The following is a 54,319-nucleotide window of genomic DNA, read 5'->3' on the forward strand; positions in this document are numbered from 1 at the left end:
TATGGAAGACAGCCTATTACATATGAAGTGTCTTTTCATGAAGACTACCGGAACATCATTTCAAAACTATTTGATGAACAGCCTGCAGTTGACGGGATTTTTGCCAGTGATGATATCATAGCTGCAGGGGTCATTACGGAAGCCAAAAAACGTGGAAAAAACATTCCAGGTCAATTAAAAGTGATTGGTTATGACGGCACAGAAACCATTCAGGCTATTCTGCCAGAATTGACTACGATCCAACAGCCGATCGAATTAATTTCCGAAACAGCCATTGAGATTTTAGAAAAACAAATTGAAGGCGAATTTGATGATTTGCCGCTTGAAACGTATTTGCCCGTACAGCTTTTTGAAGGTGGGACGACTTAAAAATTGCTGGAGTACGTACTCTATTTAATGGAGTAATATTATTTCTCACATAATCAGGGAAGGGAAATCTGGTTCGATCTCATTGGGAAACGTACACGATATGAAACGGCAGGAATATAATTCCTGCCGTTTTATTTGCATGGTGCAGGGCAGAGGAGACAATAGTGAAAAATGTATTACTAATGTAAAACAAGATTCGCTTATCTTCTTGGAGATGAGAAAAAGCCGTTATATTAACGGTTAATTTAGAAGTAAAATCAATCGAGGAATTCATGATTAGGTGCTAGAGTAACATTCCGGGATGTTTCGTTTATAGTTCGAGTCATAACTTTAGATCAATGAACTGCCTCGTCAAGGTGAAAAGCAGCATTAACTTCGCTATTTGAAGCATTGGTTATATTTATACTTTTAAATGATCTCAAATTTTTCGTTTCCGAGGGACTTAACACACCAAGATCCTCGAGACATCTTATGACAATCGGAGCTATTGCTCTAGTGTAATTCCCATCTTCAATTTTTATTGCAATACCAATGTCAAATCCTTTAATTGCTACACAATATACCCCGTCAGATCCAAGCTTTCCAATAAGTTTTCCATTAGTATTCTTGATAAGTTCAGTGCAGAATCCGCCTGTACCAGCTACCATCTCAGGTGCATTATTCATTGCTGAGAAAACTCTCTCACATGAATCTTTTAACTCAGGTTTCAGTCCATCTGGGCATGCAAGCTTTGCGTAACCTAATGCTGCATTATAAAGGGGAATACCATGTACAGGAACGCCGCAACCATCTATAAAAATAGTGAAATCAGACAATTCTACCCACTTGATAGAAGATGACGGAATTTATATGACTTGTCCATTTATTCCTTTTGATAATGAAACTAAATTTGAGGTTTATAAAATGGAAATAAAATCAGGTGGCGTACATAAGTCCAATCCTCATTATAAGGGCGTTAAAGAATATGTTTTCATTTCCACTGGAAATATAGAAATTGAAATAGAAGATAAAGTCTACAGAGCTTCTTCTGGAGAAGCTGTGGTTTTCCCAGGAGATGTGTATCATACTTATAAAAATATAGGGGAAACCACAGTATCTACGTTTATTTTGTTTTTTTATCCCAACCGATAAGGATGTCTAGGGGTATTCTGTTTGAATGAAAATAAATCAAAGTCTCCAGCACTTTAACAACATTTGCACTGCATCTTCTAATTCATCTTCATGAATACCGGCAAATCCAAGAATGATTTTTGGAGGACTTTCAGACTTTTTCTCGAGTGAGTAAGTGGATATCGGGTAAATTTTCATGTGTGCCTCAGATGCCTTTTTGACCAGTTCATCCTCACTCATACCATTATTAACAACAAGAACTATGTGAAGTCCAGAGTGTTCTCCAATGATTGAGAGCTTATCTTCATACGGTTTTAGCAATTCTATAACTTTTTCGAGCTTACGGCGATAAAGCTTTCGCATCCTATTTAGATGCCTTTCGAAATCTCCTTCCTTCAAGAATTGAGCCAGAATGTGTTGGTCAATTCTTGAGACAGAGGGGGAGTGATAGAATGACAACTTTTCTTTATATTGCTTCAAGAGGTGTCTTGGCAGCACCATATAACTAATTCTGATCGATGGCATCAATGATTTTGAAAATGCTCCTAAATAAATCACTTTTTCAGCAAGACCCATGCTTTGCAAGGAAGGAATTGATTTTCCGCTATAGCGAAATTCACTATCGTAGTCATCTTCTATAATATAGCGGTTTTTTTTCGCTGCAGCCCATTTTAACAACTTAGTCCTGCGATTTACCGATAGTACAGTTCCGTATGGAAAGTGATGGGATGGTGCTATATAAACGACATTTATATTTTTATGATGAATCGTATCTACTTTTACTCCTTCCCCATCTACTTCAAGAGCGTACACTTCATTTGGATAGCTCTTCAGAATTCGTAAAATCAAATGGTAACCAGGATCTTCTACACCATATACCGTTTTTTTATCTAATAAGAGCAATAGCTGTTGCAATAAAATTTCTATGCCTGCGCCAACAATAATTTGATCTGGTGAACAATGTACTCCTCTTGCATGATAAAGATAATGAGCGATTTCTTGCCGCAACACCATCTCTCCTTGTGAGTCTCCGAGCAGTAACAAGGAATGATTCTTTTTGTCGATTGTATTTCGGGCATATTTGCGCCACACGGAAAATGGAAAATTCTTTGTGTCAATAGCGCTTGGGTGGAAATCATATTTTATATATTCCTGAGCTTCTTCTGTATTTTCTTGTAAGTATTGATTTGTTTGTACATATTCTAAATCTTCATACGTCATAACAAAATAGCCCCTGCGGGGAGAAGCCTCAATATATCCTTCTGCTGCCAATTGCTCATATGCTGTCTCAACTGGGTTTTGACTGATTTTTAAAAAATCAGCTAATTTTCGTTTAGAGGGCAGTTTTGTCCCGTATGGTATGCGACCTGCTATAATTTCTTTTTTTATATATAAATATAATTGTTCATATAAAGGTATATCACTTGATCTATCTAAATGACATGATAGCATTTCCATTTTCATTGCATCTCCTTAAAACTGACATTCTGTTTTTTAAGAAACTGGCACTTTCAATGTGGTCAATTCCTTTTTATACTAATCAATATATTCTTTAATTACAATAGTTGATGGAATGGAGTGTAACAAATGAAAAAAACATTAGGTACTGAAACTGTAAAAAGAGGCATGGCTCAAATGCAAAAAGGCGGCGTCATTATGGACGTTGTCAATGCAGAACAAGCAAGAGTAGCAGAAGCAGCAGGTGCTGTTGCTGTAATGGCATTAGAAAGAGTTCCTTCTGACATCCGGGCTGCGGGTGGGGTTGCAAGAATGGCAGATCCCCGTATTGTTGAAGAAGTAATGAATGCAGTATCCATCCCAGTAATGGCTAAAGCTCGTATTGGTCATATTGTAGAAGCAAAAGTACTTGAGGCAATGGGGGTTGATTACATTGACGAAAGTGAAGTGTTAACACCTGCTGATGAAGAGTTCCATTTATTGAAGAGCGATTTCACTGTACCTTTTGTATGCGGCTGCCGTGATCTTGGAGAAGCTGCACGCCGTATTGGTGAAGGTGCTGCAATGCTACGTACTAAAGGTGAGCCTGGTACAGGTAACATTGTGGAAGCCGTTCGCCATATGCGTAAAGTAACTGCTCAGGTCCGCAAAATTTCTGTGATGAACGAAGATGAATTAATGACTGAAGCGAAAGTACTTGGAGCACCTTTTGAGGTTTTAAAACAAATTCAAAAAACGGGTAAGCTTCCGGTTGTAAACTTTGCTGCTGGAGGGATTGCTACTCCTGCTGATGCTGCGTTAATGATGGAGCTTGGCGCTGATGGAGTGTTTGTTGGTTCAGGTATTTTTAAATCTGAAAATCCTGAAAAATTTGCAAATGCTATTGTTCAAGCTACAACTTATTACACTGATTATGATCTAATCAGCAAGCTTTCTAAAGAGCTTGGAACTGCGATGAAAGGAATCGACATTTCAAAATTATCTCTTGAAGAAAGAATGCAAGAGCGAGGTTGGTGAGATGGAAATAATTGGAGTTTTAGGACTGCAGGGTGCCGTTTCAGAGCATGTGAAACAAATTAAAGCATTGGGATTAGAGGCTGTTGTCATCAAGAAACCTGAGCAACTTGAACAAATTGATGGGTTAATTCTTCCTGGTGGTGAAAGTACAACGATGAGAAAGCTCATCGACCGTTACGATTTCTTTGATCCATTAAAAGAATTTTACAAGGCCGGAAAATCTATCCTTGGAACTTGTGCTGGCATGGTGTTAGTCGCTAAGGAGCTTGCTGGTTCAGAAGAATCTCACTTGGGAATTATAGATATTTCAGTAAAGCGAAATGCGTTTGGCCGGCAAATTGCCAGCTTTGAAGTGGATCTTGATATAACTGGACTTGAGGATCCTTTTAAAGCTGTTTTTATCCGGGCTCCTTATATTGAAAGTGCGGGGCAAAATGTAGAAGTGTTAGCAAAATATGATGGGAAAATTGTTGCAGCAAGAGAAGGAAATGTTCTTACTTGTGCTTTTCATCCAGAGTTGACTGCTGATACTCGTTTTCTTCAGTTATTTGTGGAAATGGTTGAGGAACAGAAGCAAAAGGAAGGGAAAGTTAGTTAAATTATGTAAGCAGCCACCAGTGTGGTTGCTTTTTTAAGCTAATATATTGTTTGGTTATTTATTGTTAATACAAGGAAAACTATTTCCTACCTTTTAAAAAAGGTAATGGAATAAGCTTAAAGAATACAGCTAACGAAACGCTTAAAAAACATTATATGCAAGGGATTATCACTAATATCGCAATGCCTAAAAACATTCTGTTCTATTTATCATTTTTACCTCAGTTTGCATCAGCATCAGGACAATCTGTATCAATGTCCTTTCTGCTATTAGGGGCTACCTTCGCTACAATAGTGTTGCTGTGGTACATGTTTGCAACATACTTTTCAACATTAGCCACAAAAACTCTTAAAGATAATAAGAAATTCAATTCTAAATAAAGTTTCAATATAGTGTTTATTGGACTTGGATGCAAATTAATGGTTGGCAATAAATAATTAAAAATATAGTTAACAAAAGAAGCTGAGTATTGTCAGATCGACATTAATCAGCTTCTTTTTTAACTCTGTCTTTAATATTAAATGAATTTTTTCTTCTTTAAAAAACATGCTTTGTGGAGTAAACGGATTCTTTCAATATAGCCAGATTAGTCTCATGTAAAGCAAGAAAGTACTAAGGATAGTAAAAAAGTATATATACCCTTTTGTCTCTATGCTTCGATTTTCAACAGTAATTGTTGTATGATACCGGAAATACTCGATGGTGTTTGTACCATCCCGTTCTTAATCCATTCCTCTATAACTCCTGCTACACCTGAAACGATAAATGTTGTTTCAAATTTCTCAGTTTCCGTAATTGATTTTGCTGATTGTCGTAACATGCTCAATTCCTCAATCATTTTCGTTTTAAAAAATTCTTTAAGTTTGTTGATTGAAAGAACATTCATTTTTGGTTTTGATAACAATGTAAAAATTTCGACGTTTTGATATATGTATTCTGTAGTTTTTTCTATAAAGGTCAGTATGTTCAGTGGATCCTCACTTGGAAAAGATGCATCATAAATGCTTCCTAGCTGTTCAAATATTTCGTCTTCGATCTGCTCATACAAGTCAAAAACATCTTTGTAGTGAAGATAAAAGGTGCCTCGGCCTATATCTGCTTTTTTAGATAAATCGGAAACAGTTATTTTGTTGATTTCTTTTTCCTGAAGCAACGTTAAAAAGGCATGTTTTATAGCACTTTTTGTCTTGATTGATCGTCTGTCCCCCATAGCGTCCTCCGTTAATATACAATTTATCATGTATTGTCCATTAATGAACATGTACAGCTAAATTGCAGATTGATACTCAAATTTTCTTACCATTATAATGAACATGTGTTCATGAGTCAAAAAATGTTTATTGGAAAAGGGGGTGTATCAATGTTTCTTTTTCGACAAGCAAGAGCTGATGAATTAAACAAAGTGGCAAAGCTATTCCATGAATCTTTCAAGCAATATCCTTTTATGGATTTACTCGTAAAACGCGGAAAAAAAGATCGTTCATTTATTTTTGAAATGCATAAAGTACTAACAAAAGCATATTTTAAAAAGCATTTCTGTTTTGTTGGTATTCAGAATGGTGAAATTGTTGTTGCTGCTCTATTAAAACATCGTGATAAACCCGATATTAGCTTGAGCGATTATATAGCAGCAGGAGGGATAAAATTAATCAAAATGGGGGGATTTTCAGTATTGAACATGTTGACAGTGGCTAATGAGGCTAAAAAATCTTACAGATCCTTAAAAGAGCCGGCATGGTATTTAGAAGTATTAGGAGTTTCGCTATCTTATCAGGGAAAGAGTTTGGGCAGCAAAATGATCAATGACTATCTAATACCTTTTATTTCAAAAAGCGGGGGCGGCGTCTTGGCCCTTATCACCAATACTGATCTCAACAGATCATTTTACCAAAAGAACGGCTTTGAAGAATTTAGTGAATCCCGTATCAGGCGATTTGATCATGAAATTTATAATTGGGGTTTTAAAAGAAAAGTCCTTCAAACACATAATTAGATTTCTTTTTTGTGATAGATAATGACTCGAAAATTTATATTTTTCAATTGAGACCAATAGAAATAGTTTTACAAATCGTTCTGATTTTATATGTAAAGATTATCATAACCCTTATGAAGATGGAGGTTGAATGCATGTCTTCAAAACAAAAAAAGAGTTTAACCATTTTGACTGAAAGCCAATTGTGTTCGAGTGCATTTAAAGATGAAGCATATGATTTTTACAAAGAATCACGAAAATCACACCCGCTCTACCCATTATCTTTAGGAAAATTGGGAGAAGGCTGGCTCATATCGAGATATGATGATGCAATACATTTATTAAAGAATGAAAAATTAAAGAAAAACTATGAAAATGTAATTACCGCAAAAGAAGAAAAACGTCCTGTTCTATTGAAGAATGAAGAGCCTTTAACAAAGCATATGCTTAATTCAGATCCCCCTGATCACAATCGCCTGCGAACTCTTGTTCAGAAAGCATTTACTCATCGGATGATTTTGCAATTGGAAGACAAAATTCAACATATAGCAGATTCTTTATTGGATAAAGTACAGCCCAACAAATTCATGAACCTAGTAGACGATTATGCGTTTCCTTTGCCGATTATCGTGATAAGTGAAATGCTTGGCATTCCCCTAGAAGATCGTCAAAGATTCAGAGTTTGGTCGCAAGCAATTATTGATTTTTCAGATGCCCCTGAAAGACTTCAGGAGAATGACCATTTGTTAGGAGAATTTGTTGAATATCTGGAATACTTAGTTCGTATAAAAAGGAGCGAACCTGCAGGAGATTTAATCAGTGTATTAATTCAAGTGAAAAGTGAAGGCACACAATTGAGTACAGAAGAATTGTACTCGATGATTATGCTGCTTATCGTTGCAGGTCATGAAACAACCGTAAACTTAATCACCAATATGACATATGCTCTGATGTGTCACCATGATCAATTAGAAAAGCTCCGCCAACAGCCGGGCTTGATTAATTCAGCCATAGAAGAAGCATTGCGGTTTCACAGCCCGGTTGAGTTAACGACTATTCGCTGGACCGCTGAACCGTTTATACTGCATGGGCAGGAGATTAAACGGAAAGATGTGATCATCATTTCCTTAGCATCAGCAAACCGTGATGAAAAGATATTTTCGAATTCTGACATATTTGATATTGAAAGAAAGAACAACCGCCATATTGCTTTTGGCCATGGCAGCCATTTTTGCCTTGGTGCACAGCTTGCCCGCTTAGAATCAAAGATTGCTATTTCCACCTTATTACGCCGCTGTCCAAATATACAGATAAAAGGCGAAAAGGAACAAATTAAATGGAAAGGGAATTTTCTGATGAGAGCACTCGAAGAACTGCCGCTCAGTTTTTAATTTTTTGAGGGACGAGTGATTTTCAAACATATTTCGTTTTCACTCCCCAATAAGATTAATTATTATAAACGCTGCAATCAACATAAAAAAATATTAGATGATAGAGCTTTTCAGAAACAAAGTTTAGGATTTATTTAAGCTTACTGGGAGTGAAAATGTCTTGTAAACACCAATGGTTTCATACTATCGGTGTTTTTTTGTTTTCAACCTCATTTAAACTCTCCTCATTTGGACAAACAGCTGTTACATAGCCTTACCCAAGGGTGATGCATTTCATGAAGGTAAAAATCATCGAGGGAGTGCAAGCTGACAAATGCATTAGCGATGGCAATCATTATTTAATAAAACTTTATAGGAAGGAGATCCAGGGTGATAGCAATATATGTAAGGTATCAACAGAGGAACAAGTGATCACGAATTATGTAAAAGTTGTCCTCTTTCAAGCGACTCAAAGGGCTTTTTAGTGCTGGTTTGAAAATCCTTCATCCGCATACCTCAAGACATCCTTTTCTATACAGGGGGACGGGATAAGAAATAAGTACGATGCAAAGGCGATATTATGGGCTGTTTCTTATACGCCTGCAGGGACGACATTATATAGAGCTGGCCTTACTGGTGGGCATAAGTCATAACAAAAAGCGACTAAAAATACAATCGCTGTTTGTATCATTTAGTTAAGAAACTAATTCATATAAATTTAAAAAGTATAGAATTGTTTCTTTAATTTGCTCTTCAGTTTCACTATAGGGAATGCCAACAACTTCTCATTACAATCATAAGAGCCTGGCTATATCGGGGTAGCAGGCTCTTAGACATTATTTTTTTGTATAACGCACCCAGTCGTAATGAGCGTATAGAGGTGTTACACCATTGTAGGAACCGAGCCATTCATCTACACCCGTACCATTCCACAAGTTCATCATGATCTTTCCTGGTGTTGTCGGAATTTGGCTTGTCGCAGTATGTTTTAATTGCCCATCGACATACCATTTAATAGAGTTTGGCTGCCAATCGAACGCATACGTATGATAGGCATTGGCTGCATCAAATCCGAGATCCACAATCTTTTCATGGTTTCCTACACCATTTGTATAATAGTTAAATTGAACCTTTGTTGTGTCTTTTCCTAAAAATTCGATATCAATCTCATCCCAAGGAGTTCCATCCGTTGGACCTGTGTAGGTGAAGAACGATGAAACGATCCCTACGTTTTTAGCTGGTTTCATTCTGACTTCATAAAGTCCATAGCCATATGTTTGAACAGAGCGGTTTTCCCCGCAGTCAAACTTGTTATAAGATGGACTTGTTAGCGCCAAACGCATTTCACCTAATGACGTCATTGATACGTTATTTGCACGCCAAGTGCAGTTGAACATATTTCCATTCGAATAACCATTTGCTTTTTGCCATAATCCGGAGTTATAGCTATTAAAAGGGTCAAAAAACGATCCACCTGTTTGAGCCGAGGCAGTAGAAGTGACTGCAGACAAACTCATAAACAATCCAGTAACAAGAAGCAACAACACTCGTTTCATACGATAAGACATGTTGGCATCCCCTTTCTTTGAAAACGTTTTCTTTAACGATCATACATGATTCTTTTTAAAGGGAACATCAGTCAAAATAATGATAATAACGAATCTTCTTACTAGAATCATGTAAGTACGAAGTATCTCAGTTCACTCTGTCTAATATTGAAGATGACTCTAATCAGCAAATAAGCCTATTTGAAAGAAGAAAGCTCGGGTTTGTAATGGATGGGATAGAAACAAATACGGATCGAAAGCGATTCTAAGAACAGTTTCTTATACACCTGCAGGAACTGCGCTTCACAGAGCTGGGCTTACTGGTGGACATAAATCATAAAAATAACCCCCTTCAAAATTTTCAGGGGGGATAATACATATTTAAGAAGTATGGCCTCTACTAGCCATATTTCATATGAATGACCATCAGTAAAGTATCCAATACTGGCTGTATGTCCTCTACGAGCATCTTGGATTTCTTTTTGAGTGTTAGTTAAATAAATGCTGACGAGTTCAATTAAAACAATGGCTAAAATAAAGACAGATGCACGCTTAAGTTTCATAAAGACAATCCTCTCTCTGAATTTGTTTACGGGCATAAAGCACTTTCTCATAATAAGCAACAGCCACTTTATGGTCTTCTAATTAATACTTCGCTGCAGCTAAATCCTCTACGTCTGAAAGCATTGACTTTAATTCTATATAATTTAGAATCGAATTTAATTTTTCTTTCCCGCTATCTACATATAAGACATGAATGAATTCAAACATTTTGGCCATAATCTCATCGTTTAAGTTTTTGGACAAAGACACCCGTGTGCACACCAAGAGATTCCTTCTGATTGTGCCTCATTTTGAATGTGGTTTTTGTCAAAATTGATGTCTAATAACCGATTTGAGTGCTCATACCCATTATCCTGGTATACTCTAATCCCCTCCTTAAAGTACTCAGCTGTCTTTTCATAAGCTTCCTCGGCAAATGAACATAAGCCAAGGTTGTACAGAGATGATCCGATTAATCGTGACATATCGATTTCTCGTGCTTTGTCTAGAGCATCCTTAAAATGAGGGATCGCTTTTTCAGGGTAGTCCATATCCAAATAGTTCAGACCGATGATTTAGTTCAAGTGAGTTCAGAACTGTCTTATGCTCAGTGAGGGGCCTAGCTGCAATTGACTGACCGTCTTTGTAGATAACATCAAAGACGCAGTAAACAATCTTATGAGCAGATTTTCTGGACATGAAACGTTCCATACAGCTTCAAAGTAAGGTGCACTGCCTGAAGCAGCTAAAAAGACTTCACAATCTCTAATGTATATCTCCTTTGTACGAAATGGTTCGAATGGGGATTAATTACAGATATTACTCCATCAGATTTAGAAACAAGAATTGTGATTCTATGAAAAAAGGATAAGGCTATGGTGAAACAAGACCACTTATAATGTGATTTTTTAGGTATTTGTAATTAAATTACAGTTATTCTTAATATTCACTCATGAATTCATGGTATTATATTGAAGGGGACGATCTAAAGCTTTGGCGTCGGTAATTAATAATGTTTTAAATATATACGAGTGCTACCTCATGTCAAAGTCAGAAAAAATATTAAGGAGGTAACATATGTTTAAGTTTAAAAAGAATTTCTTAGTTGGATTAACGGCAGCTTTAATGGGTATTAGCTTGTTTTCGGCAACCGCCTCTGCAGCTAGCACAGACTACTGGCAAAATTGGACTGATGGGGGCGGAATAGTAAACGCTGTCAATGGGTCTGGCGGGAATTACAGTGTTAATTGGTCTAATACCGGAAATTTCGTTGTTGGTAAAGGTTGGACTACAGGTTCGCCATTTAGGACAATAAACTATAATGCCGGAGTTTGGGCGCCGAATGGCAATGGATATTTGACTTTATATGGTTGGACGAGATCACCTCTCATAGAATATTATGTAGTGGATTCATGGGGTACTTATAGACCAACAGGAACGTATAAAGGTACTGTAAACAGTGATGGGGGTACATATGACATATATACAACTACACGTTATAACGCACCTTCCATTGATGGCCCAAGCACTACTTTTACGCAGTACTGGAGTGTTCGTCAGTCGAAGAGACCAACTGGAAGCAACGCTACAATCACTTTCAGCAATCATGTTAACGCATGGAAGAGTCATGGAATGAATCTGGGTAGCAATTGGTCTTACCAAGTCTTAGCGACAGAGGGATATCAAAGTAGTGGAAGTTCTAACGTAACAGTGTGGTAACAGATCATCTTTAATCAGGGATAGCTAACGGGCTGCTGATCGTTCCTTGAGAAATTTTTGTTATTGTGAGTTACTAAGAGGCGACGGTGATGGGAGTTACTTTAATGCATATAACAACAAAAAGGTTATTGATACGTGAATTTGAATTCAAAGATTGGCAAGCTGTATATGAGTATACATCAGATGCTAATGTTATGAAGTATATACCAGAAGGGGTTTTTACTGTAGAAGATGCAAAAGAATTTGTAAATAAAAACAGAGGTGATAACGCTGAAAAATTTCCTGTAGTACTAATAGATGAAGGTTCTCTTATAGGCCATATTGTTTTTTATAAGTATTTTGGTGAACATACATTTGAGATTGGGTGGGTGTTTAATCCGAATTATCAAAATAGAGGGTATGCTTCTGAAGCAGCAGAAGCTATTTTGGAATATGGATTTAAAGAAATGAACTTACATAGGATTATAGCTACGTGTCAACCTGAGAATATTCCATCATACCGAGTTATGGAGAAAATCGGTATGAGAAGAGAAGGCTTCTTTAAAAAATGTATTCCCAAAGGCAATGAATGGTGGGATGAATATTATTACGCTATTTTAGAGGAAGAGTGGAAATGAACTAATAGAAATTTTTAAATCTTACCTCTTCAACAAAAGGTCTTTATTGGATGTAGCAACATTGGCGATACAAACAAAATATCACCTCCTACTTAGAACATAGAATCTTTAGCAGCATTTATAAACACATCAAAAAAGAGGGTGGAAAATTATCTAATAAACTGACCATCAGGAGACTTACTTAATTGATATTAAAAATACGCTAAGGGTGATTCAATTAGTTAAGGTCAACTTTTATGTGCGTTGAATCGTTAGTAGATACATTTGACTTTACCATTACTTAATTCCTTATGACGGAGAAAAGTTATATACAGGGGAGATCCATTCTTTGTGGATCTCTCGAGGAATAAATTAGCCCTCCATATGCAAACCCGAGGAACAATGTTATAGGATTTTCTTAGCTTATGTTGTAACTATATTGGAGGCATACCGTCTACGTTTTTTAAAGTTTGAGAGTAGCAGCTTTTAGGGAAAGATTCAGCAACTAGAAGATAGAGTTATTAAGTCCAAATAATCTGGAATGATGGTATATGTCCATACCCATATTTCGAGAGATGAAGCGCATCTGCAGCAGAAAGCAGAGCGCTTTTTTGATGAAGAATCCCAATAAAACAACAATTTTAATCAGAAAAGCGACGTGGAAAATATGGATTAAATAAGGTGAGGTCAAATAAAGTGTAAACAATGTGAAAAGCCGTTCTCAACGAAAATGGAAGAAGTCGGATATAGTCACCTTATCAGTGTTTTTTTGTAATCCTGATCACTCAGGCAATATTATTTAGTCTAGGTTTGGAATAAAACTTAATTAAATTTATGTTTATAACAATATTGATAAATGAACAAAAGGAAAGAACATGTTTTGAAATAAGATTGTTCAAAACATGCTTTTATATATTGTAATGGGTTAACTTCTTTATAAAAAAAGTTTGATTACATTTGCGGGGGTTCCAAACCAAATTTTGTCCATTCCTCTTTTGCTGGCCCATAAATACCTGGAACAGGTAATCCTGCTTGTCTCATAAGAACCGTCATTTGTCCTCGATGGTGATTTTGGTGTTGAATCAAAAACATCAAAAGTGAACCATTTGGCAATTGTTGGCCAATAAAGTTGATATGTTCTTGAAGTGTATGGTCAGTCCATTGGGTTTTTAATGCCTGTACAAATGCATTACTGGCTTGATTATAGCTGTCTGCTATAAACTGAGCCGAATCAGGAACAGGATAATCTTCAGCTGGAGCGTGAAATGTTAAGTCTGTGTTTGAGGTAATGATGCGAATGGCAGCGACAGTATGCCAAGCAATACGGCCTAAAGTCCAATTTTGTGAAGTTATTTCCTGTTTAAGTGATTCATCAGTTAGACGATTTAGTATTTTCTGTGTTGCATCGGCTTCGAACTCCCAAGATTTTAAAAAATGGTCTAAGGTTTGAAACACAAAAATCCTCCTTTTAATTGTTTTCTTTCTATGAACCTATAGCTCAATTATAGTGCCCCGTTTAGTTAAAAAGAACAAAACTTTAGGCATTATCTAAGGAAAAATGCATCGCCGACATTCTTTTAAACGTCAGGGGATTTATTTCTAACATCGGTGACTTTATGTCAAAGCTACATTTAGAATACGTGCGATCAAGACCAAATAAAATGACAATAAAGAAGAATTAGATTTTCTTGATGTTGAATTGCAAAATGGATTCTTTTTTACAAGGATTCTGAAAAAAACAAGTGTTTTAAAGAGAAAGAGGAAAATGCCTTGTTTCTAATTAAGACGATTCAGGGGAAGTACATAACAAGTAAAGAACCCAGCTGCAGTTTTTGATTCAAGTTGCAGTGTTTTATTAAAAATGGGTGTAGAGGAATCAATACCACACATATCGAGCGGCAGGGTTAAATAATACTGCAGATGATATGAGTTTTATAGAGTTTCCAAAAGATCAGGTAGAGATTGATAAAGTGTTCGGTATCTGTGACAAAAATGGAAAGCTGTATGCAAGGAGGTTTTGTCAAAAAGCTGAAGAACAAAGGAACTGGAGAGCATGAAATTCTTTAAATTTTACGCCTTCAATGATAAAGAAGGAGATTACCTCACACGTAATGAATTATTATAGTAGGAAAGAGAAAAATTTCACAATAAAGGGAGGAATGATTTAGTAATGAAGGGTTTTATCAAGGGGGCTGTTCTAACTGCTATTCTAGGTGTTGGTGCTACTTTATTTGCAGGTGATGTATCTGCACACGGGTATATAAAAGAACCTGCTAGTAGAGCGTACATGGGTTCATTAGAAAAACAAATAATTGGTTGGACGGCAGCTAATCAAAAGTATGGTTCCGTAATTGATAATCCTCAATCGGTAGAGGGACCAAAAGGGTTTCCGTCCGCGGGTCCGCCAGATGGGAAAATTGCATCAGCAAATGGAGGCTCGGGTCAAATTGACTTTGGGTTAGACAGGCAGACTGCAGATCATTGGGTAAAACAAAACATCCGTGGGGGTCTAAACACCTTTACTTGGCACTATACTGCTCCTCATGCAACATCAAAGTGGCACTATTATATAACCAAGAAAGATTGGAATCCAAACAAACCTTTAACAAGAGATGAGTTTGAATTAATTGGAACTGTAGATCATGATGGCTCAAAGGCTGATACTAATCTATCTCATAAGATTTATGTACCAACTGATCGCAGTGGTTATCATGTCATTCTAGGGGTGTGGGATGTTGCGGATACCTCTAATGCCTTTTATAACGTAATTGATGTAAACCTAATGCGATGATGTCGAACCTCCAATAATGGACAAGAATATGAGGTATACAGAGCTAATCAGAAAATTCGCACCGCATCTGGTACAGTGTATAACGATACGTTTTTAATAGCTTAGTTATGACGACGGTAAAAGCGATTAGTGTTTCAGGTAAGGCATCACCAGCTAGTGAAATGTTGACTGTAACAACGAAGGAAAATGTAACGGAACTGGGAGAACACAGAGTGTTTGAGTATGGAAGTTCCAGAATCAAATGGTGTTGGAAGCTTCTAAGAGGAGCTATTCTATTGCAGATCGGTTAGATATTCGTGCATCTGCCGATCTTTTTTTAACCTTAATAGAAGTGTACTCCAAAAGTCTATTGGTATATGCTTCATTGATGGAATCAAACAAGATGGATACTAATGGAAAAACCATTCACTTCAAAGATCCAGCAAGTCCTAAAGAAATTAGCAATTTAGAAAAGAAGTTAGGTGTTACTTTTCCTAATGATTTTAAAGAGTTTTTGTTACAACATAATGGGATGGAAATGTTTGAAGGGGTTGAAATACTCAGTATAGAAGGAATCATTGAATATAATGAAGTTCAAGATTTCCCCGAGGGGGTACGTTTTAATTGGGTATTATTATGGTGGAAGATACGTACACACAAATCAAGAAATGGATTAGAATATATGTTATACCTCGATTCAATTGATGATTTTGAAGATGCGGTTAACTTAGATTCTAATTTTGAGATATATTTGATATGTTAGTGTCTTCTAACGATACGAAATATTGGGAAGTGAGTCCGAATAAACCAAGAGTATTATAAACCGGTTTCAGAATAAGAAGACTCCAAAAAGGAGTCTTCATCTACTATTTCAGATCGTTAAGGACGACTTTTGCAGCCTCAGCGATAAGAGCATTATTATAATTAGCATCTTTCGTAAACCGTTTTGATAGGATTGCCAAAACAATAGGAGCTCTATTAGGCGGCCAAACGATAGCAATGTCGTTTCGTGTTCCGTAACTTCCGGCTCCAGATTTATCGCCGACTTCCCATCCTATAGGAGCGCCTGCCCGAATCAGTTCGTCACCAGTAGCGTTCCCCCGCATCCAATCAGTTAAGATCGTGCGCTTATCAGTCGTGAGAGTGTTATCCTCAGTGAAAGCTTTAAGGTCGGTTGCTAATGCTTTTGCGGTGCTTGTGTCACGAATATCTCCAGGAATGGCAGAGTTTAGATCCGTCTCGAATCGATTTGCCTTGGTTACATGATCCCCAATCTGTTTCAGTGACTTTTCGAAACCTTTAGGGCCGCCAAGTTGTTGCAACAATATGTTCCCAGCAGTATTATCGCTGTAACGGATAGCAGCCTCTGAGATTTCCTTCAGGCTCATACCTGTATCTACGTGTTTTTCTGTGATTGGAGAATATGTAACAAGATCGTCTTTGCTGTAGTAGATGACTTCATTAAGTTTTTCAATTGAGTTTTTCTCCAGGACAGCAGCTGCGGCTAGAACTTTATAGGTTGATGCGTAAGCAAACCGTTCATTCGGACGGTAAGCGATCGTCTTGTTTGTACCTGTGTCAATTGCATAAACGCCAAGCCTGGCATCAAATTTTTTCTCAAGTTGAACAAATTTTTTATTCGTTATGCAGCTTGTCATTTTTGTGTCTCCTATACCTTTTGCTTCAGCATGCGTTGATCCGTAAAAGGGTTTGAAACCAGTAAGGCTTAAACATAAAAGTCCAATACATATTCCAAGTTTTAATGTCGCTTTATTTTTCAAATGAATCGGGCCTCCTCATTCAATTTATTTTGTATTCACCTTCTATTAATACCACAAAAATAGGAGTGAAATCGATATATTTCCAATGAGATGTTTAAATAAAAACCTATTCGTTCATCTTTTTTTGATTTTTAGTAAGTTAAGAGAACAAGGGGAAAGAGTGGAACAAGAAAATAGAAAAACACCAATTTAAAGGTAAACATTATGCGAAATGTTACATCAATGATAATAGGGCAGGTGTAGCATGAGATGTTTATAATTGTTCCTATTGCCACCCATATGGCATTAAAGGATGGGCACGAAGTCATTCTAATGGGCTTTATCAATTGTGATTGGAGTGTTATGGATGCAAACAAAAAAAGTTTATCTTTATGTATTTCATACAATGTCAGACTGGGAATATGGATATTTAATTGCAGAACTTCATTCAGGGAGATATTTTAAAAAAGAGGTTGCACCTTTAAAAGTAGTTACAGTAGGAGCTAATAAAGAAATGATTACGACGATGGGAGGGCTAAGCATAAAACCAGACATTTCGCTTGATGAGTGTACTCTTGAGAGTAATGATCTTATCATTTTACCCGGAGGGAATACTTGGGGAGAAGATATTCATCAACCGATCTTGAAAAAAGTTGGCGAAGCTTTAAAGATTGGCACGGTTGTTGCTGCCATTTGTGGTGCAACCCTAGGCCTCGCGAATCATGGATACTTAGATTCTAGAAAGCATACAAGCAATGATTTAGAGTATATGAAAATGGTCTGTCCTGCTTATAAAGGAGAAACATTTTACGAGATGGGACCTGCAGTATCTGATGAAAATTTGGTAACTGCATCAGGAATAGCTCCCCTGGAATTTGCGATGGAAGTACTGAAAAAACTAGATGTATTTGCACCAGATACATTGCATTCGTGGTATAAGCTTAATAAGACCCATAAACCTGAATACTTCTTCGAGTTAATGAATACAATAAATTGATAGAATCGTTACCAAATGCCCTTGAACTGGAAGGGCATTTTTTTGTTAAAGTCTAAATAACCTTGAATGCTGGATTATGTCTATTTATTAAAAAAAATCGACGCAACTGAAGTAGGGTAAGGAAGAAATTTGAAACAATAACAGCATCTAGAACGTATCGTAATAATAAAGTTTAAATAAGTTGCGCAATTTATTTTCTTGTTTAGTGCTTATATGAATGATGTGAAAGGGGCATCCAAATGAATACTTATCATAACCAAAGCGGAAAACAAAACAATCATCCAAAATGGTTGGCAACGATCTTGCTCAGCTGGGGAACGTTTGTTTTTGCTTTGTTTTTTGCTACTTTAGTCGGTTCAATGGCTAGCCAAGCGGGAGCTTCCAAGCTTTTGAAGCAAGGTATCCAAGCAGGTTTAGTGACATTAATTACTGTCCCGTTGCTCTACATTCTTCTTAAGCGGTTTTCTAGTAGACCATTCTACTCTATCGGACTGTCTGGGTGGCGGCAAGCCATTCCGAAAGCCATTATGGGCGCAATGTATGTGATTGTTCTATCAGCATCTGGATTCGCTATCGCCCATTTATTGGGCTGGATCAAAGTTACACAATTTCACTTCTCTGCCCATTTAGTTACTGTATTGCTCTTAAACATGATGATCGCTTTTTTTTATGAAGCTTTTCCAGAGGAATTAACTTTTCGTGGGACGGTGTACAATGCTCTGAACAGGCGATTTAATTGTTTCATAGCCTTACTCCTACAGCCGATTCTATTTGTGCTTGCACCATTAACTGTAAGTGGTTTGCAATATATAGCAGGAATTGAATCACCTGCTATCACATTAGATTATATTGTTTTATTGTTGTTTTTTGGATTCATCCTTCAACTCCTGCGTATTGTAACAAAAAGCTTATGGACGTCTATAGCCTTTCATCTAGCCTTTCTCGAAAATTCTCGGTTCTTCGTCCTGCAGGGGGATGAACGCTTTATTACCTATGAAGAAATTGTTCCGGGAACAGGAGCACTGTTTGTAATCTTGTTTATGTTGCTTATTGTCGGTACTCTACTGCTAATACCTGCAGTAGTAGCTCGTTGGTGGCGTAGAAATAAGGGAAACGGCCAAGATGATTAATATCTGAATGAAACGGCAGTTTTATACACAAAAGTATAGAATTGTTTACTGTGAAAATGTTAACCTTTATTAATGATAATACATCATGTAAAAAAGTTTTTTCATTTTAATACCTGTTTACAGAACTTTTCAATGTGTAATCCAATTGTCATAGCGACCATAATGGATATTAGGATCATTTGGTATTGGACTGAACGGAAAGAGAGTGGTGGATTGCTGAAGTGTTTGTAGCGTGGGATTCTATACTTAAAAATCTATATCAAAAACGGTTTAAGTAGTTGAATGAAAGGCTTTGAAAGGGGTGTCAAGTCATTAAAAAACTAGTTGTGCTTTCCAGCTTTATAGGAATTCTGTTATCAATCGTTGGACAATTATTTGGGATCTTATCTGATTTCTTTATTTCGGGAAATGCTCGGTTTATAGGTGTTTTAGCAGGAATTCTTGTGTTACTTAGTTTGAAGGCAAGAAGTGTAGCAATGCAATCATTTATCGTTGGTTCAAGTACGGCGATAGGAATTATGGGTGCAGGAATTTTATATTTTCCAGCTGCGATTATCAATGTCTTAATTGGTTTCGAACTAAACAAAAAGATGAGAGAAGAAAACACTAAAGAGTATATCTGAATAGATTGCTTTTTGTTTAAGAATGTAGTGAAGAATTGTGGCATAAAAGTAAATGAATAATCGTTTTATTCAGAGTGAGGTTTATCATTACATTCACTGAAGAAAGATATCTTGAAGACTTTACAGCTGATACCTTTTCTATTATAGATGGTCTGTTAAACATGAAACCAGATTGTCACTTCTTTGTTAAAGAACAGGTATATAAATCAAATTCTGAGTTGCTGGACTTTGATTTTCCTTTTGATATGACACCTATTGTGGATTTCATTAAACCGTATGCACGAGAAATAAACAAAGACATCAATCTTAACAATATTGGCAACAGTGATTTTAATTGCCTTTCACAAAAATAATGGAAAAAAATGAAGGTGAAAGGTGATGGTTGATTTTTACTAATTCAGAATTGCTTGGCTTTACTTTGAAAGGAGTCGAGTAAGATGGATAAGAAAAAAGATGAAATACAAAGAAAATATAGGGAACAAATGAGGGAGAAGACTGAGCAAGAAAAAGAAGATGGCAGTTCACATACTTTTGAGATTGTGATTGTACTAGCCATCATTCTTTTGATGTTTTTCTTTCATTCAGTATTTAAGAATCCTTTTTATACATAAGCAATTATTATTTAATTCTGCCGAATTAGACACTTTTTTAAATCAAATAAATGATTTTAAGCACAGTGCAATTATATGATAAAAAGCAACCTGGTTTTGCAAATAAAGCTGCCTGCAAGTGACTTGCTCACCAACCTAAACGCCAGCCATTAAAGCTAATGTCTCACATTCAGACATTAGCTTTTTTCATTGTTTAATAGACTGCCGTCAGGACTTAGAAGACGCTCTCATACTAGCCGTCTCCTATCATACGAGGCCAACATCGACAGGGAAAAAGTATTTCTTTAAAAATTCACACTTTCTGTCGTGAAAATGTAAATGTATTCATAAAAATGCCGCAGCATATCATCAGAGCTCCGATGATAATGTTCATGGTGATCTGTTCGTGCAATTGCAGCCATCCAAAGAATAGAGCCAGTACGGGAACGAACATTAATGCCATGGATGCTTTTGATGCTTCGATTTGATTGAGCACCCAAAACCATACGACAAATGTAAAACCTGTAGAAAGCAAACCATTAAACAGCAATGACCAAACCGCCTGATATGTCCATTCGGCTGAATGAACTGGTTCCAATATAAAGGAAAACACCAACAACATGACGGCTCCCATCAGAAGATGCCAGGCATTCATATGAATGATATCGATATGCTTGAATTGAAGCTTGCTAAACACATTCGCAATTCCCCAGCTAAGCGCTGCCGCAAGGACGCACAGTTCTCCAAATAAAGCGCTTTGATCGACATTCAGCATTTCTTTTCCAAATATAAATAAAAGTCCGAAGAAGCCGCTTATCAGCCCGATCGTTTTATACACATTCATTTTCTCGTTTAATGTAAAATGGCTGATCACCGTAACAAATATAGGCATCGTATACACCAAAACAGAGGTTTTTCCTGAATCGACAAACTGCATTCCATACGTTAAGATCCCCATATAGCCCAAACCCATAAGCAGGCTCATGAAGATATAGCTTTTGATATGTTCTTTTCCCATTGAAAGTTTTTTTCTTTTAATGAAGAGAATGAGAAATAAAGGAACCGCTCCGATGAACAGGCGCAAAGCCGAGAATAAAAGCGGGGGGATGTCATGAATTCCTACTTTCATCGCAACCCAAGTATAGCCCCAGATAAGTGTGACAGAAATGATTCCCAGCATGACTTTTACCATTATTAAGCCGCCTTTCTTGTTTAAATATCGTGCTGGTTTCTATCATATGTTACATTTATATATAACTGAAATACATTTTTATTATCGGGGGTATAACCATATGGTTATGAATATGAACCATCTTCACATATTTGTAAAAGTCGGGGAGAAATTGAACATTACAGAAGCGGCAAAAGAATTGTTCATCTCTCAGCCGGCGGTAAGCAAAGCGATTAAAAACCTGGAAAGCTCGCTGCAGCTCAAATTACTGATCAGGGATAAACATCATGGTTTAATGCTGACTGACGTCGGAAAGGACATTTTACTGCTGGCGAGGCAAATGAAGGGGATTGAAAGCAAAATATATCAAGTAGCCAACAGGGAAAACAAGCTGTTAAGCGGGAAGGTGAAAATCGGTTCATTTCCTGCTGTTTCAACAAATATCATGCCGCAGGCGATTGCGGCATTCAGAGCAAAATACCCGCTGATCCGCATAGAATTGGCCGAGGGGACCTCTGATCAAATCAAAGGTTGGGTCGAGGATCGGGCGGTTGATATTGGGATCGCAGCATCTCCATTTGAACCGTTTGACAATCAACTATTGTGCAACGACTATATGGTGGCAGTCATCCCTCCGCAAGATGACGAATTAAAACAGGAAAAGCATGTCGACCTCAGCACATATCAAGATGACCTTATTTTTTGCAAAGGCGGTCATGAAATTGCAATGTCAAATACGTTGCAGCAGCATCACATTGAATTAAAGGAAAACTTGACTGTGCAAAATGCCGAAACCTTGATCAATATGGTCAAAAACAACTTGGGCGTAGGCATTATTTCAAACTTTACACTTTCATCCGTCCCGCATCAATTGATTAAAAAGGACATCTTTCCCCGGATCACCCGTGATATTGGCGTCATCGCGCATTCATTTGATGAAGTAACGCCGGCGGCGCATGAATTTATAAAGGTGTTGAAAGCAGTCGTCACCTGAATCCGTAATCGTTCAAGTCTTATGAACGTTCTATAAAAAGTGTCGGGGAGCTTTATCGATGTTATTAAAGGAAGAATGCAGTAAAAAGATCTAGTGGCAAATGACATTTCTAACTATTATTCTGCGGGTTAACCTTAGAGGAAGATGAATATTCACCGGCAGAGTTAAAAGAAAAAAGCAACAATTGAACGTTGCTTTTTCATTTTATTCGGTCTTTGTACGCTGGGGTAACTTCAACCCAAAAAAGGTTCACCGGTCTCTGCCTTTATGGGACTCTGTCCCTTAACTTGTTTTAACGTCGCTACTATAAGAAAGCTAACAATTACCAATAAAAGCCATGAACTCACCTTTCCTAAATGAACGAGACTCCATGCCTCGGTTTGATTTGGGTATGTCCAAGCCCCAAAAAATGTTGCGATATTTTCTGCTATCCATATAAAAAATCCGATGAGCACAAAAGAAAGTGCGAGAGGCATACGGTAACGAGTTCCATTCACCTCGTATATGACCCAAGTTTGCCAAAAGACAATGATGACAAGTCCAGATAACCACCAGCGAATGTCAATCGAATAATGGTGGGTGAAAAAATTCAAATAAATCGCAGCGGCAAGCAGAACAACTGCATAAAACGGCGGCCACTTAACCAATTCAACCTTAAGTCTCCTCCACGCCTGGCATAGATAACTGGCTACACTTGCATACATGAATCCACTATACAAAGGCACCCCGAAAACTTTCGAATATCCTTCCTCTGGATAAGACCAGGAGCCCATGTGTACTTTGAAAAGTTCAAGAGCGAGTCCAATAAGGTGGAACAATGTGATCACTTTTAATTCATCCCGTGTTTCAAGACCGGAACGCACCATCCACCACTGCATGAGAACACAGATGATGAGCAGCCAGTCATACCGTAGCAAGAAGGGAAGAGGGATGATTTGTGTAATAGCCAAAGAGGCAAAAATAACGACAGGAAACAAACATGAAAGGGCCTGTTCCCAACCAAAACGAGCGAGTTGTTTTAAGGCTCTCATGATGTATGCCTCCAAAGGTATACTCTGAATATTTGTAAGGCACGCTTCGTATAGCAGCTAAATGGACATAGGATTGCGTCCATAGGATCACCACCAAATCACTTTATTTTTCTTTTGTCTTCTTTATGAATCCTGTGTGTCTTCATCACTTCGGTATTCCAAAATATCTCCGGGCTGGCATTCTAAAGCCTTACAAATCGCCTCTAAAGTTGATAATCGAATGGCCTTTGCTTTTCCGTTTTTCAATATCGAAAGATTAGCCATCGTGATGCCAACTCTCTCCGAAAGCTCTGTTACGCTCATTTTCCTTTTAGCAAGCATCACATCAATATTGATAATAATTGCCATGTTCATCACCTCAGACCGTTAAGTCATTTTCTGATTTTATATCAATCGCTTCTTTTAAGAGTTTTTGAAGAACAGCCGCAAAGACTGCAATCACCATTGAAGCAAAAATAATGACCAATCCGATGACTATGATACCCGGGGCGTCGTCTATCTCGGCCATCAGATAAAAGAATGGCATGCCTGCCGCAAACAAGATACTGATAGTGACCGCACAGTATTTTATATTCTTCAAAGCTTTTACAGACATTTTAGAGAAAGCTTTATTCTTGTCAATATAGCTTAAAAGTTTAAACGCTTGATAAAGAGCAAAGTAAAAAGGTATCGCCGCTACATACAAAAAGACGAAAACGAGATATTGTATATAAGCCATATTTGGTAATAATTCTGCTGCATAATTGGCGATCTTAGGCACCACAAAAATGCACAAAGCAAGAATCGGAATTCCAATAAGAATAACGGCAATCTTTAAAAAGAGTGTTGAGACTCGATTCATAAAAAACACCTCACTGATTTGTTGTCATTCTGAATTTAACATGGAATTTATCGTTTTACAATAAAAAAGTATTGAAATAGATTATTTTATTGTTGTTATAAGGGATCTTTTTCATTTTAGATAAGCAAAAAAAGCATTCCTCATTCCAGGGAGATGCTCTATAACTTTAGTCGATTTTAAACTTGTGCAACGAATTGAGCTGTGTGCTTCAGTCAGCTCAGGGAATTGGTAAGAATAATTAGAGAGCTCACTTATGAGGGCTTTTCTATTTTCTCTAAAAAAAGTGAATCAACATCTAAATATTCAAACAAACGATGGGAAGAAATACATCAAAGGATAAGCTGCTGTTCATACTAATGGTCGGGAGGTAAACCGACTTATGATACAAATTTGGATCACTGGTCTTTTATTATTTGCTCAACCGAACGGGCCGCCTGACAGCTTAACGGTCACACAGCAAGGACGGACGATTGCTACTGTTAATCGTGAAAACTTTACAATGCCCCTTCCCGGTACTCCGATGATTGACCATGAAAAGTACCGTAAATTCATCGAACAGCTGGATCAGCAAGTTTACCGGGAGCCGATAAATGCTGTGCTTAACGAACAGGGAAGCATCGTCCCGGGCAGGGTTGGTTACAAACTCTATCAACAGGCATTTATGGAAAAGTTTTATGCATATTTCTATGGCCAAGGCCCCTCCAAGGTAGAAGTACCGGAATTGAACATTTATCCGAAAGTTGACAGCGAAATGCTTGCTCACATTAGTACGCAGCGGCTTGGTCAGTACGTAACATATTTTAATTCGAATAATAAAAGTCGATCACATAATATTTATCTTTCTGCAAAAGCGATTGACAATCATGTTGTTTTCCCTAATGAGACATTTTCATTTAACCAAGTTGTCGGAATGAGAACTCGGGACAAAGGATATAAGAGTGCGCCCATTATTGTTAAAGGTGAGTTGTCGGAAGGTGTGGGCGGAGGAATTTGTCAGGTATCATCTACACTATTTAATGCAGTCGATCGCGCAGGGCTGCGAATCGTTCAGCGCTATTCTCATACAAGAAGCGTGCCATATGTTCCGCCCGGACGTGATGCTACAGTAAGCTGGGGAGGTCCTGACTTTCTCTTTCAAAACCAATATAACCAGCCAATACTCATTCGGGCAAAACGACATGGGGGAAGTATGATTGTTACGCTTTACTCTTCTGATGTGATCAACAACAAGCTGAGAAAAGTTCCTAAAGCCCCATCTCAAATACCGAAAGAGATAAATGCTGAGCGGCAATAGGATACTATTATAGGACAAGCTATTGAAAAAGAAAGGAGGGATAAATGAAGTGAAGAAGGTATTATTTTTCTTATATGTTATATTATTTGCGTTTGCTTTTGTTCAATTAAAAGCGCACGCCCTTACTTTTACGGTGTTGCCCATTACACAAAAAACAGAACAGTGGTCTGTAGAAGTAAGTGAAGCAAAAAATGCAAAGGATTTTGCTTCACCTAAGAAAGGGAAATATAATGTTTATTCCTTGGAAGTCAAAAACATTGGGAAAGAAGCAGCCACAGTTGATGTGCAATTGTATAGAAATGATCCTGATTCAATCACAAGGTTTTCACTTTTTGGATGCCCCGATGAAAATTGTGTAAATCAAATAGAGGATGCTAAAACGTTAGCTGAAAGTTTAAACGATGGCTCGCCGTTGAGGTTCAAGCATTTTATGCTGGCAGATAAAGCCTCTGAATTAGAAGTTGTGATTATCTGGACGCAAAAGGGGCAAGAAGGACGCCGTTTAAAACAGACCTTTAAGTTCACTGAAGATGGTGTTCATTAAATGTTAAAAGCAGCTTATTTTAAAATTTGTCAGTCATTGAAATAGAATATTCATATTTCTTATATAGATAAGCAAGCATACTGCGGAGAAAGGAAGGGGAGAGGGAGAGTAAAACTAATAAGATAGGATGGTTTTATGATTAGATCCATTACTTTGCCAGAGGAAAAAACGAAAATAACAGTTGGAAAACCAATCAAAGATGAGTCAAACGTTAAAGTTACTGCAATTTTTGACTATAGAGAAGAACCAGAGGAAGCTTTTTGGATACACTTATCTGATGGAAGTGAAATGTTTGTTGATGATCACAAAGTCTTTATTGAATACGAATAGAGAAGTATTAAAATGAACAAGCAGTTGAATCACTTCTTGTCAGCGCAGTAGCAACCATTTCTAAAGCAATCCTACTCACCTAACTCCTCTTTCTAAGATATTACCATAATCATAGGGATTTTTGTTAAATAATGTAATAATTTTGGAGGTTATTGACTAAGCAAAAAATGCATGTAAGAGCATGTTTATAATTTTGTCTCTAACCCTTTAATTTAAGTTCAAAAAGTGTAGAGTAGCCATCTGTTGAATCACTGGCTCCTTTTTTATTTTCTTTTCAGTAACATTTTGATCACATTTTTCTACTAAAGAGTGAAGAAAGAGGGGAAAAACATGAGAAAAAAGAACAACATGAAAAAATGGCTGTTGATGATTGCTGCATTCTTGATAATCTGCATCGTAGCAATCAATGTAATGATCTCAGGAAACAAAGTGAAATATGAGGGTAGCGGAAGAAGCGGACTGTGGGTTTCTAACCTTGAAAAATCAGATAAGACGTCAATTGGACCTAATTACTTTTTAAATTTGTATTGGCAGGGGAGTAAGAAAGACGAGAAAAGGACTGTTGTTGAAAGAATTACTCTGTATGTAGATGGAAAAAAGTATCAAGATGATAACATAGATGAGTACGACTTATCAGAATACACTGGTGAAGAAATGCCAGGGGGAGGACATATGGAGGACCACATCGCTACCTTTAATTATATGCCTGAAGATGAAGTGATAGGACATGATGTATTGGTGAAAGTGGAGTGGAAAACAGGCGAGAAAAAACAGACAGAAGAAATCAAATTACATAAGAAGCCATGGTATAAAAGATAGCTTATTTGATGAATAGATGACCATATTGGCGGTCACTTTTTTATTTGCGGAATTCTAGGCACAGCAATATGAAACCCTGCATAGGCTGGAATAAAAACTTGTTAATTTCTAAAACGAGGTGCTTGCTGTTGGAAAAACAACCAATCAATCATGATGACAGAAACGTGCCGCAGCCTATTCGAAGTGATGGAGCCGGAGCTATTGATGCGGGTCCGCGAAATATGATGCGGGATATTCAAAATCCGAATATACTTGTTCCGCCTCTTACAGACGAAGGTATGATTCCTAACTTGAGATTTTCATTCTCAGATGCTCCCATGAAATTAGATCACGGCGGCTGGTCACGTGAAATCACCGTCAGGCAGCTTCCGATTTCGACCGCAATTGCAGGAGTAAATATGAGCTTAACTGCGGGAGGAGTACGCGAACTTCATTGGCATAAACAAGCGGAATGGGCTTATATGCTTTTGGGACGGGCCCGTATTACCGCTGTTGACCAAGAAGGACGAAATTTCATTGCTGATGTTGGCCCTGGCGATCTTTGGTACTTTCCCGCAGGAATTCCGCATTCCATTCAAGGATTGGAACATTGCGAATTTCTCCTCGTTTTCGACGATGGAAACTTTTCTGAGTTTTCAACGTTAACCATTTCAGATTGGCTTGCGCACACGCCAAAAGATGTTCTGTCTGCAAATTTTGGTGTGCCGGAGAATGCTTTTCACTCTCTTCCTTCAGAACAAGTCTATATCTATCAAGGGAATGTGCCGGGATCAATCGCCAGTGAAGACATTCAGTCACCTTACGGAAAAGTCCCCTTGCCCTTCAAATATGAGTTGTTGAATCAAACCCCCATTCAAACGCCTGGGGGGAGTGTACGAATTGTTGACTCTTCAAACTTTCCGATTTCTAAAAACATCGCGGCAGCACTTGTTCAGATTGAGCCTGGCGCGATGAGAGAGCTTCATTGGCATCCCAATAGCGATGAGTGGCAGTATTATCTGACAGGGCAGGGACGCATGACAGTATTTATCGGGAATGGGACTGCCCGCACATTTGATTATAGAGCAGGCGACGTTGGATACGTGCCTTCTAATGCTGGACATTATGTACAAAACACTGGTACAGAAACGTTATGGTTTTTAGAAATGTTCAAAAGTGACCGCTATGCAGATATATCACTCAATCAGTGGATGGCATTGACGCCTAAAGAATTAGTGCAAAGCAACTTGAATGCTGGATCAGTCATGCTCGATTCTCTGCGTAAGAAGAAAGTGCCTGTTGTGAAATATCCCGACACGTAAAGAAGTTAACCGATCATACAATGGCTTTCACTATTGTTTAGTTAAAAGCTACAGTAAGGCTGAATGTGGTCATGCGTATTTCATTAAAATAAATAAACAGTTATTAAATCCCTATGTATACGTTATGTAGGGTTTTTCTTTTTCTGCTTGCATTGTATTGTGATGGGCTTTAAAATGTTCATGTGGAAATGATAACCATTACGGATTGACCATTTATAGCGGTTTTCAAAATATTTAATCAGTTGATTACGTAAAATGACAATGGCTTTAATACGGAGGGCGAGAATGAAAGCACTCACTTTCTTATCCAGTTTTACTGCTATTGGAATCTCAATATTGGGGCAATGGCTAGGAATGTTGGATGATTCTTATGCTTTTGGTAATGCTTGGTTTGTAGGTGTTTTAGCTGGATTGATTACACTTCTAATTTTGATTGACAGTCAAGCCTTGACAAAAAGTTACATAGTAAGTTTAAGTACCATTTCAGGCATTCTGGGAGTAGGAATTTTATATCTTCCAGCTGCAATCATCAACATTTTTATTAGTATTAAATTGGACACGAAAAAGAAAGAAGTAGATCTTAATTGAAGATAAAAGCTTCCTTAATTTATTTCTTAGGTGGGGAAGTGTATGGATTTATCCACATGGGCTTATATCATATTTACAATCATGGGTGCTGCAGGTTTCGTAAGTTTAATGTGGTTCAGTTATTTTTCTGACAAAGCTGAAAAGTAAAGAGATTTTCATTCTAGATGCTACAATACCCTTTGCTGTTCTGCAAAGGGTTAGATGAATAAGCAATGTAAACCCCATTGTCTGAAGGAGTTTACATTGCTTATTTATTTCTGTTTACATAATAATATTATTTTAAATCAATCGTATAAAATAACTAATTGATCTATGTACTAAATATTCATTATATCTAGGATGGATTGGCATTAAGAAACAAAGCTTTGTTCTATCACTACATACGATTCTGTGCATCAAGAAGCTCAAGTGAATTATTTTTAGGTGAGTTCACTAATGGTGATACCTCATATGCTTCCATGTCATCTGCATCATAAGGCAGGAGTAGGCTTTGCAGATCATCCGGATCTGTATTCAGAGGATTCAGCCATTCTTTTTCATGATCATGAGTCAATATAACCGGCATTCGGTCGTGTATATCTTTCATGAGTTCATTAGGCGTAGTTGTGATGATTGTACAGGTGTAAAGAGGGTCCCCTTGATGTGTTTTCCACTTTTCGTATAACCCGGCAAACGCAAAAAGAGCAGATGATTTCAGTTTGATCCGCATCGGAATTTTGGTTTTGGGATCAAGCCGTTTCCATTCATAAAAACTGTCGGCTGGAATGATGCAGCGTTTACTGACAAGCGGTTTTCGAAAGGCCGGTTTCTCGGTTATTGTTTCAGCCCGAGCATTGATCATTTTATAGCCGATCTTTTCATCTTTTGCCCAGGGAGGAATAAGACCCCATCTAAGCTTGCCTAGGCGATTATGTGATCCGTCATTGATGATTGCCAGGATGTTTTGTGATGGTGCGACATTATAGCTTGGATGGTATTCGTCTTTAGGCAAAAATTGATCGATGTCAAACTGGTCAATAATATCATCAAATGTAGAGAATAAAGTAAACCTGCCGCACATGTCCATCATCCTTTTTCGGGTTTTAGAATATTGTACAGGCTGGAAACATGAAAATCAAAAAGGCGAAACGGTTGCTGGCTAACAGTTGAATGTAAAGAAGCAATGTATTCATTCAATAGAGTGGCAGAACAATTGTAGAGATTATGTTTATTGGTTTTAAGATTCTGTAAACTTGATTGAATGGGGGTTCCATTATTTGTATAATGACTTTGCAGCTTAGGCTTTACATAACGAATGCGATAAGGAGGAAAATGAAATGAAGAAGATTGTGTTTGCTGTTTTGATGTCATTTTTCGCTTTTATCAGCTTAGTTCCAACAGTTGATGCTGCTGTCATCGATCATGACAAAGTAGTAGGGTTCAATGAAGTGGCTCCAACCTCTGTTACTCAAAAAGCCGCAAAACGGTTCCAGCCGTATTTGAAGGTTTATAGCGGCTGTGTGCCCTTTCCGGCAGTAGATGCACAAGGCAATACGAGTGGCGGGTTACAGCCAACTGGAGCGCCTGAAGGGGGTTGCAGCAAACATACTGGACAAGTTTATTCACGTTCTACCTGGTACAATGATGTGTGGGCAATTATGTATGCTTGGTATTTTCCAAAGGATGAGGCTTCCCCAGGTTTGGGTCATAGACATGACTGGGAAGGAATCGTAGTTTGGATCGACAATCCGGCTAATCAAAATCCGAAAGTTTTATCAATTGCATACTCCGGACACGGAAAATTTACGAATGTTCAACCAAATGAAAGCAATATGAAGGATACACATCCATTAATTGCCTATGACAGCACATGGCCTTTAAATCATGAACTGCATATTAGTGATCATGCAGGGGGCACTCAGCCATTAATCGGGTGGGAAGACTTAACACCGGCAGCGAGAAATGCTTTAAATATAACGGATTTCGGTAAAGCGAATGTCCCTTTTAATGATCCTAATTTCACAAATCATTTAGAAAAGGCATGGTTTAGATAATTCATAAAGTATGATGCTGGATTAGTCATTAGATTCATTCAGCATTTTCATGACAAGCTGAAGAAACTGACGCTAAAGACTTATTTAGTAAAGTTTATATTGATCAAAGTTTCCAATTCCAATATATTGAAATAAAAAGGTTGGAGGAAACGAAATGAAAAAGCTTTTAATGTTAATCTTAGCTTTGTTTTTGATGACAATCCATGCAGGGAATGCTTCAGCAGCTATTGTGAAAAATGAGGAAAAAGTTAGTTTTACGATGACAGAAAATCAAAAATCGTTCATGATGTACGATGAGTCAAATCCAAATAGGTTTCCGTCTCAGTTCGGATACCGATTCACAATTTATGATGCAGAAGGATGCACAATTCATGCTAGAATGTTCCGCCTGTCTTTATCAGGATATGAAATCACGCTAAGTGAGAAAAATTTCACAGGCAACCATTTTGATTTAAGTGCAACTGATCAAGCCGAAGCAATGCCGTTCAAAAATCATTATTTAGAGCTAACGAAAGATCAAGACTGTGGAGAAGTGAAAGTTAAAGGTTTATACGGTTATCAGTTTGATAATGTATACGAATATTGATAAAAGTTTGAATGTGAAGGCCGATCTAAAACGCGTGGCCTTTTTTTACTGTCTAAAGATAAGAATGAAAAGGGCATTGATTCAATTGTTTTTTTATGCGCAGAAAGCTCTGATATGGGCATCTAGGGCGGGAAGCATTAGAGCCAAGCTTTCTTTTGTCTCTGCAGTTTAAATGAAGTAGAGAAAAAATGATTTGTTAAAATAAATATATAGTCACGATAACTCATTGCGAAAGGGGAATGTTTATGTCCAAGACAGCGATAGTTACGGGTTCTGCAGGAGGATTAGGAAGAGGCATCGCAGAGAGACTATGTCAAGATGGTTTTCGTGTAGTGTTGCATGATATCAATGATGCACTGCTACATGAAACTGTTTCAGATTTCAAGGAGAAACAGTTTCATGTGATTGGAGTGAAAGGTGATGTATCGAAACGTGATGACCAATTCAATCTGGTTAAAGAAGCAGTAGATCAGTTTGGCCGTTTAGATGTTTTTGTAAACAATGCGGGTATTGAAGCTGTTTCACCATTTTTGGAGATCACAGAAGAACAGCTGAATAGATTATTTCAGGTTAACGTGAATGGAGTTGTCTTTGGCACTCAAGCAGCCGCTGATCAGTTTATGAAACAAAAAACAAAGGGAAAAATCATTAACGCATGCAGTATAGCGGGCCACGAATCATTTGACATGCTGGGCACTTATTCAGCGACGAAGCACGCGGTAAAGTCTTTTACACATTCAGCTGCTAAAGAACTGGCGAAGTATAAAATAACAGTGAATGCATATTGTCCCGGAGTCGCAAAAACGAAAATGTGGGACAGAATTGATGAAGAAATGGTGAAACACAGTGATGATTTGCAGCCGGGGGAAGCTTTTGAAAAATTTTCTTCGGAAATAGCCCTTAAAAGATATCAAACACCTGAGGATGTTGCTAATCTGGTATCATTCTTAGCTTCAGATGATTCAGATTACATTACAGGCCAGGCGATATTAACTGATGGCGGTCTAATTTATAGATGATAAAAAACAAATGTCATTCAAAAAGAAGAATCTATTTTGAAACTTTGTCATATGGATTCTTTTTACTTGCGATAACCTGATATAATAAGAAAGCCGGTTGAGAAGTTATTGTGAAAAAGAAAATACGCTTTTTGGTAAGATTGGTTTGACCGGCCCTTGACTTGAAGGAGTGTAACAAGATCGCTTAAAAATAGCCTATAAGTACAAAAAGAGGCTCGACGTTTTTTTACGCAGGCCTCTTTTGTGTCAGTAGCCAAATACCAGAGTTGAACTTTGTGATCCGGCATATTTCGTGACAAATTCTTTTGTATACTCCGGCGTTTGGACACGGTAGCTGTAATTAGATCCGGGATTCCAGGAAGTCAGCGGAGAGGTTTGCTTGTTGAGAGAAGGGTAGCTGCCTGTATCCTTAAAATAACCAGTGCCCTTGTCATCGAGGATTCCGCCTTTTTCACTGCCTTTCCCAAAGTAATTATATTCGGAATATATTTTTGCTTTTGTGGCAATCGTAATCGCCTGATTAAAGTTGTTGCTGTAATTGTTTTTAACATGAAAATATCCGTATCTCATGAGACCCGGTCCTCTTACATACAAGTTCTCAAAATAATTGTTGGCGATTGTCATGTGAGGATAGCCGTCATATTGATGCTGCGAATCATCTGGGTATCCTAAAATCAAACCGTATTTATGATTCGCGAATTTTGAGTTGCTGATGGTGATATAATCTGCTGATTTTCCGATATACAAGAGTTTGTCCAAATCACTACCGCTTGCACTATAGCTGTGGCCTGAGAATGTAACGTGGTCAATCCAATAGTTGATGCCGGAATCTAAATAAAGCTGGATATCATTATTACCATTTATCTGCGGACTGTGTTCGAATGTCAGATTTTGAAAAATGACGTTTCCAGAGGCAGATGAAGTTGTTAAATAAATATTTTTTAGCGTTTTTTTCGCGTAAGAGCCTACGAGTGTTTTATTAGAGCCAATGGTAACTGTTGTTTTCGAAGATGCGGAAAGATCATTTTGAAGCACTAAAATTTTCGGAGTGGATCCTCCTAGATGGGTTTTTAAATCATTTACGCTTTGAATGTAAACAATCTGACCGTTTTTTCCACCCGTTGTACTCGCTTTAGAAATGCCTTTTTCATTTTTAGCATTTCCGGCAAATCCTAAAAGGCCATTCGTTGAGGTATTTGGAAAATCGACGGCTCCAAACGCTTTTCCAGGCAAGAGAACCAATAACAAGCTGAACATGGCAAACCATAAACAAAATCGTTTCATCACAATATGCTTCCTTTCGAATGTAATAATTTCCTCGCAAGGATTATTATTACAGTAAATAAAAAGGAATGATAGGTTCTATCTTCCTAATTAATGCCGGGTTATTTAAAATACAGATTGCGCTAAAAGACACACTAACAATTGAAACAGAAGAAAGGATTGATGCACCGTTGACTGCAGCAGCTTATCGAAACACCTTGCTTTCACTTTTATGTTTAACAGCTGGAATCGTGGATGTAATCGGGTATTTAAGCCTGGGACATGTGTTCACAGCGAATATGACTGGAAATATTGTATTATTTGGGTTAGCGATCGGCAAATCCCTTCAGGTTACAGTTTTTAATTCTTTGACTGCGCTAATCGGATTTATATGCGGCGTGATTATTTCAACACTGATGGTCGGAAAGGCAGAGAATACCCTTTGGCCTTCTGCTGTGACAAAAGCGTTGGCACTTGAAGCATTCATTTTGTTTGTCTTTGCTTGTCTTTCTTTTTATTCGGCTTTTGTTCCTGTATATATTCTTATTACACTCTTGAGCATTTCCATGGGGATTCAAACAATAGCAGCGAAAAAGCTGGGGATCGCAGGTATTTCTTCAACTGTGTTGACCGGAACATTGGCTTCTTTTTTAGAGGATTTATCCGGCCGTTTGTTTTTTAAGAAGCAGAAGAAGACATTCTTAAGAGATGCTGTGTTAAGAGCGCTGGCTATTATCTTATATTGTGTGGGGGCTATTATTGTAGCTTTAGCTGAGCCTGATTTTTATGACATCATCATTTGGGTTCCGATTGTGCTGATATTTGGCATCATGATGACAGCTAAGTTGAAACTGAGCGGGGAAAAATAATAGCTGATATCAGGCCAACAGCTCGTTTCATTTCGTTTATGGCTATGAGAATACAGCTCAGCAAATAAAAATAAGGAATTTGGCTGATGGGTATACTCATTCATTCGTATTGACTTTTTCATAAAAACCCTTCCTTTGATATATGAATGATAGTGAATCTGTCTTAAAATCATCTATGAATCTATTTCCTCTTTCAAACCAGATGGATTGAGTCTTATAATGATAATGATTCTCATTTGAAGTCTGGATTGAGGAGGAGATTTATGAAAAAGAATATCAGTGCAATTGTTGGTATGGTTTTGTTGATGATCCTTTGTTTTTCCCCGCAAGCTTCGGCAGCATATGACGACCTGCATGAAGGCTATGCAACGTATACAGGGTCAGGTTATTCAGGAGGAGCTTTCCTACTGGATCCCATTCCTTCCGATATGAAGATTACAGCAATAAATCCTGCAGATCTCAATTACGGGGGAGTGAAAGCGGCACTTGCAGGCTCTTATTTGGAAGTTGAAGGGCCAAAAGGAAAAACAATTGTCTACGTTACCGATCTGTATCCTGAAGGCGCTCGGGGAGCTCTTGATCTGTCACCTAATGCCTTCCGAAAAATCGGCGATATGAAAGACGGAAAAATCAATATTAAATGGCGTGTTGTCAAAGCCCCAATCAGCGGCAACTTCACGTACCGGATCAAAGAAGGCAGCAGCAGATGGTGGGCTGCAATTCAAGTCAGAAATCACAAGTATCCTGTGATGAAAATGGAATATGAAAAGGATGGTAAGTGGATTAACATGGAGAAAATGGACTATAACCATTTTGTCAGCACTAATGTAGGGACAGGCTCTCTCAAAGTCAGAATGACTGACATCCGCGGAAAAATTGTGAAAGATACCATTCCGAAGCTGCCTGAAAGCGGAACGTCTAATGCATATACAGTGCCGGGCCATGTACAGTTTCCTGAATAAAAAATACGAAACAGCGGACCTTTCCCGCTGTTTTTTTCATTTCGTTACATGAAGAGATTAGATATCAATCATCAACATCTGCATATAAAAACGCTTTAATCATGTTTACTTGCTGCTGCTTTGGATAACTGGTGTACAGTCTGCTTGAAATCCGAATAGGATCTCCGAAAAAGTATCTTTCGTAGTGTGTTTGCCTTGTTCCGAATGAACTCATGGTTAAATCCCACGCCAAGCGGAACATTTTCACACGCTCTTCAGCGTTTGTATTAGTTGCTTGTAGGTATTGGTCAAGATCTTCCCGTATCTCTGAGTCAAACGCATTTTCTGTCGGCAGCGTCACCATTCCGCTAGCGCCAATTAATTGTATGATTTCAGTAAATCGAGGATATAGAGCAGGAATGATCGTACTGATGACTTGAAGAGGAATCAAACTGGGACGCATATAGCCGTATTCATCTAACTGAGCATCATTTTCTGATTTGTCAATAAGTGCTTTAATTGTTTCCAATCCAACAATGATTTCAGAGAGCTTTTCTTGTATGTGCTGGTATTCAGAAACATTAATAGTGTCGACCAGAAGCTGTGCAACTCCTAATAGAAATTCAATTTTGATCATTTGCCTAATGACGACCTGGTGAAAGGTAAAGGCATGAAAGGAGCTTTTCGTCATAAAGTCTTTAGCTGCTTCAACATTATCGTAAAAAAACACACGATCCCATGGCACTAACACGTGATCGAAAACTACGATTGAATCCATTTCTTCATACTTTGAGCTTAAGGGATGATTAAAGGCAGAATCGCTTAATACAAATGATTCTCTTGTGATGAATTTGACACCTTTTGTATTAGATGGAATCGAAAATGCAAAAGCTTCATCCTTTTCAAAATAAAATTTCGGTGCCGAAAAAACCAAGATTTCATCAGTTAACCCGCCTTGAGTCGCAAGCAAACGTGCACCTTGTATAATTAATCCTTTTTCAGTTCTATCGATCACTTTAGCAGATATCGGTTTTTCACTTAGCCCCAAATAGGACTGTGACCGGTTCACTTGGGGGGTAATGAATGTATGGGTAAAGGAAAGATCGTGTTTAGCAGCTTTCTGATACATGTCTAGTATATGTTCCGGAAAGCAATTTTCTTTATCTCTTAAAAGCTCTGCTGAGGATGCAAAGCTCATCATGACCGTATTCATATAATCCGGACTTCTCCCCATCATTCCGTGAGTATGTCTAGCCCAATGTTCTATCATGTTCCTTCTTTTTCTCAAATCACTTTTGGTTTTAGGCTGAAGATATGAGAGACCGATTCGATCAAGATCTCCAGGAAGGTGATAAGTCATTTCATTGATTAACTCATCCTTCGTTTGCAAATCATAAAGCGAGCTTTTCGTTTTGAGTATTCCTTTAAATGCAGGATGATCAGAAATGTTACCCTCTAATTTTTCGCCATCATACCATATTTCGTTTTCTAGTTTATTTAATCGGTCAATGAATTCTTTTCCATTGATGATCCCCATTTGGCGTTTCGCTCCTTCACATCATGCTGCGTATTGTATTATATTTTCGAAAGAACAGCCTGTTCAGCTAATTTGAGATAGGAAAAGCCTTTTTTAGTATGCCTGAATAGAAAAGAGCAAATTGAAATACTATGTAGACAAGGCAGTAAATGTCTTTCGTGTTTTTCTGCATTGTCCAGAGATGTAAACAATTTGCTTATGTACTGGATAAGACATCACTATAAAACTTGATAAAACATGTCGATATTATTGACATGGGAGTAAGCGAATAGCTATTTCGATCATACATAGTGCAGAAAGGGAAAACGACACATGAAAGTGAAAACAAAATTGCTGGGGATTGTATCAATATTAGTTCTTTCAATGATTGGAATTGGAGGTTCCTCCGTTTTTATGATTTCTTCTACTGTGAAAAAGAATGAAGAACTTAAAGACAAAATGGAATTCCAAAAAGAAATGAAATACATCCAATATCGATTGGCCGGTTTATCAAATGATGAAAGAGGCTTTCTGATTACCGGAGACAAAGAATATGAAGAGGGAATGAAGGAAAAAGCAGACGATGCCTTAATGAGCCTGGATCGAGTCAATGACTTGATTGATGAAGAGAAATATCAATCAAATATTGAAGACATTAAAACAAGTATTATTCAGTATAGAGCTTTAAATCAGCAAGTATTAAAAGCCTATTCTTCAGATCCTAAAAAAGCAGAAACCATTCATTTTGGAGAAGAAAGAACGTTAAGAAAAGAAGTTGTAGATCCAGCTGTCAATAAGCTGTCTGATCGCCTGGATCAAGAGGTGGAGGATCTAAAAGGTGAAATACACAGCAATGGGGAAATGAGTCAATGGTTCATCATCATTGTCACAGTGGTATCAATAATGGTAGGCATTGTTTTAAGCTTATTGTTGTTAAAGTCTATTATGGTGCCATTAAGAAGTATGAATAGGCAGCTGGCGGAAATTGCTCATGGCGAGGCGGATTTAACCAAAAAAGTCATTGTGAAAAATAAGGACGAATTTGGGCAGCTTGCTCAATCTTTCAATTCTTTTACCCATTCATTAACTCAAATTGTGAAGCAGATCAGCAGCTCATCTGAACAAGTCGCTGCATCTTCCGAGGAATTATCGGCAAGCGCGGAAGAATCAAAATCAACTTCTGAACAAATTTCCGGAGCGATGCAGATGGCTGCCGACAGCAATGTGAAGCAAAGCTCAATGACAGAAAAGAGTGCGAAATCCATTACTGAATTATTAGACAGTATATCATCTGTTGCTTCAAATACAGGTAACATAGCGGATCTTTCTTCGTCGATGAGAGACAAGGCTGAAATAGGATCTCAATCCGTCAACAAAATGTTAGATCAGATGAAGTTCATTGATAAATCTGTCGATTCAGCCGGCAATGGCTTGCAGGCATTGGTAGCGAGCACAGCAGAAATAAGCGATATTTCTTCGCTAATCACAAATATTTCAGAGCAGACAAATTTGCTGGCACTGAATGCAGCGATCGAGGCGGCCAGAGCCGGAGAACAAGGAAAAGGATTTGCTGTGGTGGCAGAAGAAGTTCGGAAATTGGCCGATGAAACGAATAAATCAGCCCATCACATCCAATCGGTGGTCACAACCATCCAAAATGAATCAATTGAAACGGTGAATAACATTAAGGTTGTTCAAGAAAATGTGAGCTCAGGTATTGTTCTTTCTCAAGAGACAACAGGGAATTTCAATGAAATACTGAATTTGGTGGAACAGGTCACTTCTCAAATACAAGAAGTGGCAGCGGCAACACAGCAGCTTACATCAGGCGTTGAAGTAATTCAGCATACAGTTCATACATTAGCCGCTGGTACAAAAGAAACGTCAGCAAATACAGAAGCGGTTGCAAAATCATCACAGGAACAGCTTCATTCAATGGAGGAAATCTCTTATGCTGCCGAATCTCTATCCAAGTTGGCGGAAGAACTTCAAACGGTCATTCATCGTTTTAAATATTAATTAGGTTACATGACGTTAAAACCCCATCTTATTCGGTGGGGTTTTAAGCTTCCTTAATATCGGAAGCTGGTATGATGTTAGCATTGTCAGGTATTTTCACTGTGAAAACGGAACTAACTTACTTCTTTAAAGTTAGCTCCGTTTTAAATGACTAGTCCAAATTTTGATCAATAGTCCCTTCAAAATAGTCATCGCTGACTTGTTCATGAGTTTCAGCCAATCCTTTTTCCAATTGTGTGGTTCCTTTATAATCTGAGGGATCGAAATATTTTCCAGCCACATCTGTGGTATCATTTATGTTTTCTTTATTATGAGTTTGAGTTTCAGCGTTTGCATTTTCTGTCTTACCACTTTCATTTAAAGTCTGCTGGAAATCATATTCCTTGTCAATTGAAGAAAATCTTTTGTAGTCATCCGGTCTGTCTGCTCCACTTTTTTGAGTCACTTTACTCACTCCAGATTATTGAAATTTAACTGTGTCATATGGGATTAAGTCGAAACTTATTTCGTTCTTTTAGGATCAGAACCATGTTTTTTAGGATCATCTACTTTAAAAGCTGTTTCAGTCTCATGGTCATTTCTTATTTGCTCAATACTTGAATTTTGAATTCCTTTTTTAGTCATTGGTGTCACCCCTTTACGAAAAGTGTTGAATATCAACTCTTCTTATTCTGTCTGTTAGGCAGGTATTCATTCGCTTTTTTTCGTTGACTCTTTCCCATTTAAGCCAGAGAGGCTTTACCCTCGGTCGTTTTTGAAACCTTTTATTAGCATACTTCGTATATGAAGAAGCTGTCTAAAGCTGGGAAACACTGTACAAAACGTTTGAAAAAGAAGCAGAGATTAGGACAGGTTAGGGAAGGAATCTGCATGTAAACATAACAGCCACCATTAAAAAGTCAATTAGGAGGTGAAAAAATGAACAAAATGGTATCATATCAGCTTATGACGTTAGGACTATCCAGCCTTTCTTTTGGTTTGCTTTTCGAATTTTATTCTCTCGTCTCCTATCACATGCTGATGATCGCTTTATTCACAGGAGCACTTGCTTTATTATATGGTTTTATGATGTTTGGGCTTTTTGCTTTTCCGCTGCAAATGATCTTGCAGAAAACAGCGAGAACATTTAGTTTAATGTATCTATCGTTTTACATTGTACTCGCTTTCATTTCTGTATTCCTGTTTTATGCTATCAATGAGCCTGCTTCAATATCATGGATATTCCAATCAAATATTTATTATATGTTAAGTATTGCATCAGCAGTGATTTACTGGTTTTGGGATTCTCTAATCCTTTATAAACGTGTGCAGCTTACCGGGAATATAAAGTAAATCAGGTTCGCGTTTTAGAAAAAAGGGGAGGCACTGTACGAGAAATGACATGGATATCGAAATAAAGTTTAAAAAATTTTAGATGAGTGGCATTCTACGTATCATAAAGGGGAGACATTGAAGTTGAATATGGCGAAAGACGGAGATACCATAAAAGTTGTATTTGTGTATCAAAAAAACGAGCAGATTGAAGAAGTGACGCTTAACTCAGCGCAATTGTCTGCTTTATTAAACTCAAAACAGGTATGGATTGATACATTCAGCCAGAACCTCAAAATTGAAAACACCGTTTGGTCTTACGGCAATCAGAATGTATCTTTACAAGTTTACTTAAAATAGAATCGATGTTTGAACTGAGAGGATGATCAGCTGACTATACATCTGAACTGAGAAGAGCGTGACAATGAATCTCGCTCTCCTCAGATTTGCTTTATTCACCCTGATGTTTCTCAATTAATGTGAATGTCCATTCTTTTAACATATGTTTCTGCACATATTTTTTTCCGTTTATTTCAATGTATGGAATGTCTGTCATGTCTCCAGCTAACTGTTTTGCCTCAGTTGTCGTTATTCCTAAAAAATGTCCGATGTAAAAGTGAATATCTCGTTCTTTTATAAGAAAGGTATCACTTTTTTCATATGCTTTTGGATGGTTCATTTGCTTTAAGCCTTCACCGATAAAATATCCAGCTAAAGCAACACCGATTCCTAAAAAAACGTCCATATGCATGCCTCCATTATGTCGATGTTATGTTATACGGGCTTGGCATACTCCGGGTTTCATTTTCAACAAAAAAAACTGCCAGAACGTGATTTGGGCGTTTTTTTGTTCATGCTTTTTCAATCTGTACACGTCCTGAAAAAAAGGTGGCGCCGCCGCCCATATCGGACAAGCGGTCTGGGGTAAGCGCGTTTACAAGCTGTTTTTTTCCTGTTTCATCCGCCCATAATCCTTGGCTGACTACGACCCCGGGCAGCACTTGTTCTCCGACTGCAGCGGCCAGCTCGCATTCTCCCCGACCGTTCCAAATTCGTACAGGATCCCCATCAATGATTCCATGTTCTTCAGCATCTTTTGTGTTGATAAAGAGCTTTGGCGTCCTTTCAAGCTTGATGTGCTTTGCATTGTTGGAAAACGTTGAGTTTAAGAAATTATGGTTTGGCCCCGGAACATACATAAACGGAATTTCGTTATCGCATGTAAGAGGCGTATGTGTCGGTAAAGCCGGGAAACCGGCTTGTTTCATTTTCTCTGAGTATAATTCTATTTTTCCGCTTGGAGTCGGAAGTTCGCCTGGAAACAGCGGCTTTTCGCGTTTCGCTTTCATAAATGAATGCTTAGTAAGTGAATCGTAATCAATCTCCGCCAAATATGGGTTATCTGGATGGTCAAGCGCCTGGCGGATTAATTCTTCATCTGAATCTTTGAGCTCCTGGTCTGTGAACCCCATTGCTTCAGCCAGTAATCGGAACACCTCAGTGTTAGACTTGCTTTCTCCATATTTCTCAATCACTGGCTGCTGAAGCTGAATGTAATGGTGCCAGTAGGAGGTATAAAAATCAGTATTTTCAAAAGCGGATGTTGCAGGCAGTACAATGTCCGCATATGCAGCCGTTTCCGTTAAAAATAAATCATGAACCACAGTAAACAGGTCTTCCCGCAGCAAGCCCTGTCTGACTTTATTCGCTTCTGGAGCGACAACGGCTGGATTCGTCCCGTAAATAAAAAGAGAACGAATCGGCGGATCGGTTTCCAAAAGCACTTTGCCCAGCTGATTCATATTAAATGATCTCGGTGTGCGCCCCTTCAGTAAGTCAGGCCGCTGCAAGGCATTTGTGTTATATTCTAAAATTCCGCTGTTATGCTTAATTGCGCCGCCCCCTGTGTGCAGCCATTGGCCAGTGACCGCCGGAAGACAGGCAATCGTCCGTACAATCATCCCGCCGTTATCGTGGTGTTGAAGTCCGTTTCCGATTCTAATAAAAGCAGGGGAGGTTTCGCCGTACATTCTTGCCAGCTGATACATATCTTCGGTGCTGACACCGGTGATCAGTGATACCTTCTCCGGATCATACTGTTTCACGTGTTCACGGAGCTCTTCATAGCCGACCGTGTATTCAGACAGAAATGCTTCATCATGAAGGTTTTCTTTAAATAAGATGTGCATGATGCCAAGAGCAAGTGCGCTGTCGGTTCCGGGTTTTATGGGAATAAACCAATCTGCAAGACGGCCTGTCTGGTTTTTATGAACATCAATCACGACAATTTTGGCACCTTGTTTTCGTGCTTTTTGGGCGATAGTAATTTGGTGCATATTTGTACTGACTGCGTTGATTCCCCAAAAAATAAATAGTTTCGTATGAATGGTTTCCTCAGGATCAATTCCCGCACTTATACCCATTGTATATTTATAGCCCTCTGATCCTGCTTTGCTGCAAATCGTCCTTTCGAGCTGGCTTGAACCCATGCGGTAAAAGAAGCGGCGGTCCATACCTTCAGCTGTTAATTTCCCCATATTTCCGTAAAAGCTGTACGGAAGTATGCTTTCAGCTCCCTCTTCATCAATCAGCTGTTTCCAGCGGGAGGTAATGGTATCGATTGCCTCTTCCCAAGAAATCGGTTCGAATATCGCTTGGCCTTTCGCACCTGTCCGTTTAAGCGGTGTAGTCAGCCGCTTTTCATCATAGATGCGCTCCGTCATGTTTCGGACTTTGTTGCATATGTTTCCGGCTGTGACAGGATGATCAGGATCACCTTGGACTTTCACAATTTTTCCGTCTTTTTTATGTATTAACAATCCGCACTGATCCGGGCAGTCAAGCGAGCAAACGGATTTAAAAATGCCGTTTTGTTGTGTGGCAAAAGATTTCATGGCCCAGTTCCTCTCTCTAGTTAGATATTTTGTAAGAATTATAACATTTCGGATGATAACGTCAATTCTGAAAAAAGAGATTGACATCAATCTGAGACTTCTTTATGATAAACGTATTCTTCATTCTGAAAATTACATACTCAACATTTTCTATCCAGAGAGGTGGAGGGACTGGCCCTATGAAACCTCGGCAACATTATTGTGCCAATTCCAGCAAGCGTCAGCTTGAAAGATAGGAAAGCAAGGTTTAAACCGGCGTCTGTCTGTAAACAGGACACGCTTATACATGAATCTCTTTCCATCTTCGGAAAGAGATTTTTTTATGGAAAAATATGATGAAAAGGATGTTTTGCACCATGACGGTTTTGGTTACGGCACCGTACAACGAAGAAGGACGAAAAGAGCTTGAAAAATTGTTCGGCTCAGTTACTTATCATCCCTGGAAGGAACAAGGCCGGGCATACCGGGAAGATGAACTCATTCAGCTCCTAAAAGAAACACATGCGTTAGGCTTGATTACTGAGCTTGATCAAGTAACAGACAGCGTATTTGCATCTGCTCCAGAACTTTCATTTGTGGGCGTGTGCAGAGGAATGCCATCCAATGTGGATGTGGCCGCAGCATCAAAAAGAGGTATACCCGTTTTCTATACACCCGGGCGGAATGCACAAGCGGTTGCTGAAATGTTTATCGGTAATGTGATTTCCTTTCTCCGCCATACCAGCTCCTCTAATCAATGGCTGAAGGATGGAAAATGGGACAGCGATTACTTGCAGGCTTATGTCAAATTTAGAGGGAACGAATTAACGGGAAAAACGGTCGGCATGGTTGGGTTCGGCGCGGTTGGTCAAAGGATTGCAAAACTGCTGACAGCGTTTGACTGTAAAGTAAAGTATTACGATCCATACGTACAAGACGATCATCCGCTGTATGAAAAAGTATCTCTCAAAACGGTGTTTTCAGACAGTGATATCGTTTCTGTCCATCTGCCTCGTACTGAGAAAACACTGAGACTTATTGATCGGAAGTATTTTAATCTGATGAAAGAGAGTGCGGTTTTCGTCAATACTTCAAGAGCAGTTGTGGTAAACCGTGAAGATCTTTTATCTGTATTAAAAGAACATAAAATCAGAGGAGCGATTTTAGACGTTTTTTATCATGAACCTCCAGAGGAATCAGATTACGAATTCATTTCATTGCCTAATGTTCTGGCAACACCGCATCTCGCTGGAGCAACCTTTGAAGTAGAAGATCATCACGTGACGATCCTGAACGAAGCCCTCAAAAGGTGGAAGGTTGGAAAAACTCTTAATATTCCGACACTGTATAACAAAGATGAGCTGAAAACAGAGGTTTAAGAGAGGAGGTTACAGGAATGAAAAAACAAAAAGGCTATCTCGTTTTTGATATCGGCACAGGGAATGCGAGAGTAGCGGTCGTAAGTGTATCGGGCAGCGTTCAAACGGTTGAAAGGGAGGACATCGTGTATGCTACCGAGACGCTTTACCCGGACAGCCGTTATTTTTCTCCTCAGGTGCTGTGGAAGCAAGTGATGAAACTGGCAAAACGTGCGCTTTCTCGTTCAGGTGATATTGACATTATTGGTTTGACATCGACAAGTCAAAGACAGGGGATTGTTCTGATCGATCAAAACGGCGACTCTTTTCTCGGGCTGCCGAACATTGATAATCGCGGCCGTGAGTGGGAGGAGAGTATACCCAATCAGGAAGAGATATACAGCCGCACAGGCCGCCTCCCGACTGCACTTTTTTCTGCGCTCAAGCTTTATGGTTTAAAACAGCGTCAGCCCTTTTTATGGGAAAAGACTGCTAGTTTTACAAGCATCAGTGATTGGGTGACATATCAGCTGAGCGGAATTTTGACATATGAACCATCGCAGGCAACCGAAACCCTGTTGTTTGACGTGAAGCAAAACACTTGGTCAGAAGAGATGTGCGGCATATTCGGCTTTTCACCATCCATCCTTCCGCCTCTTGTAAGAGCGGGAACAGCGATTGGAACGATAACAAATGAATATGCGTCCGAATTAGGCCTTTCTATAACTGCTAAGGTTATAGCAGGGGGCGGTGATACACAACTGGCTGTGAAAAGCACTGGCGCTGCGCTTGAGGACATTGTCATCGTATCAGGGACAACAACGCCAATAACCAAAATTACTGCTGATCATGGCGACACAAAACATAAAGCATGGCTGAACTGCCATACAGATCAAGGACATTGGCTTGTGGAAACGAATCCGGGAATTACCGGCCTGAATTATCAAAAATTAAAACAGATATTTTATCCAAATGAATCGTACGAAGTGATGGAGGAAGAGATTTCTGCCCTTGCTAAAGAAGACAATGCGTGTGTGGCGGCTCTCGGTTCTTACTTATCGGCAGAAAAGAATGCGTTAACGAGAGGCGGATTTCTTTTTGATGCCCCGCTTTCCTCAAATTTAAAGAGAGCACATTTTGTACGTGCGGCGCTGCAAGAGATCGCATTTTCGATCAAATGGAACTTTGACATTTTAACAAAGGTTACTCCGTTTGAACGTGACTTTGTTTGGGTGTGCGGAGGAGGATTCCAAAGCAAAGCACTCACTCAATATATCGCGGACCTTCTTCAGAAAAAAATCTATGTCCAAGAGGGATATCATCAGGCATCTGTCGTTGGCGCTGCAGTCATTTGCAATGAAACCTTTCAATTGACGGAAGAGATGTCAGCAAATATCCGGGTGATCGAACCGCAGGACTGTCGGGTCGAACTGGCTTTATATGAGGAATGGAAGCAAACACAGCGTTTTTTTTCAGAGTCAGAAAGCAAAGTGTTGATATAAGGCGGTATGTGCTGCTGTTTTAAGGAATGAACTAATTTTCGGCTTTAACAAGGTAATACGGTAATTGATATCAGCATCTAAGGAGGAGACAGATATGTTAGATAAAATGGGAATACCGAAGCGGCTTGCCTGGGGGTTTTTAGGGGTTGTTTTGTTTATGATGGGAGACGGGCTTGAACAAGGCTGGCTCAGCCCGTTTCTGATCGAAAACGGACTTACGGTTCAGCAATCCGCTTCAATTTTTAGCATTTACGGGATTGCGCTTGCCATAGCTTCCTGGTTTTCAGGTGTATGTCTCGAAGCATTTGGCGCAAAACGGACGATGTTTATGGGGCTGTTGTTTTATGTGATCGGTACAACTGCCTTTATCGTGTTTGGATTTGAACAGCTGAACCTTCCTGTGATGTATGTGACTTACTTCGTAAAAGGGTTAGGCTACCCGCTTTTTGCTTATTCTTTCTTGACATGGGTCATTTACAGAACACCCCAAAACAAACTGAGCACTGCTGTCGGCTGGTTTTGGATTGCATATTGCCTCGGCATGTTTGTGTTTGGTGCTTGGTACTCAAGCTATGCGATCAAAGCATTCGGCTATTTGAATACGCTTTGGAGCTCGATATTCTGGGTATGTCTCGGTGCCATCTTCGCATTGTTTATCAATAAAGACCGTTTTGAAAAGAAGAAACGAAATAGATCGGAAACAGCCGAGGAACTTTTAAAAGGAGTTACCATTCTTTTTACGAATCCTCAGGTGCTTACAGGCGGAATCATCAGAATCATCAACAGCATTGGTACATATGGTTTCCCAGTCTTTTTACCGATGCACATGGCTCAGCACGGGATTTCAACCAATGTGTGGCTGCAGGTTTGGGGAACGATTTTTCTGGGGAACATTGTGTTTAACCTTATCTTTGGAATTGTCGGCGATAAATTCGGCTGGAAAAATACCGTTATTTGGTTTGGTGGAGTCGGCTGCGGTATTTTCACCATCCTATTATATTATGCACCTGTTTTCTCCGGCGGAAGTGTAGCGGTTGTCAGCGTGATCGGCTTTATTTGGGGAGGTTTGTTGGCAGGCTATGTACCGATCGGTGCGATTGTGCCGACGGTGGCCGGAAAAGACAAAGGAGCGGCCATGTCTGTGTTGAATTTGGCTGCAGGTTTATCAGCGTTTGTCGGTCCTGCGCTCGCTTGGCTGTTCATCGGTCTCGTCGGTGCGCAAGGCGTCGTCTGGATCTTTGCGGTCCTTTATCTTGCGAGTGCAGTCATGACGAAATGCATTCATATACCTGAGGAAAAAGCAGTACAGGAGGAAACGTCTCCTCAATATGCATCTTAATCAGAAAGCGCCCTGTCTCAGGGCGCTTTTTATCATTTGTTCAGTAATGCAAGGATTTCCGATACGGAATGCTGTACAAATGGCTGATCTGGGCGGGATTTCATCATCACAGTCAGCCCGATGAGAATAAAATAAAGGTCTGCGCCTTTGTTCAGCGTTGATCTTGCTTTTTAACTCGCCTGAACGACGTATCTTGAAGTGGCTTCGTAGCCTTTCTCCCAAACAGATTCATAGCGGCTTCCAACGCTTGATCTTCATTGAATTCACGATGACGAGCCATCAACATTACCTCTTTTCGTATCGTTCAGTATGTTATTATTGTATGAATTGTTGAGGGGGCTGTAAAACTTTTCTAAATAAAAATAGACAACATATTGACAATAGAGTACGAAATGTTATGATTATAAAGACAATATATTGTCTTTTATGGAGGGAGCATCATGGATTATTCTAAAGAACTGAAAGATTTATTTTTAATGCAGCAGTCTTACGCTACACTTTTTTCCGTCTTAAACAAAATTCAATCACGCGGGGACGATTATTATGAAAGCTTAACGTCAAGACAATTTATGACGATGGTTGCCATACTGCATTTACCGGAAGAAGAAACGACATTCAACAACATTGCAAAAAAATTAGGCACTTCAAAACAAAACATCAACAGGCTTGTCAGTAGCATTGAAAAAAGAGGTTATGTCACCACTGTACCAAGTAAACGCGACAAGCGAGCGGTTAATGTGAAGATTACTGATTCAGGAAAACGTGTCATGGAGGAATGCGGTGAAAAAGCGGTGTACTTTATGGCAGATCTATTTAAAGAGTTTTCTACGGAAGAGCTGGAAATATTGTGGGTTTTATTGAAGAAGCTATACAGTTTCGATGGAGAAGAACAGGATGGTTTTGAAGAAAACGCTGCTGATTTTGATATTGAACAAAATCGGGATCATTTGAAAACAAATTTATTGCAGGAATTCGCAAAACGGAGAATGTAAAAAGGAGAAACGTATGAACAACGTGGCGGCAGTAAAAGATTTAAAAATGCAGTACGGAAACAAAACGGCGGTAGATGGGATTTCGTTTGAAGTGAGAGAGGGGGAAGTACTTGGCTTACTAGGTCCAAATGGTGCAGGGAAAAGCACAACCATTCATATGTTATCCGGGGCATTGTCGGCCAGTTCCGGAAACGTTACGATTTTGGGCCATAATGTGAAAAAATGGTCAAAGGAAATGAAGAAAGGCATCGGGATTGTGCCTCAAGATATCGCGATTTATGAGGAAATTTCCGCTGAGAAAAATGTTCGTTTTTTTGCGAGCCTTTATTCGCTTAAAGGAGAAGAACTGAAAACCCGAGTAAAAGAGGCTTTGGAGCTTGTGCAGCTTTATGACAGGAAAGATGACAAGCCTAAGACGTTTTCTGGCGGGATGAAAAGAAGATTAAACATTGCGTGCGCTATTGCCCATCAGCCGAAACTGATTATCATGGATGAGCCGACAGTAGGAATCGATCCGCAATCCCGGCATCACATTTTGGTATCGATAAAAGAGCTGAAAACAAGAGGCGCGAGCATTATTTACTCAACACACTATATGGAAGAAGCCGAGGCTATTTCAGATCGCATTATCATCATGAATGAAGGAAAAATCATTGCCAATGGAACAAAAGAAGAGCTATATAGAGAAGTGAATAAAGAAATGACATATGCTTTTCAGTTGACGCATGCTCAGCAATTAAATAAAAACTCAATTAGAGGAGTCAAAGGAGTGACAGGAGTTGATTTCTCAGACCGTCAACTAAAAGTTACCGTTCGGCAGAACCAAGATTACCTGAGTGAAATCATAGCAGAATTGGGTGCCCAGGGCTGCGGCATTCTAAGCATGAACAAAAAAGAGGCATCGTTAGAAACGGTATTTTTAGAGCTGACGGGAAGAAATTTAAGAGATTAGGAGAGCAAAATGAGTTTGTTAAAATTGATAACGTTTGATTTTATGAATATTGTAAGGAATCCGGTTCTCGTGATCGCCAATACGGCTTTTCCATTCGTTCTCATTCTGGTCATGGGCTTTGTTTCGAAAAACAGCTTTGGAGCGGGCGGTGTCAGTTCGTACGATTATTACGGAGTAAATATGATGATTTTCGCTGCGGCTTTGATCGCTATGACGGCCTCTAATACGTTTATGGAGGAGAAGGTGAAGAAAGCAAACATCCGCATTGTGTATGCGCCGGTTTCGACCACTAGTATTTATCTTTCTAAATTACTATCAACTTGGATATTCAGTGTCATCATGTACAGCGTGAATGTGTTGATTGCCCAGACGATTTTTCATTTGAACTTTGGAGGACAGGAACTCCCGTATTTCATGCTCTTATTGTATGTATTTTTATTTTTCGGCTGCTGTTTTGGCACAATGTTCTGCTGTTTGTTCAAAAATGAAGAACAGGCGAACGGGATCATGCAAATTCCGATAGCTTCTTTTGTTTTCTTTGGCGGTGTATTTTTCGGGATTCACAGATTTGGAGATACCGTCAATAACATATCGCTTCTTTCTCCGGTTAAATGGGTAACAGAATGTTCATATCGCCTCATTTATGATCACGATTTCAGTATGCTGCTGCCTGTTATGTCAGGACTATTATTGGCTTCAATCATTTGTATTGCCGTTTCGCATGTTGTATTTAAGCCGGAGGGATATGTATGCTGAGTTTATTCCGAAACAGGTGGGAGCGAATCCTGTCCAAAAAAGCCATTATCATTATTGCAGTGATCATTATCCCTCTGATGATCGGCGTTGCGATTATGTTTTCCGGGAAGCCGGTTTTCAAAGAAACAATCGCTTTTGTTACAGAACAGGACGACGTGCAACATATGCCGAGTGATTCTGCATTTAGAGTGGTAACGGTACATCAGAAGCCGAAGTTTTCTGATCTGGTGTTAGGGAAATATGCAGCCATCGTAGAAAAAAATCAACGTGATTACAAAGTGACCACGTTGAAAAGTAAAGCGGATCAAAAAATGATCCAGCAATTTTTTGAGACTGGAAAAATGCCAGGCAGCTACCGGGGAGAGGACGAATTAAGGACTGAACGGGGAAGGGGAACGAATATAGTAGGCTTTATCGTGATGCTTGTATTGATGCAAGGTGTGGCATTGACTGGGTTATATCCAGAAGACCGGATGCTCAAAACCTTCAGAAGGATTTTAGTGTCTCCCGTGCATGTGGAGAAATATTTATTGGTTCAGTTTATCTTTACGTTTTTATGTTTATACATACCCACTTACTTGGCCATCGTGATTACAAATGTACTCTTTCATGCTGAAATTGGTTTCCGTTTGGATATTCTTGCTGGATTACTGGGTGTTCTTACAGTGCTTGCAACAGCATTCGCTATCTTTATGGCTTCTGTGATGGAGCGAAACATCAGTTTGATGACAAGCGGTATCAGTGTGATCACATGTGTATTGTCAGGCTGTTTTATTTCTTTTACTCCACATTATCCAATATTAAATGCCCTTTGTGCGATACTGCCGCAAAAAGCGTATATGACTTTCATTCATGGGGTAGAAATGGGACATACAATGTGGGAATACAAGATTCAGGTTGTCTACATTTTGATGTGGTCGGCTGTGTTTTGTTTCCTTGGGGGTTTTATCACAAGAAGAAGGATCAATAAAGGGATTTATGAATAGGGGAAATAGAACATGAGATGTATAGACCACTATGCATCTTTTTTATTTTGTAAGTTATGTGAGCGCATAAGGGGTGAACATCTGGAAGGAAGTGATCAAGAATCAAGACGTCAAAGCTGGTGCAGGTCATGAATCGGACATTTAAAAGGGAAGGGGATGTACGTACAGAGCAAGATAATACCGTTCATCCCCTTAATTTTAAAAGAGAATACATATTTGTATCATAAGGGATTCCATTTTGATACATGTACTGTCTTAGGACACCTTCTTTTTGAAATCCCATTTTTACGAGCAGTCGATTTGAGGCTTCATTTTCAGTAAATACAACTGCGCCAATACGTGTCAGTCCAAGGGCGGCAAACCCGTAGGATACAACCTCTGACACGGCTTCTGATGCAAATCCGTTTCGCCAATGCGCCGGGATGATTTCATAACCGATCTCTGCACGCCTATGCTTTTGAGCCAAAGCATGAAATCCGATTGTTCCGATTAGTTCTTTGGTGTCTCTTCTTTCAATTCCCCACCGTATCCCGCGTTTTTCTTGATAAAGGCCGGCAAACGATTGAACCATTGACAGGGCCTCTTCTATAGATCCCTTGTTTTCAATTCCGTAATGGCGTGTCACCTCATGGTTTGAAAAACAAGCAAAAATGGCTTCTGCATCTTGATCTTTGATTTGTCTAAGTGTAAGCCGATCCGTTTCTAATACAGGAAACATTCCACCACTCCCCAAGTTTGTGTTTTCGTTTATCATATCCCTTTTATTTCCTCTTTTCTATAGTGAATTCAAACCTGAGGAAGCAAAGGAACGAATTTGTCTTTCTAGTTGCTCTTTGTTTTTACTGAATTGTTTCAAACGATGGCCGTTCGCGCCCGATGGGTGAGGAAATCCGCGTAGGTAAAAAAAATTCCGGAGGCTGTGCTGGCCGAGCAGTGTTTCACAGACTGCTTCGGCGGCTTTTCCTAGCGGAATGAGAAGAGCCGGTCCCGTCACTTTATTGAGCTCCGCAGGGAAGTGCTCAAAAGCATAGGTGCTTAGGATAGGTGATCGAGTGATAGCCGGGCTGTAACCGGTATAGTTTTTTTGCTGAATGAAGACAGGATATTTGATAACGGAAGTTGTATGAAGCAAATGCCGTAAGTCTCCAAAAAGCTGTGCGGCGCTTTGAATGCCGAACGCCTGCGGCAGCCCGCAAAAATCCAGCATCGTGATAAGGTTATGCCTCATCGAACCGGAGAGACCCGCTGCTTTTTTCGTGTCTACTGCCATTTGCTCAAGAGACCGGCCTTGCCGCAGGCTTTCGGCGGCTGTTTTGTACGCTGTTTTCATCTGGGAAAAACCTGGCGTGATTCCGGCAATCACAATAGAGGCAGCCCGGTTGATATATTCATTATGAGGTGAATAGTAGATGCAAAGTTCGTTTTCTTGATGGAGACGAAATGGAGAAGCAAGTAAATCAGACTTTGTAAGCGACGAAGGAAGAGAATGCAGTTTCTCTCTGAACTCCTCTAAGCAGCTTCGGTTTACAATCATGCGCAAGCCTCCTCAAAAAATGATATCCCATTGTCCATTCTGATCGTAACAATGGGATATCATTCATTTTTATCTGCTATTTAAATGGCCTGCCTGCCACACCTCTTTGACTGCTTGAGGAACTTCTTTTACCTCAGCAGCTGTCTGCTGAAATGCGTTTTTTTTCATTTGGACATCCTGCTGAATCTTCTTTTGTTTCTGTGTCAGCAGCTGCGCTTCTGTTTTTAATCCTTCGACTTGTTTTTGCATAGCCTGCGTAACAGAGGTGAGCTCCTTTAGTGCGGGATCTATTTTTTTCTTGTTTTGAATCACATTAGCCCCTAAATAAATGATAGAAATAGCCAATACTGCGAGACTGATATAAACAATAACCATATGTTCACTCCTTTTCTTATGTCATTACCCTGTTTGCGTTTTTTTAATCAGAAGAAATGATGTTTTTACAGTTCGTTTGATTTGCGTATTGGATTTATTGTACTTATAATGTGATATCGTACATATGTAAACAAAGAAAGGGTGCTTCAATTGCAAAGCTTACAAAATAAAACCGCTCTTATCACAGGCGGAGGCAGAGGAATAGGCCGCGCTACAGCTCTTGCGCTTGCAAAAGAAGGCGTGAATATCGGGTTAATCGGCCGGACTGCCGCAAATGTTGAAAAAGTGGCTGAAGAAGTCAAAGCGCTTGGTGTAAAAGCAGCATTTGCCGCTGCAGATGTAAAAGATGCCGAAGAGGTTAACCAAGCTGTAGCTCAAGTGAAAGAACAGCTCGGTGATATCGATATCCTCATTAACAACGCTGGCATCAGCAAATTTGGCGGATTCTTAGATCTGTCAGCTGACGAGTGGGAAAATATTATACATGTCAACCTAATGGGTGTGTATCATGTCACTCGCGCGGTGCTTCCGGAAATGATCGAACGCAAAGCCGGAGACATCATTAATATTTCGTCTACAGCGGGCCAAAGAGGAGCTGCTGCAACTAGTGCTTACAGCGCTTCTAAATTTGCGGTTCTCGGGTTAACAGAGTCTCTTATGCAAGAAGTGAGAAAGCATAATATCAGAGTCAGCGCGTTAACGCCGAGCACTGTTGCTAGTGATATGTCTATTGAATTGAACTTAACTGACGGTAATCCTGAAAAGGTTATGCAGCCAGAGGATCTTGCTGAATATATGGTGGCACAATTGAAATTAGATCCGCGCATTTTCATCAAAACAGCGGGATTATGGTCAACAAATCCGTAAAAATGAAAAGCCTGTCTTAGGGACTGACCCCCGTTTTTGAGACAGGGATCAAAACACCTTTTAAACAGCCAATTGCCGATAGTTTATCGGTGATTGGTTGTTTAGTTTCGTTTGAATACGAATATTGTTATAATAGTGAATGTATT

General features: G+C 38.9%; 57 protein-coding genes, 7 pseudogenes and 1 riboswitch (1 of these 65 only partly in view). Of the genes and pseudogenes, 41 read left to right on the forward strand and 23 right to left on the reverse strand.

Translation table 11 applies throughout. The annotated features are described in order from the left end of the window. Positions 1-369, forward strand: the final stretch of a protein-coding gene (locus AC0DBE_RS05035) for a LacI family DNA-binding transcriptional regulator (RefSeq protein ID WP_242733126.1). It extends 606 nt beyond the left edge of the window; the window shows 369 of its 975 coding nt (coding positions 607-975); the start codon falls outside the window, past its left edge; it ends in the stop codon at positions 367-369. Positions 370-704: 335 nt separating this feature from the next. On the opposite strand, the gene AC0DBE_RS05040 is transcribed toward AC0DBE_RS05035, so the two are convergent. After that, positions 705-1,184 carry an asparaginase gene (locus AC0DBE_RS05040; RefSeq protein WP_472961271.1) on the reverse strand — a complete coding sequence of 160 codons (480 nt, stop codon included), beginning with the start codon at positions 1,182-1,184 and terminating at the stop codon, positions 705-707. A gap of 34 nt (positions 1,185-1,218) precedes the next feature. On the opposite strand from AC0DBE_RS05040, the gene AC0DBE_RS05045 reads away from it, so the two are divergent. Beyond that, complete coding sequence (locus AC0DBE_RS05045) at positions 1,219-1,500, forward strand: cupin domain-containing protein (protein ID WP_472961273.1); 282 nt, start codon at positions 1,219-1,221, stop codon at positions 1,498-1,500. A gap of 36 nt (positions 1,501-1,536) precedes the next feature. Here AC0DBE_RS05045 and pdxR read toward each other — a convergent pair whose 3' ends face one another. Continuing rightward, complete coding sequence (pdxR, locus tag AC0DBE_RS05050; RefSeq protein WP_472961275.1) at positions 1,537-2,937, reverse strand: MocR-like pyridoxine biosynthesis transcription factor PdxR; 1,401 nt, start codon at positions 2,935-2,937, stop codon at positions 1,537-1,539. Positions 2,938-3,066: 129 nt separating this feature from the next. Here pdxR and pdxS point away from each other — a divergent pair, with 129 nt between their 5' ends. From pdxS to AC0DBE_RS05065, 3 genes are all read left to right on the forward strand, one after another. After that, positions 3,067-3,954 (forward strand): pyridoxal 5'-phosphate synthase lyase subunit PdxS, encoded by an 888-nt coding sequence (pdxS, locus tag AC0DBE_RS05055; protein WP_072566398.1) that lies wholly within the window; start codon positions 3,067-3,069, stop codon positions 3,952-3,954. Between the two features lies 1 nt (position 3,955). Further along, positions 3,956-4,552, forward strand: a complete 597-nt coding sequence (gene pdxT / locus AC0DBE_RS05060) for a pyridoxal 5'-phosphate synthase glutaminase subunit PdxT (RefSeq protein WP_114150470.1) — start codon at positions 3,956-3,958, stop codon at positions 4,550-4,552. A gap of 110 nt (positions 4,553-4,662) precedes the next feature. Beyond that, a complete protein-coding gene (locus AC0DBE_RS05065) occupies positions 4,663-4,932 on the forward strand; it encodes a LysE family translocator (protein WP_472961352.1) in 270 nt (89 codons plus the stop codon). Between the two features lie 269 nt (positions 4,933-5,201). Here AC0DBE_RS05065 and AC0DBE_RS05070 read toward each other — a convergent pair whose 3' ends face one another. Further along, positions 5,202-5,762 (reverse strand): TetR/AcrR family transcriptional regulator, encoded by a 561-nt coding sequence (locus tag AC0DBE_RS05070; RefSeq protein ID WP_472961278.1) that lies wholly within the window; start codon positions 5,760-5,762, stop codon positions 5,202-5,204. A gap of 150 nt (positions 5,763-5,912) precedes the next feature. Here AC0DBE_RS05070 and AC0DBE_RS05075 point away from each other — a divergent pair, with 150 nt between their 5' ends. The 4 genes and pseudogenes from AC0DBE_RS05075 to AC0DBE_RS05090 all read left to right on the forward strand — a co-directional run. Further along, a complete protein-coding gene (locus AC0DBE_RS05075; protein ID WP_472961280.1) occupies positions 5,913-6,545 on the forward strand; it encodes a GNAT family N-acetyltransferase in 633 nt (210 codons plus the stop codon). Between the two features lie 134 nt (positions 6,546-6,679). Beyond that, positions 6,680-7,915 carry a cytochrome P450 family protein gene (locus AC0DBE_RS05080; RefSeq protein ID WP_472961282.1) on the forward strand — a complete coding sequence of 412 codons (1,236 nt, stop codon included), beginning with the start codon at positions 6,680-6,682 and terminating at the stop codon, positions 7,913-7,915. Positions 7,916-8,190: 275 nt separating this feature from the next. After that, a pseudogene (locus AC0DBE_RS05085) lies at positions 8,191-8,298 on the forward strand (hypothetical protein); the annotation flags it as partial. Positions 8,299-8,436: 138 nt separating this feature from the next. After that, a pseudogene (locus tag AC0DBE_RS05090) lies at positions 8,437-8,547 on the forward strand (DNA polymerase); the annotation flags it as partial. 183 nt (positions 8,548-8,730) lie between these two features. Here AC0DBE_RS05090 and bglS read toward each other — a convergent pair. Then, positions 8,731-9,462, reverse strand: a complete 732-nt coding sequence (gene bglS / locus AC0DBE_RS05095; protein WP_072566394.1) for a beta-glucanase — start codon at positions 9,460-9,462, stop codon at positions 8,731-8,733. 115 nt (positions 9,463-9,577) lie between these two features. Between bglS and AC0DBE_RS05100 the strand changes: the two are divergent. Further along, a pseudogene (locus tag AC0DBE_RS05100) lies at positions 9,578-9,781 on the forward strand (DNA polymerase); the annotation flags it as partial. On the opposite strand, the gene AC0DBE_RS05105 reads toward AC0DBE_RS05100, so the two are convergent. Beyond that, complete coding sequence (locus tag AC0DBE_RS05105; protein ID WP_114150473.1) at positions 9,759-10,004, reverse strand: hypothetical protein; 246 nt, start codon at positions 10,002-10,004, stop codon at positions 9,759-9,761. The pseudogene AC0DBE_RS05100 and the gene AC0DBE_RS05105 sit on opposite strands and share 23 nt — an antisense overlap. A gap of 550 nt (positions 10,005-10,554) precedes the next feature. Continuing rightward, a pseudogene (locus AC0DBE_RS05110) lies at positions 10,555-10,754 on the reverse strand (ATP-dependent DNA ligase); the annotation flags it as partial. A 307-nt stretch (positions 10,755-11,061) separates the two neighbouring features. Here AC0DBE_RS05110 and xynA point away from each other — a divergent pair. Next, positions 11,062-11,703: an endo-1,4-beta-xylanase XynA gene (gene xynA / locus AC0DBE_RS05115; protein WP_472961284.1), complete on the forward strand. Its 642-nt coding sequence runs from the start codon at positions 11,062-11,064 to the stop codon at positions 11,701-11,703. A gap of 104 nt (positions 11,704-11,807) precedes the next feature. After that, entirely contained in the window at positions 11,808-12,320 is a 513-nt protein-coding gene (locus tag AC0DBE_RS05120) for a GNAT family N-acetyltransferase (RefSeq protein ID WP_072566843.1), read from the forward strand. Positions 12,321-13,250: 930 nt separating this feature from the next. Here AC0DBE_RS05120 and AC0DBE_RS05125 read toward each other — a convergent pair. Beyond that, entirely contained in the window at positions 13,251-13,754 is a 504-nt protein-coding gene (locus AC0DBE_RS05125) for a DinB family protein (protein ID WP_472961286.1), read from the reverse strand. A 715-nt stretch (positions 13,755-14,469) separates the two neighbouring features. Here AC0DBE_RS05125 and AC0DBE_RS05130 point away from each other — a divergent pair. Beyond that, entirely contained in the window at positions 14,470-15,090 is a 621-nt protein-coding gene (locus AC0DBE_RS05130) for a lytic polysaccharide monooxygenase auxiliary activity family 9 protein (RefSeq protein ID WP_014114028.1), read from the forward strand. A 382-nt stretch (positions 15,091-15,472) separates the two neighbouring features. Continuing rightward, positions 15,473-15,907 (forward strand): annotated as a pseudogene (locus tag AC0DBE_RS05135) (SMI1/KNR4 family protein). A gap of 28 nt (positions 15,908-15,935) precedes the next feature. On the opposite strand, the gene bla reads toward AC0DBE_RS05135, so the two are convergent. Beyond that, a complete protein-coding gene (gene bla, locus AC0DBE_RS05140; RefSeq protein ID WP_472961354.1) occupies positions 15,936-16,856 on the reverse strand; it encodes a class A beta-lactamase in 921 nt (306 codons plus the stop codon). Between the two features lie 340 nt (positions 16,857-17,196). Here bla and AC0DBE_RS05145 point away from each other — a divergent pair, with 340 nt between their 5' ends. The 4 genes from AC0DBE_RS05145 to AC0DBE_RS05160 all read left to right on the forward strand — a co-directional run bounded on the left by AC0DBE_RS05145 (position 17,197) and on the right by AC0DBE_RS05160 (position 20,190). Beyond that, positions 17,197-17,826 (forward strand): type 1 glutamine amidotransferase family protein, encoded by a 630-nt coding sequence (locus AC0DBE_RS05145; protein WP_326198730.1) that lies wholly within the window; start codon positions 17,197-17,199, stop codon positions 17,824-17,826. Positions 17,827-18,065: 239 nt separating this feature from the next. After that, positions 18,066-18,956 (forward strand): CPBP family intramembrane glutamic endopeptidase, encoded by an 891-nt coding sequence (locus AC0DBE_RS05150; protein WP_014114023.1) that lies wholly within the window; start codon positions 18,066-18,068, stop codon positions 18,954-18,956. Between the two features lie 326 nt (positions 18,957-19,282). Beyond that, positions 19,283-19,579, forward strand: coding sequence for a permease (locus tag AC0DBE_RS05155; RefSeq protein ID WP_080490486.1), 297 nt, complete (start codon positions 19,283-19,285; stop codon positions 19,577-19,579). Between the two features lie 437 nt (positions 19,580-20,016). Continuing rightward, positions 20,017-20,190, forward strand: coding sequence for a hypothetical protein (locus tag AC0DBE_RS05160; protein ID WP_472961289.1), 174 nt, complete (start codon positions 20,017-20,019; stop codon positions 20,188-20,190). A gap of 292 nt (positions 20,191-20,482) precedes the next feature. Here AC0DBE_RS05160 and AC0DBE_RS05165 read toward each other — a convergent pair whose 3' ends face one another. After that, complete coding sequence (locus AC0DBE_RS05165) at positions 20,483-21,361, reverse strand: DMT family transporter (protein WP_187952802.1); 879 nt, start codon at positions 21,359-21,361, stop codon at positions 20,483-20,485. A gap of 100 nt (positions 21,362-21,461) precedes the next feature. Here AC0DBE_RS05165 and AC0DBE_RS05170 point away from each other — a divergent pair, with 100 nt between their 5' ends. After that, on the forward strand, positions 21,462-22,334 hold the full coding sequence (locus tag AC0DBE_RS05170) for a LysR family transcriptional regulator (protein ID WP_079287840.1): 873 nt from the start codon (positions 21,462-21,464) through the stop codon (positions 22,332-22,334). Positions 22,335-22,567: 233 nt separating this feature from the next. On the opposite strand, the gene AC0DBE_RS05175 is transcribed toward AC0DBE_RS05170, so the two are convergent. From AC0DBE_RS05175 to AC0DBE_RS05185, 3 genes and pseudogenes are all read right to left on the reverse strand, one after another. Beyond that, complete coding sequence (locus AC0DBE_RS05175) at positions 22,568-23,365, reverse strand: DUF817 domain-containing protein (RefSeq protein ID WP_472961292.1); 798 nt, start codon at positions 23,363-23,365, stop codon at positions 22,568-22,570. 103 nt (positions 23,366-23,468) lie between these two features. After that, positions 23,469-23,713, reverse strand: a pseudogene (locus AC0DBE_RS05180) (helix-turn-helix domain-containing protein). A 10-nt stretch (positions 23,714-23,723) separates the two neighbouring features. Beyond that, positions 23,724-24,206 carry a DUF2975 domain-containing protein gene (locus tag AC0DBE_RS05185; protein WP_014114016.1) on the reverse strand — a complete coding sequence of 161 codons (483 nt, stop codon included), beginning with the start codon at positions 24,204-24,206 and terminating at the stop codon, positions 23,724-23,726. A gap of 379 nt (positions 24,207-24,585) precedes the next feature. Here AC0DBE_RS05185 and AC0DBE_RS05190 point away from each other — a divergent pair, with 379 nt between their 5' ends. The 6 genes from AC0DBE_RS05190 to AC0DBE_RS05215 all read left to right on the forward strand — a co-directional run bounded on the left by AC0DBE_RS05190 (position 24,586) and on the right by AC0DBE_RS05215 (position 29,082). Continuing rightward, positions 24,586-25,500, forward strand: coding sequence for a VanW family protein (locus AC0DBE_RS05190; protein WP_472961294.1), 915 nt, complete (start codon positions 24,586-24,588; stop codon positions 25,498-25,500). A gap of 49 nt (positions 25,501-25,549) precedes the next feature. Then, positions 25,550-26,044, forward strand: coding sequence for a hypothetical protein (locus AC0DBE_RS05195; RefSeq protein ID WP_268393709.1), 495 nt, complete (start codon positions 25,550-25,552; stop codon positions 26,042-26,044). Between the two features lie 135 nt (positions 26,045-26,179). Beyond that, on the forward strand, positions 26,180-26,374 hold the full coding sequence (locus tag AC0DBE_RS05200; RefSeq protein ID WP_140393587.1) for a hypothetical protein: 195 nt from the start codon (positions 26,180-26,182) through the stop codon (positions 26,372-26,374). A 330-nt stretch (positions 26,375-26,704) separates the two neighbouring features. Continuing rightward, entirely contained in the window at positions 26,705-27,193 is a 489-nt protein-coding gene (locus AC0DBE_RS05205; protein ID WP_090557931.1) for a DUF4944 domain-containing protein, read from the forward strand. Positions 27,194-27,315: 122 nt separating this feature from the next. Next, positions 27,316-28,494 carry an oxalate decarboxylase gene (oxdD, locus tag AC0DBE_RS05210; RefSeq protein ID WP_088884208.1) on the forward strand — a complete coding sequence of 393 codons (1,179 nt, stop codon included), beginning with the start codon at positions 27,316-27,318 and terminating at the stop codon, positions 28,492-28,494. 285 nt (positions 28,495-28,779) lie between these two features. Next, entirely contained in the window at positions 28,780-29,082 is a 303-nt protein-coding gene (locus tag AC0DBE_RS05215) for a hypothetical protein (RefSeq protein ID WP_087987018.1), read from the forward strand. 376 nt (positions 29,083-29,458) lie between these two features. Here the strand turns inward: AC0DBE_RS05215 and AC0DBE_RS05220 are convergent, their stop codons facing one another. Then, a complete protein-coding gene (locus AC0DBE_RS05220; protein ID WP_472961298.1) occupies positions 29,459-30,142 on the reverse strand; it encodes an SOS response-associated peptidase in 684 nt (227 codons plus the stop codon). A 256-nt stretch (positions 30,143-30,398) separates the two neighbouring features. Between AC0DBE_RS05220 and AC0DBE_RS05225 the strand changes: the two genes are divergently transcribed. From AC0DBE_RS05225 to AC0DBE_RS05235, 3 genes are all read left to right on the forward strand, one after another. Continuing rightward, a complete protein-coding gene (locus tag AC0DBE_RS05225) occupies positions 30,399-31,115 on the forward strand; it encodes an NPP1 family protein (protein WP_087987019.1) in 717 nt (238 codons plus the stop codon). Positions 31,116-31,269: 154 nt separating this feature from the next. Next, positions 31,270-31,701 carry a hypothetical protein gene (locus tag AC0DBE_RS05230; RefSeq protein WP_014114008.1) on the forward strand — a complete coding sequence of 144 codons (432 nt, stop codon included), beginning with the start codon at positions 31,270-31,272 and terminating at the stop codon, positions 31,699-31,701. 245 nt (positions 31,702-31,946) lie between these two features. Beyond that, positions 31,947-32,720, forward strand: coding sequence for an acetoin reductase (locus tag AC0DBE_RS05235; RefSeq protein WP_088679194.1), 774 nt, complete (start codon positions 31,947-31,949; stop codon positions 32,718-32,720). 246 nt (positions 32,721-32,966) lie between these two features. Here AC0DBE_RS05235 and AC0DBE_RS05240 read toward each other — a convergent pair whose 3' ends face one another. Continuing rightward, on the reverse strand, positions 32,967-34,004 hold the full coding sequence (locus tag AC0DBE_RS05240; protein ID WP_014114006.1) for a polysaccharide lyase family 1 protein: 1,038 nt from the start codon (positions 34,002-34,004) through the stop codon (positions 32,967-32,969). Positions 34,005-34,174: 170 nt separating this feature from the next. On the opposite strand from AC0DBE_RS05240, the gene AC0DBE_RS05245 reads away from it, so the two are divergent. Together AC0DBE_RS05245 and exlX are read left to right on the forward strand one after the other, a co-directional pair. After that, positions 34,175-34,852, forward strand: coding sequence for a YoaK family protein (locus tag AC0DBE_RS05245; RefSeq protein ID WP_014114005.1), 678 nt, complete (start codon positions 34,175-34,177; stop codon positions 34,850-34,852). Positions 34,853-35,115: 263 nt separating this feature from the next. After that, entirely contained in the window at positions 35,116-35,814 is a 699-nt protein-coding gene (gene exlX / locus AC0DBE_RS05250; RefSeq protein WP_472961301.1) for an expansin ExlX, read from the forward strand. A 64-nt stretch (positions 35,815-35,878) separates the two neighbouring features. Here the strand turns inward: exlX and hpaB are convergent, their stop codons facing one another. Beyond that, positions 35,879-37,330, reverse strand: coding sequence for a 4-hydroxyphenylacetate 3-monooxygenase, oxygenase component (gene hpaB, locus AC0DBE_RS05255; RefSeq protein WP_014114003.1), 1,452 nt, complete (start codon positions 37,328-37,330; stop codon positions 35,879-35,881). A gap of 312 nt (positions 37,331-37,642) precedes the next feature. Here hpaB and AC0DBE_RS05260 point away from each other — a divergent pair, with 312 nt between their 5' ends. Further along, positions 37,643-39,328, forward strand: coding sequence for a methyl-accepting chemotaxis protein (locus tag AC0DBE_RS05260; RefSeq protein ID WP_472961303.1), 1,686 nt, complete (start codon positions 37,643-37,645; stop codon positions 39,326-39,328). 151 nt (positions 39,329-39,479) lie between these two features. Here AC0DBE_RS05260 and AC0DBE_RS05265 read toward each other — a convergent pair whose 3' ends face one another. After that, positions 39,480-39,773 (reverse strand): YozQ family protein, encoded by a 294-nt coding sequence (locus AC0DBE_RS05265; protein WP_268392853.1) that lies wholly within the window; start codon positions 39,771-39,773, stop codon positions 39,480-39,482. Positions 39,774-39,829: 56 nt separating this feature from the next. Beyond that, positions 39,830-39,952, reverse strand: coding sequence for a biofilm-forming protein (locus AC0DBE_RS05270; RefSeq protein ID WP_472961305.1), 123 nt, complete (start codon positions 39,950-39,952; stop codon positions 39,830-39,832). Between the two features lie 294 nt (positions 39,953-40,246). Between AC0DBE_RS05270 and AC0DBE_RS05275 the strand changes: the two genes are divergently transcribed. Next, positions 40,247-40,660, forward strand: coding sequence for a UPF0715 family protein (locus tag AC0DBE_RS05275; protein WP_472961307.1), 414 nt, complete (start codon positions 40,247-40,249; stop codon positions 40,658-40,660). A gap of 129 nt (positions 40,661-40,789) precedes the next feature. Beyond that, positions 40,790-40,999 (forward strand): hypothetical protein, encoded by a 210-nt coding sequence (locus tag AC0DBE_RS05280; protein WP_472961357.1) that lies wholly within the window; start codon positions 40,790-40,792, stop codon positions 40,997-40,999. A gap of 91 nt (positions 41,000-41,090) precedes the next feature. Here AC0DBE_RS05280 and AC0DBE_RS05285 read toward each other — a convergent pair whose 3' ends face one another. Both AC0DBE_RS05285 and AC0DBE_RS05290 read right to left on the reverse strand, forming a co-directional pair. Further along, a complete protein-coding gene (locus AC0DBE_RS05285; RefSeq protein WP_014113998.1) occupies positions 41,091-41,384 on the reverse strand; it encodes a hypothetical protein in 294 nt (97 codons plus the stop codon). A 106-nt stretch (positions 41,385-41,490) separates the two neighbouring features. Further along, positions 41,491-43,533, reverse strand: a complete 2,043-nt coding sequence (locus AC0DBE_RS05290; protein ID WP_472961309.1) for a molybdopterin oxidoreductase family protein — start codon at positions 43,531-43,533, stop codon at positions 41,491-41,493. Between the two features lie 147 nt (positions 43,534-43,680). Beyond that, positions 43,681-43,772: riboswitch (SAM riboswitch) on the forward strand. A gap of 93 nt (positions 43,773-43,865) precedes the next feature. Here AC0DBE_RS05290 and AC0DBE_RS05295 point away from each other — a divergent pair. The 7 genes from AC0DBE_RS05295 (at position 43,866) to AC0DBE_RS05325 (ending at position 51,397) form a co-directional block, all read left to right on the forward strand. After that, positions 43,866-44,891 (forward strand): 2-hydroxyacid dehydrogenase, encoded by a 1,026-nt coding sequence (locus AC0DBE_RS05295; RefSeq protein ID WP_472961311.1) that lies wholly within the window; start codon positions 43,866-43,868, stop codon positions 44,889-44,891. 17 nt (positions 44,892-44,908) lie between these two features. Beyond that, positions 44,909-46,372, forward strand: a complete 1,464-nt coding sequence (locus tag AC0DBE_RS05300) for an FGGY-family carbohydrate kinase (RefSeq protein ID WP_014113995.1) — start codon at positions 44,909-44,911, stop codon at positions 46,370-46,372. Positions 46,373-46,466: 94 nt separating this feature from the next. Continuing rightward, complete coding sequence (locus tag AC0DBE_RS05305; RefSeq protein WP_472961313.1) at positions 46,467-47,711, forward strand: RbtT/DalT/CsbX family MFS transporter; 1,245 nt, start codon at positions 46,467-46,469, stop codon at positions 47,709-47,711. A gap of 440 nt (positions 47,712-48,151) precedes the next feature. Then, the gene (locus AC0DBE_RS05310) at positions 48,152-48,703 is read left to right on the forward strand and encodes a MarR family winged helix-turn-helix transcriptional regulator (protein WP_014113993.1); all 552 of its coding nucleotides are present in this window, start codon (positions 48,152-48,154) and stop codon (positions 48,701-48,703) included. A gap of 13 nt (positions 48,704-48,716) precedes the next feature. After that, entirely contained in the window at positions 48,717-49,655 is a 939-nt protein-coding gene (locus tag AC0DBE_RS05315; protein ID WP_014113992.1) for an ABC transporter ATP-binding protein, read from the forward strand. Between the two features lie 9 nt (positions 49,656-49,664). Next, positions 49,665-50,411: an ABC transporter permease gene (locus AC0DBE_RS05320; protein WP_014113991.1), complete on the forward strand. Its 747-nt coding sequence runs from the start codon at positions 49,665-49,667 to the stop codon at positions 50,409-50,411. Beyond that, on the forward strand, positions 50,405-51,397 hold the full coding sequence (locus AC0DBE_RS05325; RefSeq protein WP_087987026.1) for an ABC transporter permease: 993 nt from the start codon (positions 50,405-50,407) through the stop codon (positions 51,395-51,397). Before AC0DBE_RS05320 ends, AC0DBE_RS05325 begins: the two co-directional genes overlap by 7 nt. A gap of 184 nt (positions 51,398-51,581) precedes the next feature. Here AC0DBE_RS05325 and AC0DBE_RS05330 read toward each other — a convergent pair whose 3' ends face one another. The 3 genes and pseudogenes from AC0DBE_RS05330 to AC0DBE_RS05340 form a co-directional block, all read right to left on the reverse strand. Further along, a complete protein-coding gene (locus AC0DBE_RS05330; RefSeq protein ID WP_087987027.1) occupies positions 51,582-52,115 on the reverse strand; it encodes a GNAT family N-acetyltransferase in 534 nt (177 codons plus the stop codon). Between the two features lie 43 nt (positions 52,116-52,158). Beyond that, positions 52,159-52,931, reverse strand: a pseudogene (locus tag AC0DBE_RS05335) (hypothetical protein). Positions 52,932-53,000: 69 nt separating this feature from the next. Then, positions 53,001-53,306, reverse strand: a complete 306-nt coding sequence (locus AC0DBE_RS05340; RefSeq protein ID WP_014113988.1) for a DUF948 domain-containing protein — start codon at positions 53,304-53,306, stop codon at positions 53,001-53,003. 150 nt (positions 53,307-53,456) lie between these two features. Here AC0DBE_RS05340 and AC0DBE_RS05345 point away from each other — a divergent pair, with 150 nt between their 5' ends. Then, positions 53,457-54,173: a 3-ketoacyl-ACP reductase gene (locus tag AC0DBE_RS05345; protein ID WP_472961318.1), complete on the forward strand. Its 717-nt coding sequence runs from the start codon at positions 53,457-53,459 to the stop codon at positions 54,171-54,173. A 60-nt stretch (positions 54,174-54,233) separates the two neighbouring features. Here AC0DBE_RS05345 and AC0DBE_RS05350 read toward each other — a convergent pair. Then, on the reverse strand, positions 54,234-54,319 hold an 86-nt coding region (locus AC0DBE_RS05350; RefSeq protein WP_131121716.1), incomplete at its 5' end, for an IS3 family transposase.

The organism is Bacillus sp. VA15, from assembly GCF_055721145.1.

Excerpts from the sequence above, each read along its gene's own strand:
- AC0DBE_RS05260 (WP_472961303.1), top strand. The coding sequence starts at position 37,643 with ATGAAAGTGAAAACAAAATTGCTGGGGATTGTATCAATATTAGTTCTT.
- AC0DBE_RS05080 (WP_472961282.1), top strand. The coding sequence starts at position 6,680 with ATGTCTTCAAAACAAAAAAAGAGTTTAACCATTTTGACTGAAAGCCAA.
- AC0DBE_RS05225 (WP_087987019.1), top strand. The coding sequence starts at position 30,399 with ATGAAGAAGATTGTGTTTGCTGTTTTGATGTCATTTTTCGCTTTTATC.
- AC0DBE_RS05045 (WP_472961273.1), top strand. The coding sequence starts at position 1,219 with ATGACTTGTCCATTTATTCCTTTTGATAATGAAACTAAATTTGAGGTT.
- AC0DBE_RS05285 (WP_014113998.1), bottom strand. The coding sequence starts at position 41,384 with ATGGACGTTTTTTTAGGAATCGGTGTTGCTTTAGCTGGATATTTTATC.
- xynA (WP_472961284.1), top strand. The coding sequence starts at position 11,062 with ATGTTTAAGTTTAAAAAGAATTTCTTAGTTGGATTAACGGCAGCTTTA.
- pdxT (WP_114150470.1), top strand. The coding sequence starts at position 3,956 with ATGGAAATAATTGGAGTTTTAGGACTGCAGGGTGCCGTTTCAGAGCAT.
- AC0DBE_RS05170 (WP_079287840.1), top strand. The coding sequence starts at position 21,462 with ATGGTTATGAATATGAACCATCTTCACATATTTGTAAAAGTCGGGGAG.
- AC0DBE_RS05105 (WP_114150473.1), bottom strand. The coding sequence starts at position 10,004 with ATGAAACTTAAGCGTGCATCTGTCTTTATTTTAGCCATTGTTTTAATT.
- AC0DBE_RS05325 (WP_087987026.1), top strand. The coding sequence starts at position 50,405 with ATGCTGAGTTTATTCCGAAACAGGTGGGAGCGAATCCTGTCCAAAAAA.
- AC0DBE_RS05120 (WP_072566843.1), top strand. The coding sequence starts at position 11,808 with ATGCATATAACAACAAAAAGGTTATTGATACGTGAATTTGAATTCAAA.
- AC0DBE_RS05190 (WP_472961294.1), top strand. The coding sequence starts at position 24,586 with ATGATACAAATTTGGATCACTGGTCTTTTATTATTTGCTCAACCGAAC.
- AC0DBE_RS05275 (WP_472961307.1), top strand. The coding sequence starts at position 40,247 with ATGAACAAAATGGTATCATATCAGCTTATGACGTTAGGACTATCCAGC.
- AC0DBE_RS05330 (WP_087987027.1), bottom strand. The coding sequence starts at position 52,115 with ATGTTTCCTGTATTAGAAACGGATCGGCTTACACTTAGACAAATCAAA.
- AC0DBE_RS05290 (WP_472961309.1), bottom strand. The coding sequence starts at position 43,533 with ATGAAATCTTTTGCCACACAACAAAACGGCATTTTTAAATCCGTTTGC.
- AC0DBE_RS05160 (WP_472961289.1), top strand. The coding sequence starts at position 20,017 with ATGGATAAGAAAAAAGATGAAATACAAAGAAAATATAGGGAACAAATG.
- AC0DBE_RS05130 (WP_014114028.1), top strand. The coding sequence starts at position 14,470 with ATGAAGGGTTTTATCAAGGGGGCTGTTCTAACTGCTATTCTAGGTGTT.
- AC0DBE_RS05305 (WP_472961313.1), top strand. The coding sequence starts at position 46,467 with ATGTTAGATAAAATGGGAATACCGAAGCGGCTTGCCTGGGGGTTTTTA.
- AC0DBE_RS05310 (WP_014113993.1), top strand. The coding sequence starts at position 48,152 with ATGGATTATTCTAAAGAACTGAAAGATTTATTTTTAATGCAGCAGTCT.
- AC0DBE_RS05215 (WP_087987018.1), top strand. The coding sequence starts at position 28,780 with ATGAAAGCACTCACTTTCTTATCCAGTTTTACTGCTATTGGAATCTCA.
- AC0DBE_RS05220 (WP_472961298.1), bottom strand. The coding sequence starts at position 30,142 with ATGTGCGGCAGGTTTACTTTATTCTCTACATTTGATGATATTATTGAC.
- AC0DBE_RS05270 (WP_472961305.1), bottom strand. The coding sequence starts at position 39,952 with ATGACTAAAAAAGGAATTCAAAATTCAAGTATTGAGCAAATAAGAAAT.
- AC0DBE_RS05205 (WP_090557931.1), top strand. The coding sequence starts at position 26,705 with ATGAGAAAAAAGAACAACATGAAAAAATGGCTGTTGATGATTGCTGCA.
- AC0DBE_RS05200 (WP_140393587.1), top strand. The coding sequence starts at position 26,180 with ATGATTAGATCCATTACTTTGCCAGAGGAAAAAACGAAAATAACAGTT.
- AC0DBE_RS05295 (WP_472961311.1), top strand. The coding sequence starts at position 43,866 with ATGATGAAAAGGATGTTTTGCACCATGACGGTTTTGGTTACGGCACCG.
- AC0DBE_RS05230 (WP_014114008.1), top strand. The coding sequence starts at position 31,270 with ATGAAAAAGCTTTTAATGTTAATCTTAGCTTTGTTTTTGATGACAATC.
- AC0DBE_RS05145 (WP_326198730.1), top strand. The coding sequence starts at position 17,197 with ATGCAAACAAAAAAAGTTTATCTTTATGTATTTCATACAATGTCAGAC.
- AC0DBE_RS05070 (WP_472961278.1), bottom strand. The coding sequence starts at position 5,762 with ATGGGGGACAGACGATCAATCAAGACAAAAAGTGCTATAAAACATGCC.
- AC0DBE_RS05315 (WP_014113992.1), top strand. The coding sequence starts at position 48,717 with ATGAACAACGTGGCGGCAGTAAAAGATTTAAAAATGCAGTACGGAAAC.
- AC0DBE_RS05240 (WP_014114006.1), bottom strand. The coding sequence starts at position 34,004 with ATGAAACGATTTTGTTTATGGTTTGCCATGTTCAGCTTGTTATTGGTT.
- AC0DBE_RS05300 (WP_014113995.1), top strand. The coding sequence starts at position 44,909 with ATGAAAAAACAAAAAGGCTATCTCGTTTTTGATATCGGCACAGGGAAT.
- bglS (WP_072566394.1), bottom strand. The coding sequence starts at position 9,462 with ATGTCTTATCGTATGAAACGAGTGTTGTTGCTTCTTGTTACTGGATTG.
- AC0DBE_RS05185 (WP_014114016.1), bottom strand. The coding sequence starts at position 24,206 with ATGAATCGAGTCTCAACACTCTTTTTAAAGATTGCCGTTATTCTTATT.
- AC0DBE_RS05340 (WP_014113988.1), bottom strand. The coding sequence starts at position 53,306 with ATGGTTATTGTTTATATCAGTCTCGCAGTATTGGCTATTTCTATCATT.
- hpaB (WP_014114003.1), bottom strand. The coding sequence starts at position 37,330 with ATGGGGATCATCAATGGAAAAGAATTCATTGACCGATTAAATAAACTA.
- AC0DBE_RS05280 (WP_472961357.1), top strand. The coding sequence starts at position 40,790 with ATGGCGAAAGACGGAGATACCATAAAAGTTGTATTTGTGTATCAAAAA.
- AC0DBE_RS05320 (WP_014113991.1), top strand. The coding sequence starts at position 49,665 with ATGAGTTTGTTAAAATTGATAACGTTTGATTTTATGAATATTGTAAGG.
- AC0DBE_RS05150 (WP_014114023.1), top strand. The coding sequence starts at position 18,066 with ATGAATACTTATCATAACCAAAGCGGAAAACAAAACAATCATCCAAAA.
- AC0DBE_RS05165 (WP_187952802.1), bottom strand. The coding sequence starts at position 21,361 with ATGGTAAAAGTCATGCTGGGAATCATTTCTGTCACACTTATCTGGGGC.
- AC0DBE_RS05175 (WP_472961292.1), bottom strand. The coding sequence starts at position 23,365 with ATGAGAGCCTTAAAACAACTCGCTCGTTTTGGTTGGGAACAGGCCCTT.
- pdxR (WP_472961275.1), bottom strand. The coding sequence starts at position 2,937 with ATGGAAATGCTATCATGTCATTTAGATAGATCAAGTGATATACCTTTA.
- AC0DBE_RS05075 (WP_472961280.1), top strand. The coding sequence starts at position 5,913 with ATGTTTCTTTTTCGACAAGCAAGAGCTGATGAATTAAACAAAGTGGCA.
- AC0DBE_RS05235 (WP_088679194.1), top strand. The coding sequence starts at position 31,947 with ATGTCCAAGACAGCGATAGTTACGGGTTCTGCAGGAGGATTAGGAAGA.
- exlX (WP_472961301.1), top strand. The coding sequence starts at position 35,116 with ATGAAAAAGAATATCAGTGCAATTGTTGGTATGGTTTTGTTGATGATC.
- pdxS (WP_072566398.1), top strand. The coding sequence starts at position 3,067 with ATGAAAAAAACATTAGGTACTGAAACTGTAAAAAGAGGCATGGCTCAA.